Source organism: Streptococcus sp. 2018162, from assembly GCF_019754175.1.
Classification (GTDB): domain Bacteria; phylum Bacillota; class Bacilli; order Lactobacillales; family Streptococcaceae; genus Streptococcus; species Streptococcus hashimotonensis.
Genome location: NZ_JAIJZP010000014.1, coordinates 1 through 47,870 on the forward strand (window position 1 = coordinate 1; position 47,870 = coordinate 47,870).

Genomic DNA, 47,870 nt, shown 5'->3' on the forward strand with positions numbered 1-47,870 from the left:
GATTCAAACTCAAGCTATCACTAGCTTTCCGTTTTATTGTTTTGTTTTGTCATTGACGATTTATCCTTAGATAAATCACCCTGCACGTTTGGTTCGTCTTCTTTAATTTTCAAAGGTCTTGTTCGTTGTCACGCTCTCGCGACAACTATCTTAGTTTATCATTTCTTAGAAACTTTGTCAACACTTTTTTGAAACTTTTTTTCGTTCCGCTGTTGACCAGTTCCTCAAGAGATAACTCAATTATTCTATCATCTTCTACTGGACTTGTCAACACTTTTTCGAAACTTTTTTTCATTCCGCTACTGACTAGCCCCTCAAGAGACAACTCAATTATTCTATCACGACTTATACACGTTGTCAACCGGTTTTTGGAGATTTTTTTTGGATTTTTTAAACACTCTCTATTCTTCCAGTTCGTGATTCTCTTCTTGTAGAGCCCGTACGGATATGCTCTCTCGTACAACTCCTAATGTCAATCCAAGTTTAAATGTTCGATCTTGGAAAAATCTTCCACACCGATACACAGTTCATTTTTGACAACCTTCCTTCTTTGTTAACTTTTCAACAGCAATATGAAGGGCTATATAGTTGATATTCTTTCCCGTTTATTATGTAGTGACCGAATTTGCTCCTCATCGACTTTATATCTAGACTATTTTTTCAAAAAACAAAAGTCGCTAGATTTTTCTAACGACTTTGTTATTATACGCGTTCAACTTTGCCTGATTTTAGTGCACGTGCTGAAGCCCAAACTTTTTTAGGTTTACCATCAATCAAAACAGTTACTTTTTGAAGGTTTGGTTTAACTGCGCGTTTAGTTTGGTTCATAGCGTGTGAACGGTTGTTACCTGATACAGTCTTACGACCAGTGAAATAACATACTTTAGCCATTGTATCTTCCTCCTCATTTGATCAAATATATCGGATGTGCTAGCACCACATACCATACTATTCTAACAGAAAAGATTGGACTTGGCAAGAATTATTTTCACTTTCTTTTTTTAAAATATCTATACTCATAGGTAAATATTTTAATACTACAGTTTGCGCCCCATCCGTAATTCTTCGTTCTCTAAGCTATTACAGTCATGAAAACTTTGGAGCGGTTTATATTTTAATTGTTCTCTGCTCACTTTTATCGTAGATTTCTTCATAGCGAAGAGCTAGATCAAACTCAATCAACTACATAACAAAAAGGATTCTCGAAAGAAAATCCTTTTTGGTTTACTCTAAGAAACTTATGCTTTGTTTGCTTGGAATCTGAGATTTCTTCGCAGTTACATTAAGCTTTGTTCGCCGAACCGAATACGTCGATACGCTCTTCAACAGATGCTTGGATAGCTTTCACGCCGTCTGCCAAGAATTTACGTGGGTCAAAGAGTTTTTTCTTATCGTATTCTGCTTCATTTGCTTCATAAGCTGCTGCAAACTTACGAGTTGCGTTTGCAAATGCGATTTGGCACTCAGTGTTTACGTTAACTTTAGCAACACCCAATTTGATTGCTTCTTGGATTTGTGCATCTGGAATACCTGAACCACCGTGCAATACGATTGGGAAACCTGGTACAGCTTCAGTCAATTTACGCAAGTGGTCAAGGTCAAGACCTTCCCAGTTTGCTGGGTATGGACCGTGGATGTTACCGATACCTGCTGCCAAGAAGTCAATACCAGTTGCAACCATTGCTACTGCGTCTTCAATTGGAGCCAATTCACCAGTACCTACGATACCATCTTCTTCACCACCGATAGTACCAACTTCAGCTTCAACTGAGATACCTTTAGCGTGCGCCAATTCTACAACTTCTTTTGCTTTTGCAAGGTTTTCTTCTACTGGAAGGTGTGAACCGTCAAACATGATAGAAGTGTAACCAACTTCGATACACTCAAGTGCATCTTCGTAGTGACCGTGGTCAAGGTGAATAGCAACTGGAACTGTAATGTTCATTGATTCAATCAAGTTTGCAATCAAGTTACGAGCTACTTTGTAACCACCCATGTACTTAGCTGCACCCATAGAAGTTTGGATAAGAACTGGAGCTTGTTTTGCTTCTGCTGCACGCAAGATAGCTTGAGTCCACTCAAGGTTGTTTGTGTTAAATCCACCAACTGCATAACCGTTGTCACGCGCTGCTTGGACAAATTTTTCTGCTGAAACTAATGGCATTTCGATAGCCTCCTAATATTTTTTGAGGTTGCACCTCATACTCTTCTATTCTACCATTTTTATTTTGAAAATGCTAGTTGAAACCGTCTAGTTTTGAGAAAACTTTCACATATCTTTTCATGAAAGCCATAATAATGCCTGTTTCGTATCATTCTTGTAATTTATGAACTAGCATATATCGTGCTCTGCACTTATCTGGACAAAGCAAAAGGACTAGCCTTAGCTAGTCCACTATGCGGAGAGTGGGACTTGAACCCACACGACCTAAAGCGGTCACAGGATCCTTAGTCCTGCGCGTCTGCCAATTCCGCCATCCCCGCTTAACACAAGAACTAGTATATCATTAGGAACTAGCCTTGTCAACACTTTTTTTGAATTTTATTTTTTATTTTTACCTTTATTTTTACTTTTTTTGCCAAAACGTATTGATTTAGCCGATTCTTTTGCAATACTCTACTATTGTATAATGCTTAAAACCATCTAGATAATGATGCCATATGGGGGTGGTATTTCGCATTTTCTTCTATAAATACTGACATCTTTTACGTTTCTTTATATAAAATATAAAAGAAGATTGAATAATACCAATCTTCTTCTATAATAATTACACTTATTTTTCATTCTCCATAGCTGCTGAAACAAAGGCTGTATACAAACCTTCAGGGCGATTAGGACGAGATTGTAGTTCTGGATGATATTGGCAGGCAACGAAGAATTTATTTTCTGGAATTTCAACAATTTCTACCAAACGGTTGTCTGGTGACACGCCTGAGAAAACAAAACCTGCTTTTTCAAATTGTTCACGGAATTCATTGTTAAACTCATAACGATGACGATGGCGACGTTGTACAACTTCTTGATTATCATAAGCAGCTGCAGCCTTGGAGCCACGTTTGAGCTTGCTTGGATAAAGACCTAAACGGAGAGTTCCTCCTAAATCTTCTACTCCAATTTGATCACGCATGATGTCAATAATTGGATATTTTGTTTCTGGGTCTAATTCAAAGCTGTTAGCACCTTCTAAACCGAGAACGTGACGAGCAAATTCTACACAGGTCAGCTGCATTCCCAAGCAGACCCCTAGCATTGGCACGTCATTCTCACGAGCATAACGAATGGCTTGTATTTTCCCTTCGGTACCACGTTGTCCAAAGCCACCAGGAACGATAATTCCTTGTGCTTGTCCTAGACGTTCAGCTACGTTTTCTGCTGTCAAATCATTTGCATTGACCCAATCCAATTCGATAGCAGCATCATTTGCATATCCTGAGTGTTTTAGAGCTTCAACTACAGAAATATAGGCATCTTGTAATTCTACATACTTACCAACTAAAGCGATTTTTACTTTTTTCTGGAGATTAAGAACCTTATCTACCATTGCTGTCCACTCTGTCATATCTGCTGGAGGTACGTCGAGTTTCAAGTGATCGCAAACAATTTGATCCATGTTCTGCGCTTGCATATTTAATGGGATTTGGTAAAGATGTTCGACATCCAAGGACTCAATAACTGCTTCTGGAGCGACATCACAGAATTGCGCCAGTTTATTTTTAATTCCTTGTCCAGCAGGCTGCTCTGTCCGAATTACCAACATGTTTGGCTGAATACCTAGACCACGCAACTCTTTTACAGAATGTTGTGTTGGCTTGGTTTTCATTTCGCCTGCTGCTTTGAGGTAAGGCAAGAGTGTTGTATGGATATACATAACATTGTCTGAACCGACATCTGCCTTCATCTGACGAAGCGCTTCAAGGAATGGCAAGCTTTCAATATCACCTACTGTACCACCCACTTCCGTGATGATGACATCTGCATCTGTAGTACGAGCTGCACGCTTAATTTTGTCTTTCAAAGCATCTGTAATGTGTGGAATAACTTGAACTGTCGCCCCTAAGTATTCCCCTTTACGCTCTTTACGGAGGACTTCGCTATAAATTTTACCTGTTGTAACATTTGAATATTTGTTCAGGTTAATGTCGATGAAACGCTCATAGTGCCCAAGGTCCAAGTCGGTTTCTGCACCGTCATCCGTCACAAAAACTTCACCGTGTTGATACGGACTCATTGTTCCCGGGTCAATGTTGATGTATGGATCAAATTTTTGGATTGTTACCTTGAGACCTCGGTTCTTCAATAAACGACCTAGACTGGCTGCTACAATCCCTTTGCCGATAGAGGAAACAACACCACCTGTTACAAAAATATACTTTGTCATGCAAACTCCTTTTCTACGATTCAAGCTAATAGAAAGCGATTTGTGGGGATACTTCCTGTTAACTTGAAGAAAAAACAAAAATAGCTCCCTATCGCTAGGGAGCTCCGACCTCAAAAGAGGTGCCCGATAATATCTTATCGTAATTTGGTAGTCTTGTCAAATTATTTTTAAGAACCTATGGGGATATAATTCTTATTCGTCGACGACCTCTTCATCTGAATACTCGTCGTCATCTTCACCTAAATCAACATCCTCTTCATCCAATTCGTCATCTGGGATAATTTCGTTGATTTCTGAATCATAGGACTCAACTTCATCTTTTTCGTCATCTGGATTTTCATCATCGTATTCTGATGATGCACTACCCGGATAGTTGTCCTCATCTTCTGGATCGTCATGTCCGTAGTCAATCGCATCCTCATCACCGTCCATGAAGGCATTGACACGTTTCTTCTTGCGTTTTGGTGCATCTTCATCATCTTCTTCAAGAGTGATCACTTCTTCATCAATCTCATCGATTGCGTACCAAGAACGTAAGCCCCATTTGTTTTCGCCAAGTGGAATGAAGCTTCCATCCACATTCAAATCAGAATAGAAGGTTGGTAGGGCTGCGCGAATCTCGCTGTTTGATTTTTCAAGGTAGTTTTGAATTTCATTGACCAAGTCGTTGAAATACATTTCGTTGTCACGTCCACGTTCTTCCAAAATAGCACGGGCTACTTCAATCATGGAAAGTTCGCTTTTTTCTTGTCCTGCAAATACGTTAAGTTCCAAGGCTGTTCTCCTTTTTTGTCTTTCCTTTCTATTTTACGCTAAAAAAGGCAAATAGTCAAAGATAATCTTTATCGTTTTTCTGTAAAAAAATACCTGCAGAGCATCCGCGCTACAGGTATTTTGTTTACTATACTTGTTCTTCTAAACTTGGAAGGGAGATGGTCCGTTTGACCCCATCCTTATCTACAAGTCGAACAACTTTGCTTGTTGCATCATATTCGAAAGCTTCAAAAGAAACTTTGTAACGGTCTGAGAGCGTGACCAGACTTTGTTCAAAGGTTTTGAAATCCATGCCAAACTCTTCTGCTCTTCGTTTTAATTCTTCTGTAAACTCGTCAATTTCCTCAGTTTCTTCAGAAATAATTTCTTCATCACTTTCTTCCGTCTCTGTTTCTTCTGTTGATTCAGATGGTGTACTTGGTGTAAATACTCCCCAGCCATCGTCTGAAACAGGGCGTTCTTGTGGATTAGTCATGTAGTATTTAACCGTTGCTAGGAAATCTTCTAAACTATACCCTTCAGGACTTCTTGCACTACCTTGGTCAAACCATTTAAAGGATACATAGTGATAGTGATCTTGATGCGGAATCACTAGAGTCCCGTTGCGTACTTCGGTCGCATAGCCAGCATTGTAGGTCAGTGCTTCAAAAGGAACGACTTTCTTCGCTTCAACTCGGTTGTAAATTTCCTCTGCTGTTTCTTTGGCAACTTGTGGCTGTTCTGGCGTTGTTGTCTCGCCTGCACTTGCTCCTGTTTCAGTTGGTGCAGGTGTTGACGGTGAACTAGAATTAGATTTCTCACGTTGAGCCACCATAGCCTCTGCTGGGATTAACTCGCTTAAGTAATTCAAATCACTCTTGTTAATCCGACGGTAACCATCTGTAATCACACGTGGGATGCGATAGTTATCCGTACCTATTTTCACTTTTGGATCTAATAGGTCTGCCGGATCAAAAATATAGCCGTCTTTTGTTGTATATTTTCCTGCTGCCTTAGCTTCTGCCAATTCTTCTGCCGAGTGAACAATTTGCCAATTTTTCAAACCTGCACGTTTCTCAATCGGTGTGACATTTTTCGCCAATTCTTCAGCGTCTCGTTTATCAAGAAGAGTTTGTACAGCTTCCAATTCTTCTTTAGATAAATCTTTCTTGGAAATTGAACGCAGAGAACCACCTGTCGCTCTTGGTAGACTGAATGCTTGACTAAAGACAAAACTTGCTGGATCTAGTACGTCTTCCGCCGAGAAGATATAGCCATCATTTGTTGCAAATTTCCCTTTTGCACGTGCATCCATGACTTCTTCTGCTGTGTGAATGATTTGCCAATTTTTCAAGCCTAAGCGGTTTGCTTTAGGTGTTGCATTTAGAATTGGGGGAACAAGATCCGTTGCTTCTCCATCACCATGTCCACTTGTAGTCCAAGCAGATGGACGAATTTCAGGATGTTGCATGATATAGCGGATCGTTGCAATCTGTTCCTTACTCAACCATGTGTAAGGTAGGACGTGGATGTGATCAATGTGTGGAATAATAAAGGATTGTCCAGTATCATAGGTCGCATTCGCTCCCTTCATCGGAATCTGATCCATACCGACCAACATGGCTGGCGTAAGATCTCCTTCTGCAAGCGGTGCAATATCAAAGATATACTGCTTATCTTTTTCTGCCAAGGTCAACTCAGCAAAAGAGATCTTCATCAAATCTAGTTCGTCACGACCATACGTATAAGTTTTTCCACCTACTTCCATTTCATAAACAACTTTTCCAGCCAATTTACGTTTAGCCGTTACTTGTTTGTATTCAAATGCAGGGCGATTTTCTTCTTGAATTGGTTTTACAGGTTTTGCATCATTCCCTTGACTTGGTGTTGTGGGGTTAACATCATTTCCTGCTTGTTCAGAAGTTTTCGGTGGCACTTGTTTGCCCACCTTCTCATTAACCCATTCCTCTACTTGCTTGATTTCAAAATCTTCGAGTTCGCCAAAACCAACATAATGGAAATGATCTCCATGACTAGCTATCAACCCTTGATCATCAACTGAGGTAATAGAGGATTTGCTAAAGATGTATCCATCACTTGTAAAATATGCCTTACCATCTAACCCTTTTCCATAAGCAGGAATTTGACGTCCCATATAGGAAATCACTTTCCCTGTTGACTGCTTCGGTTGTGTTGGTAATACTGGTTGTGTAGGCGATACCGGTTGCGTTGTAACCGTGCCATTTGGTGTTACTGGACGATTTGGTTGTGTCGGTGTGTGTTGGGAGTGACTTGCTTGTGCACCAGAAGAAACACCTGCTCCATTTACACCGATCATTCGAGAAATCTTCTCCTCTAAAGGAGACATCTGGCTGTATGGGATAAAGTGGTAATGGTCGCCGTGTGGAACGATGACACCTGCTGCGGTTTTCTTCGTAATCGTTCTTGGGTCAAATACCAATCCATCTGCTTCTACATGGCGTTGAGATAGCGGCGTTGCATCCAATTGAGCCAATAAACTAGCCAAATCCTGACCTTGCCCCGCACTAATTGTTGTCTGTTGAGCTCTATTGTTTCTATCGCCATATTGACTACCACTAGCCGAGCTCACACTTCCTTTTTGATTCCAGTAATCTTGAGCAGCCTTCAATTCGGCAGCTGATAAATCTTTTTTAGGAATAAAGTGGAAATGGTCGCCGTGCGGAACGATAAAGCCATCTCCCGTGTCTTCAATAACATCTGTCGGATTAAAGACATAGCCATCGTCTGTTCTGTAGCGACCGTCTTTACTATTTCCTGCTGCTTGATTCTTACTGTCAGCAGAAGAGATTCCTTTTTGCCGCTCCACTTCTTCTTTGCTACGAACATTTTTACGTTTGCTAGGGTCTTTTAGATAGAGATAGTATTTCCCGTCGACTTTTATGACGTAGCCATCTTGAACTTCATTGATGATGTGACTGTCTTGTAAAACATAGTTCAGGTCCTTCATGACCAACTCTTCACTAAAAATCGCATCAAAAGGGACTTTACCATTATAGTAGTGAAAATGGTCACCATGTGATGTCACATAGCCTTGATCAGTAATTTTAACGACTATCTGCTCAGCGTCAATATTTTCCTTGGCAGAAACTTGATCAGGCGTTAATTGTTCAGCAACGGTAGTTTGTACACTTTGACTATCTTCAATATAGGACACACGATTTTTTTGCTCTTCCATCGCTTGGAAACGTCCAAGCTGATAGCTACAGAGACTCATCCCTAAAACAAGGGCGGCTACGGAGCCAACAACTGCTTTTTTCTTCATTTTTTCTCCTTTCGGTCGATAGAATTCGGCCTTTTATTTTAACTCTCGAGCTAATGTTTCTAAGACTTGCTCTAGATTTTCTAGATAGGTTAAATTATTTTCTGGATCTGCTTCAAGAGGATCCAACACTTTTAAATCCACACCTGTCGAACTCGCCAATGCCTTGGCAAGCTTATCCGAGGCACCTTTTTCTGTAAAAATTGTTTGCACATTGTAGGTGTCAACAAATTCTTTAATTTCCGCCAACTGTCTAGGGCTTGGTTCCTCCTCTGAAACTCCTGCGATTCCCAACTGCTTCAACCCGAAGCGTTGCGCGGTGTAGGAGAAGGCTGTGTGTTGAGTGACAAATGTTTTTGATGTGGCTTTTGAAAAGATTGGACTATACTTGTCTGCCAACTTTTGCGCCTTTTCCTCCAAGGTTGCGGCATTTTGACGATAATAATCCGCATTCTTAGGATCACTTTCTGCTAAAAGTTCACCAATCGCAACAGCTTCCTGACCAACCAAAACTGGATCCAGCCATGTGTGGGGGTCATATAAACTAGCTTCATCAATCCCTTGACCAGCTTCCATGTCTTCTAAGCCTGGAACCTTTGTCAGCGGTAAATTAGTCGAAGCCTCCAAAACCTTGACAGATGAACCTTGCAAATTAGGTTCCAAACGTCCTGCCCAGGATTCCAAAATTCGCGAATGATAGATAAAAACATCTGCATCGTATATGGCCTTTATGTCCGCAGCTGATGGTTCATAAGAGTGTATGCCCTGTCTTGAGCCAATCATTCGAATATCATTTTTGCTCCCAGACACTTCCTTAACCAGTGAATAAATTGGGTAAAATGAGGTGACTATTTTCATTCCTGGCTGCACTTGACTCGCTTCCTTCTGAGCCGAGCAAGCTGCTAAAACAAAACCGAATAAGGCAACAAAACAGCCCCTTATCACTTTCTTTAACATAACTACCTCCTTTATTAACCAGTTAACTATATCACAATAATATTAACCAGTCAAGTATTTTTTGAAAAAAATAAGACTTTCTTTTTATAAGCCAGTCTTACCTTTACTTAAACGAATTGTTTCACTCGTTTGATCTCTCCCCATTCACGCTTCCTCTTTTTATATCCAATAAAACTTGTCAGACGGACAATATTCAATACCCAATGCAAGAAAAAGTATCTAAACAAGGTTGCCAGGAAGGCTTTACACAAATCCATAGGCCCAATAAATAAATCTTGCGAGTAGACGCGTTGCAAAAATGATGCAAAGGTGATTAGTGAGCAAAAAGCACTATAGAGGAAAAAGAGCGATATGAAAAATGAGATGTTTAGTTGATGATAGATCAATGAAAGTAGAATCACGAAACAACCGAAAGTCTCTATAAACGGAGCTAAAAATTCAAATAGCATATAGTAAGCATAGGAAAAATATCCCACCGCCCCAAAACGAACTCGCGATAGCATTTTTCGGTATTTTTTTAGACATTGATAGAGCCCCAAGAACCAGCGACGGCGTTGTTTGCATAAATCACCGATAGAGCTCGGTGCTTGACTCCAACAAATGGCACTGGTTTCATAGCAGATTCGATAAGGAATATTGTTATTTCTACAGAAATAATGCAATTTCATGACTAGCTCCATATCTTCTCCTAGTGTCTGCCTATCATACCCCCCAACTGCTATGACATACTCCTTGTAAAATAACCCAAAGGCACCTGATATGATGAGATTGGATTGCAAATAGTCCAATAAAATTCTACTCCCTAAAAAAGAACAGTCATATTCGATAGCTTGTAAACACGGGAGCACCGACCACGGCAACTGGTAATGGCTGACCTCTCCGTCAGTTATTCGTACCCCTTGTGAAACTTGGACGACTCCACCAACAGATATGACATTCTCCCATTTCTGCATGGGACGGACGAGGTTTTTCAGAGAGTTTCTTTGTAACATCGAATCTGCGTCGATACACAAAAAATATTCGTGCTTGGCTGCGTTGATCCCGAGGTTAAGAACATCCCCTTTGCCTCCATTTTCTTTTTCAATCAATGTCAGACAAACAGAACCAAACTCTTGTTCTGAGATTCTGTGATAAGGACGACAAGAAAGCTTGTAGTCAATTTTTCGTTGACTGTCCTTCATCTGAAAATAGTCGCGAACCAGTTGTGCTGTTTGATCTTTAGAACCATCATCTAATACAATGATTTCATAGACAGGATAGTCCAATTTCAATAAGGATTCTATGGTGGAAATAATGGTAACTTCCTCGTTGTAAGCTGGGACCAATATAGATATTGGTGGATAATTGCCCTCGCGCTCCTCTAACTTCCTCCGTCGCTTTCTATAGCGCTCATGGAGATGAATACCTCCTGTCACTACAGAAAGCAACAAGAAGCTTGCGTACAACACTAAGTAAGTCAAAAACAAGAAGCGTGAAATCGTTAAAAAAATGCTTAACCAAGTCATCCCTGCCCCCTTCTAATTAGCGCTTGCGCTCGACCATTTGTGGTTTCTTATAAAAAAGTCTACGTTTGATAATATAAGCCATATTAAAGATTAAAATAGCAATGCAAATAATAATATAAAAATACAAGACATTGTGTATCATTTCTCTTCCTCTTTCCAATAGTCTTTTAGCATGGTGTATGAAGTTTTTAGAACTCCTTCTACGGTAGGTCTATTCCATTTTTCCAAGCGATAGTTTTCCATCTGAATATACTCCCCTTTTTTCCACTCACCTAAACCAAGCTGGATAGAATCAATCGCTATCTCCGAAACACCATAATGTTGATAATAGTCATCGTGTATCCTTCCTTGTGAGGGATTTGAAAAATTTAACAATTGCCACGGAATCCGAATTTCTATAACCTTCTCTCCAAAGTAAATATCCGCCTGCGAATCAAACTCTTTTGCTCCCCTCTGACTGTTTCCAGAACGTAGCCGTCCCGTTTCATAAAGCGGATTCCATTTATCTTCTCGTTCGGCTTTTTCCAAGTCTTCAAAAATCCGATTGTGTTTCAATACAAGCGATGCCGTTGTAAAGTGCGATGAATCTTTTTTAGGAATATCAACAAATGGGTCACTTCCGCTTGTTTGTTTGAGATAGTTAGCTCGAACCGCATCATATCTCTCCTGAACCAATAAACGGCTGTTGCTTTCCCCATCTATAGCTAGGAGAAAATCTGCTCTCCCTAAGAAGTGTACTCTTTCATCCTTCCATTCCATACTGCCGGTCTTCGGTGTAATATCAATAGGAATCAGCCACCGATTTGCACCATCGGTCTTTACGGCAGTCTTTTGAATAGCTAAATATAAATAACTTTCATCCCCATCAACAAGTAATTTATTCCCGTTATTTTCAGTAATAGCTTGCTTTTTCCACTCCTCAAGCGAGCCATCAAGACTGTGATTCTTTACTCGATTTTCAAACGCCATCAAGCCGAAGCCTTGATTATTTGATTGAGCATCTCCCCATTGGAAACGGCTGTGCCGGTCTGTTGTAAAAGCTGTATTCCAAGTACGAGCGCCCCAATCATCTTGCCAGGACTCAATGATTCCTCCTACAGCACCTGTCTTTAAAAATGCTCGAAAATCCCTAATCAACATTTCTCCCTGCTGTGTTTCTGTTAGGGGTCCTTCTATATCTCCTTGATTCAGGGCTGTAATGGCTCTAGAAGTCGAATAACCATAGCCAGAAATCAAGACAGGAACTTGATGATAGCGCGTTAGGAGACCGACATAATTTTCTGGGTAGTTTTCTTTTTTTATTTTTGCAACATCTTCTATCGAAAAACTTGGATTTTCCCCAAGGTAATCAAGTGCTTTGGGGTGATAGTCCAACAATTGATAGGAAGCAAATACGCCTGTTCTTAGGCGATCGCTTACCGATAGATTTTCAACGTTTAATTGAGCATATTTTGAAGCTTGCGCTGCGAAGGGTTTTCGATAGATAAATGGGTCTGTTAGGGTCGAACTGGCAAAACTCACCAAGTGTTGCCAGCCATATTTTTTAGTCTCATAAACAACCATTTCATCCAACACTTCAGCTAACATCGCCTCAAAAGTCGTGGCAGTCTGACCTGTACTGATATACTCTCCCTTATAAGAAGTCTGCTTCACTTGATGATTGGTATAAGCGACTGTCGAACCATTCCATTGGTCACCAACGATAAAACCAAGCACCCATTTGGAAACATCTTTCCGATAGTAATGACTCCCCAAGTCGGTATTCCAGACTTTTCTTCGACCATGGATGACATCAACGGCATCTTTTACATCCTCCAATAGTCGTCCTCTATATTGGGGATGGTAGGCATCAATAGCTGTATTATCTCGAACATCATCCACTCGAACCCCTTGCAAAAGATAAAGCGGCTTATCTGACTGACGATTGTGCTTATCCAAGGCAACATAAAAATCAACATCCATAATCGTTTTTACACGAATGGTATTGGCTCCCATGTCTGAGATGCTCTTCATCCATGACAGGTAACGTTTCTCTCCAATAGCAAAATCATTTTGATGGTAGCCAGCTATGCCACTATCTATTGTTACCCCTTTGACAACAAATGGATGCTCTCCCCCTTTTGTTTTCCGTACCAATTCCTGATTGCGAACCTGGAAAGTATAGTTAATAGTCTCTTCCGAGTACACCTTAGGGATATACAAACTCCCATCAAAATAATACAAATAATAACCAACCGTCAATATGCAAACCAGTATACTGACAACTATCAAATACTTTTTCATAGCCCCTCCTAATAATCGACTAGCGTATTTGTATTTTTGGATGGAGCACAGTATTGATACAAGGTTTCAATATGCTCATCCAACCACTTCCCACGATCTTCAATAAAGGCTTTTACAACATGCACAGCTTCTTCGTAACTTGCTTGATTGCGTTCATAGGGCTGGAGATAGTTATGTTCATCCATTTTTTGCAACTGAAAGACGTAGCCCCATTTATCATTATTTCTTTGAATGGCTGGCCCTAAAAATTGAACTGTCTTATCAATATGATCGTGAAGACGTTTGGTACTGAGCAGATTTTTGCGTAGTTGATGGTACTTATGAACGACTAAATCGATAAACTCCTTATCCTTGATCATCATGCTAAACCACGGAACCTCCAGCATCGAGAAACCTGCTCGATCGTATTCTACATCGCTGTGGTTATCAAATGCGTTGTTAAAATCCCATACAGCAATCTTCATTTTATCTCGCAAATCCTTGTAGAGATAGGTGGAGAATATTCCTGCATCCGTATTACGGAAGAATTCATTGATAACGAAATAGGTCGCAAAAGCATTCTTATCTACGTAGTGCCCGTACTGTTTTAAATCGTAGGAGTATAGGATTCTCTCAATCTTACTAATATCCTGCTGGATAAAGTCTTTTTGAGCCTCTGTTATTTTTCGGACATTTGGATAGCGAATATCTAGCGATGACTGATCTGCTTGATAGGTATAGCCAACATAGTTATCGACTGGATTTTTTGCCTTGTGCGGTCGGTCCCAAACAGCAATATATGATGTTTTCAAGGAGCGTTTGTCACTTTTTTCAATAGGGATTCTATGCACTCCCTGTTCTATACTCTCAACAATTAAATACAAACCTTGGTACTCTCCGTTAATCATCACTTCACTATAACGGACATTGGGAGCATACTCCATCAATTCGCCAGCTAGGTTATAGGATATATAATTTCTCAGCAGACTCCTATCCAGAAATGGACCATGCAAGACCCACTCGGACTCCTTTGGCATTCCCGCAACCGTGTGCTCTACATCCTCTCCTTTTTTATCAACAAAACGTAGTTTAATTGATTTCTTATCAAAATGCCGAGAGGAATTGCCACGATACGCTATCTCCGCCAACGTTTCAACACGCGCCCCATCCCCGACACGGTTTACTTCATCTAATTTATCGTACAGCCGAACAGTTCCTCGTACAGATTGTTGTCTTGTTCCACCTTCATTTTCTCCTCTTTCTAGAGGAATTACCTTCCCATCCAGAGTGTCAATTTCAATAATCGGTAGGTGGCTGGCCAAGTGCTCAACTGGACTCACTGGTTTGGCAGATAGAGAAACTTTATGATGGTAAAATCGTTCTTTATGCTGTTTTAGGTCAAGCATCCGTAGACTAAAAATACCAAGCAGCAACCCGATAAAAACTAAGTAATACAGTATTTTTTGTTTCATAGATATTATCCATTGATGTCATCACTTTGAGTCACGACATTAAAATAGTCTACCTCCCCCAACTGATAGACTTGTTCAACTAAGCTATTATCTGCCGAATAGTATTTGTCATAAACACGCCGATTGACCTCAAAAATCAGCTCCAACATATCTGCTTTTGTATTTTTTACACGTTGAACAACATGTCCGTTAAAATACTGGAAGAAGAGTCCTTCCAAAGGAACTTCTAACTCTCGATTAGCTCGTACAATTAATAACATCCGATTTTCATTTTTAACCCTTCCCCAGATGAGAAGCAGCAAGAAAATCACACTACTTCCAATCATTGCCACTATATAATCTCCAACACCACAACAGATTCCAACTACAATCGTCCAAAAAATATAGGTTGTATCACGAGAATCCTTCACTGCTGTCCTAAAACGAACCACCGAAAGTGCACCAACCATACCCAAGGACAGCGCCACATTATTCCCAATAACGGTCATAACAGTCGCAGTCAGTACCGTCAGTGTCATGAGCGATATGTTAAACTTTTTACTATAGGTCGTTCCAGCATGCGTATAGGCATAAGAAACGTAGATAACTCCTCCTAAAATAGCTGCCACCACAATATGCATAATCATATCTTGGATTGTCAATGTTCCATGTTGTTCTAAAATATTTCGTAATAAATCTTTCATCTATCTTCCCTCTTAAAATCTATAATGTTTACTGATCATTCTTCCCATACAATATTTACTAGCACTCAATTCACTGCCATCCACCTCTGCCAACAAATCTTTGATATGCGACAATAGAAATCCATTGTACTTTACTTCTAAAATTACCAGATGAGGATCCAACAAACTGTATTGCAGCAGATGGTTATTAAAGATGTCGTAGGATGCTTCTGTCCCGCGTACTTGAAAATCAAACGTGATTCGAATATCGTTTTCAGGAGAAATAAAAGCTTTCCGACGGTATTCAATAATCGTCTTAGGTTTGTAACAGTACTGGTTCATACGGCAATAAAGTTCCGTCGCTAATTTATCTGGATAGGCCAATAACACTGAAGTGTTCCCTTCAATTAATGACATCGCATCACTTTTTGTCATCAAAAGGGAACGTTTCCGCTGATTATCTCCCTGCTTCTGCTTCAGCTCTAATTTGGCATTTTTCGAACCATTTCCATAATTCCTTAAGCGAATCTTCCGACGATTTTCAAGACCATCTTCTTTTTCCTGCCAATCAACATCCTCTAAAGAATCAAAATAGAGGGAACGTACGCAGTAGCCATCTTCTTTTCCATAGCTATCCACTTTTAGTATTTTTTCTAACTTTCCGCTCAAATAATAATACATTTCTAACGGAAGTAGATACTTCTTCTCCTTCCGCAACACTTCATTAATCAAGCCATGTCACTCCATTCCTTTTGCCATTTTCTATAATAAAAAATACAATTGTATAGTTGTCTTATGATTATAGTATAGTTCTTTGCTATTTTCTTGACAACCCTTCTACTCAAAAAAACATATAAACTACAGGGATGTGTATTTTGTCTATGCTACGTTACCTCTGCTTCAACATTTACTCCTCTCCTAGCACTCACTTCCTCAAAATAAAAAAACCCGATCAAAATCGAGTTTTACAAACAAGTTGTTTCAATATAGCCTATCATCCTAGATGACCATCGTTTTAATTATCAACGAAGCCATTTGCTTCATTTTTTATAATTTGAATGTATTTATAAATACTTACTTCTGACATTTTGAAAGCTGTAGCCACCTGTGGAATAGCGTCTTTGAAATCAAAGAAACCTTTTTGATACAAGGAGCGTACAACTGCTATTTTTTCTGTTCTTGATAGTTTGAATCGCTCAACATCTTTCCCATGTGTTTCTTGTTCAATCGCAGCCTCAATCATACTACCAGCAGTTGTATAGAAATTTTCAACGATATTTGGTTCTTCATGTTCTACTTGCTCATTAGCCAGTTCTTCATTGACATCTTCCAAGGCCGACTCGAACAAGCGCTTCAAGGTTAGCATCTTCGATTTATCAGCATTGACACAAATCATGCCGAGCAACTCACCAGTATCATCTTTTATAAAGAAACTAGAGGAATACAATTCCTTCCCGCCCAAAGTTTTTGTACGATAATTTACCAGATAATCCTTTTCCTTATAAACCTTCGACTGGAGTACATCCAACACAAAATCCGTTGCTGGAGCACCAATATCACGGCCGGATAAATTATTTTTTATATAAATCAACGAGTGATCTAGCCCCTGCGAAAAGTCTTGTAGCACAACTTCGGTCTTCTTCCCCAAAATTTGAGCCAAAAAATCAACCAAGGGAATATAGTGATTTAATTTTGAATTCATACTCATATCCAGACTCCTTATACATTACTTGTATCACACCAGACTGAAAATCGCAAATTTTTAACACGAACACGCCAAATTATAGATTGTTTCCGAATAAATGGCCACAATTCGCAGTAAATCTTCCACTTCCATGTATTCATTCGCCTGATGCATGGTATCTTCCCTATCTGGAAATAGCGCACCGAATGCAACTCCTTCTTCCATCAGACGAGCATAGGTAGCTCCTCCAATAACCAGCGGAGCTTCTTGTCCGCCTATTTGGTCTCGATAAACTCCTTGCAGACATTGAACCAGCTCAGATGATGGAGAAACAAAATGCGGGCTCAACTTCTCATATCCAGCCACTTGGAAACATTCTCCCAGTTTTGATGCCATCAAAGTCTGAATCCTAGAGAATTCAATCCCTTTTGGATAACGGCAATCACACAAAATCAGCCCTCCAGCTTCTTCGGTGTAAGATACCAGACCAACATTGACTGTCAATTTCCCCATCTCTGGATCCTGATAAGCAATTCCGAAATTTTCCCCAAATGAATCTTCATGGCAGTCAGCCAATAATGATAGAAAATCTTGTTGATTTGTAGAAACTCGTGAATAAGCATCCAAGAAACGAGCCAGGTGGGTTGCTGCATTTTCCCCTAAAAATGGTTTGCTACCATGAGCGGATTGCCCAAATAATGTCAGGGTAACATTCTTCTCCTGTCTGCATACTTCACCAGCAATTCCAGAATAGTCATTTATAAAACGATAAAATGCTTGGGATATTTTTCCAGGCTCCTCTGCTTCAAGTACTGCAACCGCCTTGTCAGGAACCATATTCACCTGCACACCGGCATGAAATTCTTTCAGATAAAAATCAGGACGATTCACACTACCGGTCGTGATTTGCAAAATACTAGTCCCCTTTTCACCATGGATAACAGGGAAATAGGCATCAGGAACCCAGCCAACCTTGGGAAAACTACGGTATTTTTGATAAGCCTTCATACATTTCCATTCGCTTTCTTCATCACTTCCAATGATAAAACGAACGGTCTTCTTTGGATGTATTCCTAACCGTTGCAGTATTTTTATTGCAAAGATGGCGCAGACCAACGGCCCCTTGTCGTCCAATACTCCTCGACCGTACAATCTTCTTTCTCGCAAAGTCGGTACAAAGGGATCTGACAACCATCCTTCCCCAACAGCAACAACATCAACATGCCCCATAATCCCAATAACTTCATCGGAGTTTCCCCAGTCTGCTTGAACAACCAGATTATCGATTATCTCTGTTTTCAGCCCTGTCTCATTCAATAATGTTTCGACCGCATATAGGGCACGTTTGGGGCCTGGTCCGACCGGACACTCCTCGCTCGCTAGACTATCGTCTCGAACAGAGTTAATACTCACCAAGTCACAAATATCTTGCAACAACTCCTCTTCATACTTCTTTATTTCATTTAACCAATTCATACTAACCTCTTATCTAAAAATAAAAGAACCAGACGGGAAATTCCCTATACTGGTCCTTTATACCTTAAGCAAGTGCTTGTTCAAAATCTGCCAGTAAATCTTCGACATCTTCAATACCGCAAGATAGGCGTAGAAGACTATCACTAATCCCTTGTTCAGCTCTTTCTTCTTTACTCAAACAAGCATGGGACATGGTTGCTGGATGCGATAAAATGGACTCTACACCACCTAGACTAACTGCTAAAATCGGTATCTTAATCATCTTAGTAAAGGCTAACATATCCTCTTTTGAGTAAAATTCAAAGGAAAGTACCGCACCGCCATTTGCAGCCTGTCGCATCTGTACAGAATGATTTGGATGATTGACCAGACCTGGATAATGAACTTTTTTTACTTTTGGATGAGAAACTAAATAGTCTGCAATTGTCTGCGCATTGTGTACAGATTGCTTCATCCGAAGCCCCATTGTTTTCATACCACGCAAAATCAACCAGGCATCCTCGACACCAACAATTCCTCCAAAATTTTTTTGGAATAGTTTCAGCTTATGATAATATTCTTCGTTGTTCGTTGCAATCAGTCCAGCAACAACATCGCTATGGCCATTGATAAATTTCGTTACACTTTCAACAACAATGTCCACACCTAGCTCCAACGGCCTCTGATACAAGGCTGTCATGAAGGTATTGTCAATAACGGAAATCAAGCCATTTTCTTTAGCCACTTCAACCAAGGCACGAATATCTACTACCTTTAATAAAGGATTTGAAGGAGTTTCTATATAGAGCATCTTGGTCTGGTCCGTTATCACCTTACGAACCTGGTCCAAATCAGCCATATCTACGAAACTTGTTGAAATGCCATATTGTGGCAAGATCTTCGTAGCAAATTGACACGTTCCACCATACACCTCAATAGGAAAGATGACATGGTCTCCAGCTTCCAATAACATCAAAACATTTGATATTGCGGCCATACCCGATGCAAATGCTATCGCAAAGGTGGCTTGTTCTAAGCAAGCTAAGCCACTTTCTAACGCATCCGTTGTCGGGTTCGAAAAGCGTGTGTATAAATACTTTTGCTGGTCACAATACAATTCTGAATTATGAAAAGTTGAGGTTTGATAGATAGGAATCGAGGCCGCCCCTGTATATTCATCTAACACTGGATAACCATGTAACAACCTTGTATTGTCTTTCATTCCCTATACCTCCGCAATTGCTTCAATCTCTACAAGTGCTCCAAAAGGCAAGCGGCCTACTTCAAAAGCCGTTCTAGCAGGGTAGTCCCCATCAAAGAAAGTTTGATAGACAGCATTGAAACTCGCAAAATCCTCTATATTGTCTAAATAGACTGTTGTCTTGATAATATTTTTCATGGAAGATCCATTATCTTCTAAAATAGCTTGCACATTCCGCAACGACTGCGCAACTTGCCATTCGATTGATTCTGGCTGATCAATTTTGCCTGTTTCAACATTAATTGGTAGTTGTCCTGATGTAAAAATCAAATTTCCTACCTTACTAGCCGCAGAATAACTTCCTACCGCAGCTGGAATTTTTTCACTTGAAATACGTTCTACCATATTCGATTCCCCTCTTTGATTCCCCTTTTAGTTAGTCGCTGTAGCAACTTTTGTTTGACTATTTTTCCAAATCATCAGCACAATCGGCAAGATAACATAGCCGATAACCATAGCTGTGATTGCAAATACATTGGCTACGACCTCACCATTTTCCAAGGTGATGGTAAATTGTTGAGCCCAGCTAAATTTATAAAGCAATAATAATGTAAAGGCTAGTGCAAGACCTGGAATGAAGACATCGACAACTGGATTTTTCTTAACATCTTGCAATGCTTCTCCCCGTTCTTTGCCCAAATAGAAAATGATAACTGCCAATGGTACGATGATAAATTGAATAAAACGTGAAATTGAGCTAAGGACAATGATACTGCTCATATTGAAACCGAAGGCCATCGGTAATAAAATAGCAATCCCAATCGTGATAAGGAATGAAGTCAGTGGGAAGCCATTTTCAGTACGTTTTGTAAAGGCACTTGGAATTTGTCCCTGCAAGGCCATCGCTTCCAAAATACGAGGCGTATGGAAGGAAGCGGCCACATTGATACCAAACATAGAAACTAAAGCACCTATTACAATCATACTACGAATAATATTATTGTCAAATACTTCTGCCAAGGCTACAACTTCCGTAGTAGAAACAATCGCTTCTGGGTTAATCATCATAGCAACCCCAACAATACCAATATAAATAGCTGCAACAATAGCAATCGCCAACGGGATCGCTCGTGGTAAGTTTTTCTCTGGCGCTTCCATATCCTCAGAACCACTCGCTACACTTTCAAAACCAGTAAAGGCATAGAAAGCTGCAATAATCGCCATACAGTAAGCACCCATGTCTAGATTGGAACCCAAAGGTTCGCCTGCACTGTTCATAATGGAACTAATCGTACCGAATTGGTTAACATTGCCAAATAAGACAATAGCCAAGCCAACAACGATTGTCGTCACCAAAGCGCCAACTTTTCCGATAGTAGAAAGGTTATTGATGACTTCAAAAATTCTTGTACCGAATATATTTACAAGTAAGAGTACCGCCATCAAACAGATAAATCCGAGAGTGATATAGGTCATATTTGTATTATCCAACCCAAATATACCAAGGACAGTTTTTACTACCGCAGTCCCCATAACACCCCAGGCAATACTTGCTGCAATATAGCGAGTAATTCCGACATAAAAACCAACATTATCTCCGAATGCTGCCTTGGCATAGGCATAGGCTGCACCACCTTTAGAAACGTACTTAGCCGCTGCTGCAAAAGTAATCGCAAGTACTGAAGCAAATACTGCTGCCAGTAAATAGACCAGCAAGGCTTGTTGCCCCGTAGAAGCAACTACCGTACCTGGTGATAGGAAAATTCCCGTCCCGATAACGGAATTAATAGTCAGCAATACGATGGAATAAAAACCTAATTTCTTTTTCATGACCTTTTCCTCCTACTCTCAAACGGCCATTTCATATAAAATCTCTTCACTTGACATACCTTGCGCTGCTTCAACCAAGGCTTTAAAGAGACGACACATACCCGCATCGCAATGGTGTAACATTTCAGGATGCCACTGTACACCAATCATAAAAGGATAGTCAGTACTTTCAATCGCTTCAATCACACCATCTCTTGCCCTCGCTACAACTCTGAAACCATCTCCCACCTTACGAATCACTTGATGATGGAAAGAGTTCACCATCACTTTTTTCTCTCCCAGCACGTGATAAAGTACAGAATCTTCTTCGATCTCGATGGAGTGAGTTGCTAAGTCTGGATGATGGGCTTGCCAATGCTTGATTGTCACACCTTCCGCATAGGATAAATCTTGCCAAAGGCTACCACCGTGTGACACATTGATGATTTGACATCCACGACAAATCCCTAAGATTGGAATTCTCTTTTCTTTAGCTTTTTGTAAAAGTTGACTATCGAACCAATCGCGCAATGGGAAAATATCCCCTAATTTCTGATCTGGTTCTTCATCATAATTCAAAGGATTGACATCGTGCCCCCCTGAAAGAATTAATCCATCAATACTACCAATATAGCCATCAATGACTGTCTCATCTTGACTAATCGGAATAATGAGCGGAATCCCTCCGCTGCGTATAACAGAGTTTACATAATCTTCATTTACATAAGCTCTATGATAACCAGGAAACATCCCTCCTGAATCAACGATAATACTCGCTGAAATCCCAATAATCGGCTTAGAACACTTTGATTCCATAGCCATCCTCCTTGTTTTATAAAATATTATATTTTTTTATAATCAAATTATAATACAAAAAGAAAACGATTACAATACTTTTTTATAAAAAAATATATTTTTTTATAAAAAAGTATCATATCGCATTAAAAAGATGATTAAACAAAAAAACCCGACCAGAGTCGAGTTTTCCAATTTACATTATTATTTTACAGTTGCAGTGCTTGTGATCACTTCTACAGCTTTCTTCACAGCGATGTCGTGTTTAAGCATTTCTGGTGAAAGCAAGCTACGAACTTGTGCTACTTCCATCTTGTAAGTTGCTGCCAAGTCTTCGATTTCTTTGTTGATTTCTTCTTCAGTTGCTTCGAAACCTTCTGCTTTAGCTACTGCTTCAACAACCAAGTTTGTCTTCGTACGTTTTTCAGCATCTGCTTCGTATTGTTTATGAAGGTCTTCACGAGTTGTACCAGTGATTTGGAAGTACATATCTGGTGAGATACCTTGTTGTTGCATACCACCCAAGAATTCGTTGATTGCACGGTGAACTTCTTCGTGGATCATTTCTTCTGGCAATTCAACGATTTCAGCGTTTTCTACAGCCAATTCAAGAGCTGCTGATTCAACTGCATCGTCAAAGGCAACTTCTTTTGCTGCTTCCAATTCTTTACGGTACTTAGCTTTCAACTCATCAAGTGTTTCCACTTCTTCGTCGATATCTTTTGCCAACTCGTCATCCAAAGCTGGAACTTCTTTTGCTTTTACTTCGTGGATTTTTGTCACGAAGAGGGCTGGTTTACCAGCAAGGTCAGCTGCTTGATAGTCTTCTGGGAAAGTCACTTCAACGTTTACTTCTTCACCAGCTGCGTGGCCTACCAATTGTGCTTCAAAACCTGGGATGAATTGACCTGAACCAAGTCCAAGTGAGAAGTTCTCACCTTTACCGCCGTCAAATTCAACGCCGTCGATAGAACCTACAAAGTCGATAACAACTGTGTCGCCTTCAGCTGCTGGACCTTCTTTGATGACCAATTCAGCCAAGTTGTTGCGCTCACGTTCGATTTTTGCATCTACTTCTTCGTCAGATACTTCTTTAGTTGCTTCTACTGAAACTGCCAAGTTTTTGTAGTCACCCAATTTTACTTCAGGTTTTGTCACAACTTCAGCAGTGATTGTCCAGTCTTGGCCTTTTTCCATAGATACAACGTCGATTTTTGGTTGTGCAACGACTTCAAGACCAGCTTCAGCTACAGCTGCTTCATAAGCTGCTGGCAAGAGTGCATTTACTACATCTTGGTAAAGTGCTTCTTCACCGAATTTTTGGTTGAAAACGGCACGTGGCAAGTGACCTTTACGGAAACCTGGAAGATTGATATCTTTCTTAACTTTGTTGAAAACGCGGTCCAATTCTGGTTTGATTGCATCTTGACCGATTGTGAAAGTCAAAACGCCGCGGTTTGTTTCTTTTGCTTCAAATGATACAGACATTCTGTCATTCTCCTTAAAATTTTATTGCATACTCTTCATTATACCACAAATGACAAGGATTTCAACGATTTTATAATGGACTTTCGGGAAATGGCAGAGCTGGAAGCTAATCTTCTAATCTGGTTGTTGTCCGTCGTGGGCCAGCCACTTGCAGTCTGTTAAACTCATTTCGGAAAAGACCGCTTCAAAAGAAGAATCTTCTGGCGAGCAGGCATAGATTCCAAAATGGATTTTTCCACCGCCTTCATGTAAGTGGCAAATCCGCATCTGCTCAAAATGGATACCGTCTTTAGAGTTTTCAATGCAAAAATCACTGCCCCGTCGGCTCAAGCGGTAATAGGTTGACTTGACAGAAGCTGGTATTTCCTGAGTTGCCCAGTCTGAAAAGCCGTGATTGGTCACGACACTGCCCAAGTGCTGAAACTCCTCATTTTCATACTCAATCGAGCCCTTAATCCAGTTTTCCGAATCCTGATAAACCACGACACCACACTGGTCAAAGCGGGTATGACTATTGGAAAAATCTGTCTTAACCGTAAAGGAAAAATACTCTTCCTCCGTATCCATCAAGAGCAGGGGAGCATTGTCATTGACAAAATGATAATAGGTCTTCTGCCACAAATCCGTGTGTGCTTGGGTTGTGATTCTGATTTCCTTATCTGAAATCTGGTAGTTTTCTGGCTCTCGCACCCAGTAAAAATTCTTCGTGTTCATTTGTTTTCCTTTCGTTTTAGATTATTATACAGACAAAAGATAAGGAAGACAAGTGACTCAATCAACTCTTTTAAGAGCAGGCTGAGGTGATTTTGGGGACTTTGCAGGCCTTGTATCGTCAAGATTAGCGGGGTACTATTCCTCCAAAAAGTCTATCAAGGCTGTTGAAAATACCTCTGCATTTTGGAAGATAGATCCGTGACCCGCATTTGGATAGATGATCAGTTGGCTGTTTTTGATTTTCTCATGCATGATATAAGAGTTCTCAGTCGGAACTTGCATGTCCTTATCACCGTTGACGATCAGCGTTGGTTGCGTGATAAAGCCCATATCTTCTTGAGGGTCTCTGCCCCAACGTTTGATAGCCTTCAGTTGTGTTAAAAATCCTGGGATGTTCATGTCCTTGTCTGCATACTCGGCTTTTCTTTCTCCCATACGCCCCAAAACTTTTTCAGCTTCCAGTCGACCTGCTTCATCGTGGTTGTAGAAGATGTAGCGTTTTGGATCCACACGCTCCAGACCTGCCTTCAGCATATAGCGGAAGGTTTTTCCTGTCACCTTATCGACTTCAACACCCCCACGAGGACCTGTTCCTGCAAGAATCAAGCGGTTAACCATTTGGCTATCAAGACGAACGATTTCTTGGGCGATAAAACCACCCATAGAAAGACCGAGCAGGTTAATTTTCGTATGCCCCAAGGCCTTAATAATAGCATAAGCCTGCTCTGCCATTCCTGGAATAGTAGGAGCTACCTTGCCTTGACTGGCTCCGACGCCAGGCAAATCAAGAACAATGACATGCTCTTTTTCAGCTAGTAAGTCTAGCAATTTTGGATCCCAGTTGTCCAAGGTTGCGGCCAAATGGACTAACATGACCAAGGGCAGCTTAGACTTGCCCTTACCTAGTTCACGGTAGGCAATCTGATTGCCAGCGACAGTAATGTATTGATTTTTAGTTGTGATATAAGACATAAGTACTCCTACTATTTAAAACTAAGGACAGTTTTTCCACGTGAGCGACCGTTGGCGACCTTGTCCAAGGCTGCGTTGACTTCTTCAAATGGGTAAACAGTGTCGATAGACGGTTTAATTTCTGACTTGCTGAAAATATCTGCCACTTCTTGTAGCTGTTGCCCATTGCTTTCTACGAAGATGAAATGGTAGTGTACTCCGTAGCTTTCCGCCATTTTATCAAACTTGCGACCAACCAAGCCAAGCAGGATTTGTTTCCATTTTGGCAGGTTCATGCGTTTGGCAAATTCGCCATTTGGCATGGCACGGAGGGAAACCAACTGACCACCTTTTTTCATAATCGACATTTGTTTTTCAGTTTCTGCACCGCCAAGCGTGTCCAGTACATAGTCAACATTTTTAACTGTTTTAGTGTAATCTTCTGTTTTATAGTCAATAAAGCGATCTGCACCTAAAGCCAAGACACGCTCACCACTAGCACCATCTCCGTTGGTAATAACGGTCAAACCTTTAGCTTTGGCAATCGGAATGGCCATGCCACCGACACCACCAGTACCACCTGAGATGAAAATGGTCTTGCCAGCCTCTGCACCCATGAGGTCCAATGCCTGCATAATGGTCAGGGCAGTCAGGGGAACGGCAGCCGCTTCCACATCGGTCAGATAGGCAGGAACTTTGGCAAGGGCAGCAGCCTCTACCGCCACATACTCGGCAAAGGCACCGATGTTGTCGAGGGGAAGACGACCAAAGACACGGTCACCAACCTCAAACTTGGTGACACTTGATCCAACTTCTGTAACCAGACCAACGATTTCATTTCCCGCTGTTTGTGGCAATTTGTAAGGGACAATCAATTTGACTTCACCACGAGAAATCATGTTGTCCAAAGGATTGACACCTGCTGCGGTCACTTTGACAAGGACTTGGTCTGGTTTGATGTTCGGTTTAGCAATGTCTGTTAGGTTTAGTGCGATATTGTTTTTGTTATAAGATGTGTGTTGTGCTGCTTTCATGGTTTACTCCTTTTATTCGTAGACTTGTATCTAATACAAGTCTAAGTTGTACTAAATAGAAACTGACTTGTGAAAGTCAGTTGGATTTTTTTGCCTTTTGATACAAGTTGGCAATAACCTGGGCCAAGCTTTCTTGGGATAATCTATCCTGCAAATCCTGCTCAATGGTCGCAAAGATTGGCTGGACAGCTCCTGCAATGTGCCGACCAACTGGGCAGGCTTGATTAGCATGTTGGTGCTGTTGAAAGAGCTGGATATGCGTGACTTCCTGGGTAGCATAGTAGATGTCCAGAAGGCTGATGTCCGCCGGACTCTTGCTCAACTCATAGCCAGCCTTGCCCTGCTGGGACTGGATGATGCCTGCATTCTTCAAGAGAGCGATGACCTTGCGGATATAACTGGCATTGGTACCGACGCTGGTTGCCAAGGCCTGCGACGTCATGACGTCACTACTCTCGCTAATCATGGTCAAGATATGCAAAGCTACTGAAAATTTGGTATCCATGGAAATCCTCCTTTTGAACTTGTATCAACCACAAGAACAAGTTTAGCAAAAAGAAATCCACTTGGCAAGGATTTTGTTTTCAAAAAAATCACAACCGCTTGGCTGTGACTAATTTTTCCGTATCTGATCTTCCTGATAGGCCGCACGTGCTCCGCCGATGAGCTTAGGACGGCTGGCAAGGGCGGTGACATGAGCCTGACCGATCTCACGCAAGCTCGGTCTAATCGGCACTTGGACGTGCTTGATGTGCATACCAATCGCCGTATCACCGATGTCCACACCAGCCTGAGCGGTGATAAATTCCACTTCGACTGGATCCTTCATATACTTGAAGGCTGACAACTGTCCAGAGCCTCCTGCATGAAGGGTGGGCAGGACATTGACCATTTCCAAATCTTTCTGGATAGCCAATTCCCGCTCCACTACCAAGGCACGATTGAGGTGTTCACAGCCTTGGACAGCTAGGTAAATGCCTTTTGGAGTCAAAATATCCAGAATGGTTTCGACAACGGCTTCTCCAACTTCCAGACTGGAATTTTTGCCAATATGCCCACCAATGACCTCACTAGAAGACAAACCTAGTACAAAAATCTGACCCTTTTGAAGATTGCTGAGTTCTAAAATCTCTTCGACAACTTGCTTAGTTTGGTCTTTAATTTCCTTTAATGACATGATTTACTGCACCAATTCTTTCTATTGCCTGAGTCAAGATATAACCTAGTACCAAACCAACTGTGTTTTGCAGGGTATTGCTCATCAGACTTGTAACAGCATCAGCTACATTATACATGAAACTAGATGCTACAAAATAGCCACCAATCATGGAAAGACTGGCAAGAACAACTCCAATCAAACGTTTCTTACCCGTCCATCCTGCAAAATAACCCTGAGCACCGTGGAAAAGCAAGCTAAAGAAAGCCCACTGGGGATAGCCCAACAAGAAATCAATCAAAAGCCCTGACAATCCGCCAACAATTACTCCTTCTTTCTTGCCCAGGTAAAAGGCTGTAAAGAAAACACCAACATCTAACAACGTGACAAAGCCCGTCGGTGTCGGTACGTGGACAAAAGCCAGAGCCAAGGTCAAAGCCGTTAGAATGGCCAGCAATACAAGTTCTTGCGTCTTTTTATTTCTCATACTGAATCACCCCATATTGATCTGATTTTAAGATGGCTGCATGGACAAAGTCCTTGGATAATTTGACTGCCTCCAAAGAGTTCTGACCTAGCAAGAGCTGACTGGCAATGCTGGACGCAAAGGTACAGCCTGCACCCACATTGTTTTCTGAAAGCAGGGGCGACTTAAGCACCACCACTTCCTGCCCGTCATAATAAACATCGATAGCCTGTGAACCTCCCAAGCGGTTGCCCCCCTTGATGACCACCGACTTGGCACCCAAATTATAAAGTTCCACCGCCGCCTGCTCCATCTCTTCCACCGTTTGGATGTCTTTTTGGAGCAATAGCTGAGCTTCTGCCAGATTTGGTGTGATGATGCTGACATAGGGAAGGAATTTCAAGAGTTCATCCCTCAGCTGGCTGACCTCGGTATCATGCGTTTCCTTGCAGACCAAGACCGGATCCAAAACCACCGGAATATCCTGATGGGCCTTGATAAATTCCAAGGCCTGCTCTGCTATGTCCACCGTCGGAAGCAAGCCAATCTTAATAGCTGAAAAGGGCACATCCTTCAAACTAGCCAACTGCTGGGCAAACACCGCCGCATCTGTCGGAATAACCTCAAACCCTTTTTCCGTCATAGCTGTCAAGCAGGTCACCGCCACAAAGCCATGCAGCCCATGGACTGTGTAGGTGGTCAGGTCTGCATGGAGGCCGCCACCACTGAAAATATCATTGCCCGAAAGCGCCAAAATATACTTAGTCTTCATAGATAATCTCCTTTAGATAGAGGCCATTTCCCGCCGCAGTTGGACCTGCCAAACCACGATCTTTTTCTGCCAAAATCCGCTTAATCTGCCCCACAGGCATCCGACCATTACCAATTTTCAAGAGGGTCCCCACCATATTTCGCACCTGCTTGTACAAAAAGCCGTTACCTGAAAAGGTAAAAATCAAGAACTGCCGCCGCTGGTCATACTCCATTGTCGCCGCCGTGATGGTCCGCACCTTGTCCTCGACCGAGGTCCCTGATGCCGTAAAGCCTGTAAAGTCATGGGTCCCCACCAGATCCTGAATAGCTTCTTCTATCAAGCTCAAATCCAAATCATAGGGATAGAAGGTCGCATAGTGGCGCATCATGGGATTCTTGGGTCGGCCAATGTCCACCAGAAATTCATAGGTCTTGCTGTGCTTGGCGTAGCGGCAATGAAAATCATCCGCCACCTGCTCCACCTGGACCACATCAATATCCTCAGGGGTTTGGGTATCCAGGGCAAAGCGGAGCTTCTCAGCATCTCGACTGCCAGCCAAGTCAAAGTGTATAACCTGACCGTAGGCATGTACTCCCGCATCTGTCCGACCCGCACCATGAACGGTTACTGGCTGACCACTATTCAATCTTACTAACGTTTTTTCGATTTCTTCCTGAACCGTACGAGCATGGGGCTGGCGTTGAAAACCAGAAAAATCATGTCCGTCGTAGGAAATAATTGCCTTATATCTTGTCATGTTTTGATTGTAGCACAGGAAAAGTATGTAAACAAGTCAGGAGACACCAAACTGTCCTATGACAGATTTCCTGTCCCAAAATTGACACAACCTCCCAAATACACTATAATGAAACTGAATATTGTATCTTAGAATTTTTATAAAATAGTAACGAAAGGAGGAAACTATGGAACTCCATTCTCACCTCAATGCAGAAAACCAAACTGCTTTTGAACACGTCATCCAACATCTAAAAGAAAAGGGTGTACGCATTACCGAAACTAGAAAAGCAGTCGTTGCCTATATTATCGAAAGCGATGACCATCCTAGTGCTGAGATGATTTATCAAGATCTACTACCGAACTACCCCAACATGAGCCTGGCGACTGTTTACAACAACCTCAAACTTCTATTGGAAGAAGGGTTCGTGACTGAATTGAAACGGACCAATGATAATACAACTTATTACGACTTTATGGGGCACGAGCACCTCAATGTTATTTGTGAAGTCTGTGGAAAAATCACTGATTTCATGGATGTAGAAATCCCGAGCTTGAAGAAGGAAGCTCATACCCAAACTGGTTACAAAATTACAAAAGAGGTGCTATCCATCTACGGCATTTGTCCTGATTGCCAGGGCTAAAAGACGAATATCAAAGCGGCTTTCTGTCGCTTTTTTTTATTTCCCTTTGAATTATCAGAATAATCTTAATTAGAATCATTACAAATAACTTGACTTTCTTTTTATAATTGTTATAATTAACTCAGATAAATAATAATGATTCTAAATAAGGAAACAAAAAACTATGACACTCGTAACCAACCTCAAACAACACAGCCACATCATCACAACCGCTCTCTGCTTGGCGCTCATTCTAATGGGTATCCTTTTGCTCCAGACTGGACAGGGATGGGCACCCATCCTCTTCATTTCAGCCTTTGTCATCGGTGGCTACCAGTCAGCCAAGGAAGGTATTTCTGAGCTGATTTTCGACAAGCACCTGTCTGTTGACCTCCTCATGATTTTGGCTGCTATCGGCTCTGGACTAATCGGCTACTGGATGGAGGGAGCCCTACTCATCTTTATCTTCTCCCTTTCTTCTACTCTGGAAGAATTAGCCATGGAAAAAAGCAAAAATGCCATCGCAGCTCTGATGAACATGACCCCTCCAACGGCTCGCAAAATCGAGAAAAATGGTGACATCACTGTCTTAGACACCGCAGCCATTCGCATCGGCGACCTCCTGCAAGTTCGCAAGGGCGACACGGTCCCACTGGATGCAACCCTCATCAGCCCACAATCCATCTTTGACGAATCCATGATTACAGGCGAGCCACTCCCTGCGGAAAAAGTAGCTGGTGCTGCTGTTATTGGTGGGACTATTAACCAAGGTCCAACTGTGACCGTTCAAGTTACAGCTGAAAAAGGCGATGCCCTCTTCGATAAAATCGTTCAAATGGTCGAAAATGCCCAAGAATCCAAATCAAAAACGGCGACTTTCATTGAAAATATGGAAGATACCTATGTGAAAGTTGTCTTGGTGGTGGTGCCGCTCTTTATCCTCTTTGCTCATTTTGCTCTGGGTTGGGACTGGTTGACTGCCTTCTACCGTGGCATGATTCTCTTGACCATTGCTTCTCCATGTGCTCTTGTGGCATCTTCTTCACCGGCGACACTTTCTGCCATCAGCCGTGCGGCACGCAAGGGCATGATTATCAAAGGAGGCGACATTGCGGATAACATCGCCAACTTAGAGGCCATCGTCTTTGACAAGACTGGTACCTTAACCATTGGCAAACCTGAAGTTGTGGGAGCGACCTATCTTGGCGATGAAAAACTTATCAAGCAGGTTGTTCAGGCAGTTGAAAAACAATCGAGTCACCCAATCGCTCAAGCTCTCATGACCTATACGGCTGACAGCTCTGCTATTGCCCTCCAAAGCCTAGAAGACGTGACCGGAAAAGGCTTGGTGGCGGGCTATGAGGGCGACAGCTGGAAAATCGGTAAGGCGGGCTTTGTGGTGGATAGTTTGGTGAGTCCCTTGTCTGCTGACTTGCTGGCACAGATCGATGAGGCAGAAAGCACTGGGAAAACCCTGGTCTATGTCAGCCAAAATGATGTGCTGACGGCGATTTTCATGGTGGAAGATAGTTTGAAGCCAGAGAGCAAGCAGCTGATTGCTCAGTTGAAAGAAATGGGCGTGACGCCAATTCTCCTGACGGGCGACCAAGAAAAGACGGCTCGTTACGTGGCGAGTCAGGTCGGTATTGACCGTGTGATTGCCAACTGTCTACCGACGGACAAGGCTGCTGTTATCCAAGAACTGCAAACCGAGTTTGCGTCTGTCGGTATGGTGGGCGACGGTATCAACGATGCTCCTGCCCTTGCCCAAGCCAATGTCAGCTATGCCATGGGAAGTGGGACGGACATCGCCATGGAGTCAGCCGACATCGTGCTCATGGAAGACTTGACACGGATTCCCTACTCCATTCGCCTGTCTAAGAAAATGCGGAGCATCATCAAGCAAAATATCATCTTTGCCCTGTCTGTCATCGCCCTTCTCATCATCTCTAACCTCTTCCAGTCTATCAACCTACCGCTCGGTGTGGTGGGTCACGAAGGATCAACGATTTTGGTGATTTTGAATGGATTGAGACTCTTGTATTTTAAATAGCATCAGACCGCCAGTTGCTTGGCGGTTTTGCTTTTATTTTTTAAAAAAAACGCTTGCATTTCAAAAATTATTGTTTTATAATAATTTCGAGGATAATATTATCATAAAACAATAATAATCGGAGGTTTGCTATGAAAACAAATCTACTCAAAACAGCAGGATTGGTTGCTGCATGTGTTCGCTTTTTCTTCTATTTTTTGATTGCTCTCTATGCCTTCTATACATTGGCAGGTTTTAGCGGGGATTCTTTTGTAACACGTTCTTGGGAATACACCTTTAACAAACCCATTGACCAGATTGGTGTCTGGCTCATCCTTTTATCAAGTGGATTAATCTTACTCGTCTTGGCGGCACTCAGTCATATTGCCTACTTAATTCAAAAGTTATGTAAATTGCTTTTGGAAGAAGATTATTTCGCTTCAGCTAGTCTGGAACTGTATCAGAAACTCTTCATCAGTTTGCTGGTCTTGACAGCTGGTCAATTCGGCCTAACCAGCTTGATTGCCCTGACAAATGCTGCTGGACCAAACAATTTCCTCAATCTGCGTTGGTCAGATTTTATCCTCAATGCTCTCTTTATCTTCCTGACTTATTTTGTCTGGACCTTAGTACAAAAGGGGCAAGAACTTGAAACCGAGAACAGCGAGTTTATCTGATATGGAAATGATTCGCGTAAACTTAGACAAGGTCCTCAAAGACCGACAAATGACTTCCAAGGACTTGGCGGAGCAAGTCGGCATTACCGAAGCCAACCTATCCATTCTCAAGACAGGCAAGGCAAAAGGCATTCGTTTTAATACCCTGATGAGCATCTGCCGAATCCTAGACTGCCAACCAGGAGATATTTTGGAATTTGTGAGTGAGGGGTAGATACATAAAAAGAGATGAAGCAAAAAGGCTTTAATATAAAAAATAGCTTAGAACCGCGCCATTCGAGACGTTAATTCTAAGCTATTTTTGATTGTTAAAATTTTAATCAAAAGGCTAATCCAACCTCTTTTTAATAAGTCGCTAAGCGTTTTTCTAGTTGTAATTGACCAAATGCATAAAGGGTACAGATAACCCAATAAATAAGGGCCACACAGATGTAAACTGTCATGTAGTCCGACTTGGCTCCGCCGACTATTTTGGCCTTATTGAAAATCTCTGGTACAGTAATCATGGCTGTCAGAGAGGTACTTTTGACCATGTCTAAGAGGACATTGCTCAGCGGTGGAAGGGCAATGCGAAAGGCTTGGGGAATGATGATTTTTCGGTAAATCACATTGGTCCGCAAACCCAGGGAACGCGCTGCTTCCCATTGCCCCTTATCAATGGCTGAAAGAGATGCACGAATAATTTCAGAAATGTAGGCACTGGACATGGAGGTAAAGGCGATGATAGAGGCTGTTATGGCATCTAACTGCAAGCCCATAAAGGGCAGACCAAAATAGATGAAGAAAAGAAGAACCATGAGGGGAATACCACGCATGAGAGAAATATGGGCCATAGCCAACCAACGCAAGGGTCCAAACTTAGACATCCGCATGAGGGCTACAAAAAATCCACAGAAAGTCCCCAAGGCAAAACCAATTAGGGATAGGGATAGAGTGTAGGGAAGTCCCTCCAAAATCTGTGGAATAGCCTCTCTTGCAATATCTGCATTAAAAACTGCCTGCCAGTTAATATCCATATCTTCTCCTCTTCTTAAAAACCAGATAGACCTTGCCAGTCTGGGACTGACAAAGTCTATACAAGATACGTTTAATTTGTTACGAGTTCTTATTCAACTTCGATAACTGGCAACTCATCTGCATTCTCAACAGGGACTGTCAAGTCTTGTCCTGCATAGTATTTCTCAGAAATTGCCTTCAAAGTTCCGTCAGCTTTCATCGCTTCAAGAGCTTCGTCAATTTTTTCTTTCAAGCTTGTGTCAGCCTTGCTCATGACAATACCTTGTTCAGTTGGGTTGTATTTTGCATCACCCATCTTCACTTTGATGTCTGGGAAGTTGGCATTTACCCATTTGATGGCCATGACTTGTGTGTAGTAGTCGTTTGGAATGAAGTCTGTACGACCTGTTGATACATCACGCAAATAGACATCGTTAGTTACGTTGTCATAGATAACTGGCTCTGCACCTTGCTTTTCAGCAATTTTCATGTACTGAGTACCTGCACCACCACCAGCTTTTTTACCAGTCCAGTCGCTCAAGTCAGCTGCTTCGATTCCTGATGAACCATCTTCACGAACGATGTAGCCGCCAACTGAATACTTGTAAGGGATAGAGAAGTTATACTTTTCCTTACGAGCTTCTGTCATGTCAAAGTTGTTCACAGAAATATCGACTTTCCCACTGTCAACAGCTGTAAAGGCTTCTGCCACACCGATTTCTTGGTATTCGATTTCCAATTTCAAACGTTTACCAATTTCATTGATCATGTCAATTTCATAACCGACCAATTCTTTAGCATCGTTGTAGTAAGAAGTTGGGAAGAGGGTACCTGGTGTTGCAACCTTCAAGACACCTGCTTCTTGTACCTTTTCCCATTGAGTCTGTTCAGCTGAAGAACTGCTTGTATTAGAACTTGAGCTAGAACATGCTGCCAAGGTCAAAGTAGAAACCAAGAGAGCTGAGGCCAAAACTTTTTTCAACATAAAACAATCTCCTTTGGAAGCCATAGCTTCCCTTTTACTTTTTCGGTGTTAACCCACCAACTTTTACAGGTTAACATTTTGAAAACGTTTTGGCAAATAATTGAACTGAAAAAATGAATTCCCTTACAAGTTGAGTAAACCTGCTGCCTCCATTTGGTCTGCCAACTGCAAGAGTAAATCCTCTCGTCCCTTGGCTGCTGTCAATTGGATGCCGATTGGCAAGCCGTCAGCCCGTACATAAGTTGGCAGAGAAATGGCTGGCTGACCACAAATATTGGCCTGCTGCGTAAAGGGGGTTAGGGCTAGGCTGTCCTCGAACATTTGCCAGATCAGGTCCTGCTGCTCTTCCATGGAATAGTTCTGGGTGTGCTTGAGGCGGTCCAGCAAATCTGCTGGCAGGTCAAATTGCCCATGCTTGGGCGCTACATCAGCCACCGTCGGTGTCAGAAGCAAGTCGTAATCCTCATGGAAACGCGCCATGTTGGCTCCAAACTGGTCCCAGTCCAATAGGGACTTGGAGTGCAATTTGGCTGGAATGGTTTGCCCGCTTTGGTAAATAGCCCAGGACATGACTTCCATGTCTTCCAAGGTCATCTGGCGCCCAAAAGCTGCTTCGATCTCGTCAAACATCTGGGCTGTGTCCACGCTGTTCATCAGGTAGAAGGATTTCATCAGGGCCACTCCATCCAGAGGATATTCTGACAATTCCACCAGCTCATGCCCTAAGTCAGACAAGTGATGACAGGCTTTTTGAACCGCTTCTACCGGTTCAGGACTGACCTTACTCCCTACTGGAGATTTGGTATAGTAGGCGATTTTAAGGGGACGAGACAATTTTCCAAACACCTCCGCCTCGCTCAGCTTGGCAAGGGGAAAGGGGGCTTCCAGCTGATAGTCCTGGAAATGGTAGAGCAGGCGCTGGGTATCGCGGACAGACTTGGTCAGGGCAAAATTGACAGATGCCCCCTGCCAGCCACGATAGGACTTGGGTCCAACTGGAATCCGACCACGACTGGTTTTGAGCCCGATCAAGCCATTGAAAGAGGCTGGGATACGAATAGACCCACCACCATCCGATGCCGCAGCAATAGAGACCATGCCTGAAGCCAGCGCTGCGGCTGCTCCGCCACTTGATCCACCAGCATTGCGACTGGGGTTCAAGGGAAGATTGACAGGACCATGCAGGCTGGCATCTGAGATATTTTTGAAGCCGAATTCTGGCGTGTTGGTCCGACCGACAATGATGAATCCCAAGTCCTTCAAGCGTTGGACATAGGTATCGGTATGGCCTGCTGGTCGACCAGCAAGCAGGCGAGAACCTGCAGAAGATGGCTGCCCCTTTTCATTTTGTCCCAGATCCTTCAGTAAGAAAGGAACTCCTGCAAATGGCTTGCCCAGATAGTCTTCTTTCTCCGCTTCTTTCAGAGCTTCATCATATTGCTTGCTGACAACCGCATTGAGGGCGGGATTGAGCTTTTCAATCCTGTCAATAGTTTCTTGCACCAACTCCTTGGCAGAAACCTGTTTTTGATTGACAGCCTGGGCCATAGCTGTCGCATCTTTCCATTTCATAGATTTTCTCCTAGATTCCATATTTTTCCATAGACTGCTTGATGGTCTTTCCGAGCGCCATAAAATCAGCCATGTTGTCCGACGAGGGATAAAAGGTGGTCAGAAAAGCTCCGTTTTCAATCAAGACACGCTCAATTCGTGTTTTCATATCCTCCACCGTCACATCCTGACCGACCAAGTCTGACAAATTGGCCATCGAATCCGGATTTACTTGCGGAAATCTGTCCGATACTTCTTGCGGAGCAAAACTTGCTGCATAAAATTCAGCCACCACTTGCCCTCGTTTGACTTGATTGCCTGATACACTGATATAGGCAGAAATAGCAATGGCCTCTTGGTAAATCCGCTGGGCCAATCCAGCAAACTTCCGCCCCTTGATGCTAAGGTCGTAGGTCCCAGGACAGTAGGAAGTTGCCACCTCACCACTGACCACCTCGAAGGGAAAATCCGAAAGCGCCTGAACAATCAAATCCACCATGACCTGATAAGACTCCCGCAAATCGACTTTATGACCAGAAGGATTAGGCAAAATCAGAGTGACATTCAAAATCCCTTCATCCGCAACGACTGCCAAACCGCCCAAACTCCGAATAATAGGACTGTAGCCCGCCCGACCAATACTGGCTAAGCCCTTGTCCAGCTGGGCCACCTGAATGTCCATCATCCCCAGAATGACCGTTTGGTCCATGGGCCAAAAATGTAAAATCCCTGTATTGGACTGACGATTGACCTCGCGCAAAAAGACCTCGGTCCACACCAGTGGCCCCTGTTTCAAACCCGTCAAGCCAGACCGATCTTCGTATTTTTTTATGGTCTTATTCTCAACCCAAGATTTCATTCGTAAGCGTTCTCTTTCAAATTACTATATCTTATTTTAACACAGAGCCTGTGATGCGTCGGAGAAAATGCCCAGAGTTTTTTCTGAAAAAGAAAGGAGACTGGAGTTTCCAGTCTCATCTTAGAATTATAAATCCTCAAAGGCATCTTTTACCTTGTCAAAAAATCCTTTTTTATGGGGTTTGACATCAATATTTCCTGCTGCCGCGAATTCTTTAAGAGCTGCTTTTTGGCGGTCATTCAAACCTGTCGGAGTGACGATATTTACTGTGACATATTGATCACCAATAGCTCCACCACGAACACTTGGGGCACCTTTTCCTTTAAGTCGGAAGGTCTTACCAGTCTGGGTTCCTTCAGGAATGACCATATCTACATCACCGTGAACCGTTGGCACATGAACTGTATCTCCAAGTGCTGCTTGGACAAAGTTGAGGTTCAGTTTATAGTGAATAGTAGTCCCTTCACGTTCAAACTTGTCTGAAGGTTGGACCTGAATGACAACGTAGAGATCTCCGTATGGACCTCCATTGAAACCTGCTTCACCTTGACCTGCCAAGCGAATACGTTGACCAGTTTCCACACCAGCTGGCACCTTAACCGTCACAGTATGGGCTTGTTTTTCATGACCAGTTCCATGACAGGTTGTACATGGGTCTTTGATTTGTTTTCCGCGACCATGACAGACATCACAGGTCATTTGACGGCGCATGGTTCCAAGTGGAGTTTGGGTGTCCACATTGATCACTCCAGAACCATGACAACGCCCACAGGTTACTGGACTTGTTCCAGGTTTGGCACCTGAACCTGTACAGGTTCGACAAGTTGCCTCACGGTTATAGGAAACTTCACGTTCCACACCAAAAATCGCTTCTTCAAACTTCAAGTTGACCGCATACTGCAAGTCATCCCCTTGACGAGGTGCATTAGGATTACGCGTCGCACCGCCTCCACCAAAGAAGCTAGAGAAAATGTCTTCAAAGCCACCGAAACCTGCTCCGTCGAAACCACCAAAGCCACCTGCTCCTCCGCCGAAGCCTCCATTGGCACCCGCAGGACCATACTGGTCATAGGCAGACCGTTTTTGCGGATCGCTCAAGGTCTCATATGCCTCTTGGACCTCCTTGTATTTATCCTCCGCACCCGGATCCTTATTAATATCTGGATGGTATTTCTTTGAAAGCTTCCGATAAGCCTTCTTAATCTCGTCCTGAGAAGCGCTCTTAGAAACGCCCAGACGATCGTAATATTCTGTGTTGTTCATATAAGATACCAAGCCCGTTAAAAGCAAAGTGAAAATAGGGAGTGAAAGTGTCCAGTGGACACTTTCAGCCCTGTCGTACAAAAACAATAAGCGACAGGTGTTTCTCAAAAAGTCTATCCCCAGACTTTTTGACTTTTCACACAGCTTTTAGGGCGGGTTCAATTCCTTTCGTTAAAAAATAGACGAAACTCAGAAAGAAGCCCGTGTTCGAATTACCGAACTTGTATTCCTTTCTTTGAAATGTTGAAAGTAGCCCGTGTTCGATTACGAACACTTTCCTTTCTATGAAGATATTAAGCCGTTAAGCGACTCAAAGAAAAATAAGGAGTGAAAGTGTCCGGTGGAACACTTTCAGCCCTGTCGCACAAAAATAATAAGCGACAGGTATTCCTCAAAAAGTCTATCCCCAGACTTTTTGACTTTTTCACAGAGTCGTAGGCGTATTCAATTCTGTAAAAGTTAGAAGGGTATTTACCCAAAAACAGAGGCTGGGTTGCAACCTCTGTGATTGGAAATTTTATTAACGAATGATTTCTATTCTCGAGAAGATGAGAATGGAGTTCGAGCTAAGAACTTCGGAAAAAATGATTTTCCAAACCCTAGATACTCAAAGAAATTCAAGACTAGGCTAGGCAACTGGACGAAGATTGAACTAGAGTTCATCGAGGAGAGTTAACAAAGCCTAGTGAAGAATTTCGAAGAGTATTACTTTTCAGTAAACTCGCCGTCTACGACATCATCGCCTGCGTTGTTAGCTGTTTGGGCACCTTCTTGGCCTGCGGCTGCTTGTTGCGCTGCTGCGGCTTGCTCGTAGAGTTTCACTGCAAGAGCTTGGGCTTTTTCGTTAAGGTTTTCAAGTTTAGCCTTCATGTCATCCAAGTTGTTAGCTTCTTGAGCTGCTTTCAACTCGTCAAGAGCTGCTTGGGCTTGGTCACGTTCTGCGTCGAAGCCTTTGCCTTCTGTTTCTTTAAGAGTTTTCTCAGTCGCAAAGATTGCTTGGTCAACGTCGTTACGAAGATCCACTTCTTCCTTACGTTTCTTATCTGCTTCAGCGTTTGCTTCTGCATCTTTCATCATGCGATCGATTTCTTCATCTGTCAAACCTGAGTTAGACTGGATAACGATTGTTTGTTCTTTTTGTGTACCAAGGTCTTTGGCTTTTACAGAAACGATACCGTTCTTGTCGATGTCAAATGTAACTTCGATTTGTGGAATACCACGAGGTGCTGCAGGGATGTCAGTCAATTGGAAGCGACCAAGAGTCTTGTTGTCTGCTGCCATTGGACGCTCACCTTGAAGCACGTGGATGTCAACAGCTGGCTGGTTATCTGCCGCAGTTGAGAAGACTTGTGATTTAGAAGTTGGGATAGTTGTGTTACGGTCGATGAGTTTTGTAAATACGCCACCCATTGTTTCAATACCAAGTGACAATGGTGTTACATCGAGGAGGACAACGTCTTTGACATCACCAGTGATCACACCACCTTGGATTGCCGCACCCATAGCAACAACTTCGTCAGGGTTCACAGATTTGTTTGGCTCTTTACCTGTTTCAGCTTTTACAGCTTCCACAACGGCTGGGATACGAGTTGAACCACCAACAAGGATGACTTCGTCGATTTCAGACAAGCTAAGTCCTGCATCTGAAAGGGCTTGACGAACAGGAACTTTTGTACGTTCTACAAGGTCGTAAGTCAATTCGTCAAATTTTGCACGTGTCAATGTCATTTCCAAGTGAAGCGGACCTGCTGCACCAGCAGTGATGAACGGCAAGCTGATTTGAGTTGATGTTACACCAGACAAGTCTTTCTTAGCTTTTTCAGCCGCATCTTTCAAACGTTGAAGGGCCATCTTGTCAGCTGACAAGTCGATGCCGTTTTCTTTCTTGAATTCTGCTACCATGTGGTCGATAATCTTTTGGTCAAAGTCGTCACCACCGAGCTTATTGTCACCTGCTGTTGCAAGTACGTCAAAGACACCGTCACCGAGTTCAAGGATAGATACGTCGAAAGTACCACCACCAAGGTCGAATACCAAGATTTTCTCGTCTTTGTCAGTCTTATCCAAACCGTAAGCAAGGGCTGCTGCAGTTGGCTCGTTGACAATACGTTCTACTTCAAGACCCGCGATTTTACCAGCGTCTTTTGTTGCTTGACGTTGAGCATCGTTGAAATAAGCCGGAACAGTGATAACGGCTTTGGTTACTTTTTCACCGAGGTATTCTTCAGCGTAGCCTTTCAAGTATTGAAGGATCATTGCTGAAATTTCTTGTGGAGTGTATTCTTTGCCGTTTGCTGAAACTTTTTCAGAAGTTCCCATTTTTGATTTGATAGAGATAATGGTATCTGGGTTAGTTACTGCTTGGCGTTTTGCCGCATCACCAACGATGATTTCACCATTTTTGAAAGACACAACAGACGGAGTTGTGCGGTTTCCTTCTGGGTTTGCGATGATTTTTGATTCAGTTCCTTCAAGAACTGCAACTGCTGAGTTTGTTGTACCTAAGTCAATACCGATAATTTTAGACATATGTTTTACCTCTTTTTAATTTACTTTCTTTTCAAGTAGTTTAACGACATTTCGGTCAAGTTTTCTTTTTTGGAAAATAGCAGAGCGACTATTCAGATACGACTACCATAGCCGGTCTCAACAGACGTTCATGCAACTTGTAGCCTTTTTGGAAGACTTGTACGATGTGTTCTGCTGGGCAGTCGTCTGTGGCTGGAACGGTTTGAATGGCCATGTGAAGATTTGGGTCAAAGACATCGGTTGCGACTTCTTCCACCCCTTCTTCTTTGAGGGCTTGAATCAAACTTTCCTGTACCATTTCCAAGCCTTTTTTGACATCTTCTGTCAGACCTTCGACTTGAAGAGCACGCTCCAGGTTATCTAAGCTCGGCAAGATTTTCTTAGCCAAGTCTTGCGAACGGTAACGCTGAATGGTTTGGCGTTCCTCGTTGGCACGGCGTTGGATATTTTGCATTTCAGCATGGGTACGGAGGTACTTGTTTTCAAATTCCTCTGCACGCTCATTTGCCAAATCCAATTCTGATTTTTCAGGCGTTTCGACAACTTCTTCTGTTGCTTCCACTTCCTCTAGGATTTCTTCATTTTTGATTTCTTCTGACAAAGCATTCTCCTTCTAATTGACTTCATAGTGATTGCTACTTAAGTATCGGTAGTAATCGGTTAATTTCATAAATAGGACGCGGCTGATGATGTTGATCAAACTCATCTGCCTACGGTAGTCCATGTCAACAGGACCAAGCAAACTCATCTGGGCCATGCCCCGATAGGGGATTGGAAAGCGATGATGAATAACTGTCACATCCGCTAGGGCAGGATCCCTATGTTCCGCAACAGAAATGCTGGTCTGCTGGTTTGGCGCCAAGCCTTGCCGCAACTCTGGGGCTAATAGCTGTGGGCTATCCAAAAGCTGATAGGTGGCGAGATTGCCATAGGTCAGCGAAGCGACCTTTCCACTGATAAAGACTGACTCTTGGAAGAGGTTGGAAAAGATGTAGTCCATGAGATCCAAGACATTGTCCGTCGTGGTGAAGTAACGCTGCACCACCTGGGGAATCTCCGTCCGCAGCTTGTAGTGGATTGCCAAGACCGTCTGGTCAACGAAGCGTTCATCCACCAGGCGTTTGAGCACTTCCAAGTCCCTGGTCAAAAAGTTCTTGGGAATGGCAAACTGAACAGTGACAGGTTTGGACTGATCCAAGGTCAAGACTGCCAAGGCATCATGGCTACTAAGTTGCACGATGTCAAAGGAAGTCAACTGCTGACTGGTCGGCTCCACATCTAAGATGACCGAAGTGTAGCCTGTCAAATCCGCTAGGACTGTACTGGCCCGCTCCAAGATGTCTTCCAACTTGAAGGCTTCAAAGTCGAAGGCCTTGACCACCTGATAAACATCTTCTTCATTGATGTGTTCCAAGTTGAGCGAGTGGTTGACAAAGTATTGAAAACCAGCCCGACTGGGCATCCGACCGCTTGAAGTATGAGCTTTTTCTAGCAAGCCCAGTTGCTCTAGCTTAGCCATATCATTGCGAATGGTAGCTGAACTAGAAGCAATCATCTCCTGCAAGGCCTTAGAACCAACCGGCTCATGATGGCGCGTAAACAATTCAACAATCAGATTCAAAATATCATTTTGACGTTGGGTAATCATCTCCGCTCCTTTCATGAACAGTGTTGATTTTTATATTTTTAGCACTCTATAACGATGAGTGCTAAACTTTATACTCCCATTATACGCCGAAAAAATGGATTGTCAAGAGAAAAAACCAAAAAATTAGCACTCTTTTACCTAGAGTGCTAAAAATCGGTCTAAGGACCTAGAATGGTGGATTGTCAACAAAAAAATCAGAGAAAAATCCCTGATTTTATATCTTATTCCCCTTGGGCAATCAATTCTGCTCCACGTTTGCGGTAAGATAGGTCGCCAACTGCTTCAATTAAAAGCTTGCCATTTTCGTATTTGAGGACGGTGATTGAGCCGTTATCCAGGAAGACATTGGCACCACGCTCTGGCTCCAACAGATGGGCCAGGGTTGCAATGGTCATACCGTGACTAACTACAAGGGCATTGCCGCCGCCCTGCTTTTCCAAGTCTTGGGCGATAGCCTCAAAGCCTGTCAAGATACGATTACTCAAAACTTCCCATGATTCCGCCCAGCCAGCGGTGTCTGCTTCTTGGATACCTGCTGCGATTTCCGCAAAGGACATGCCTGTCGCATCAACTGTCCCTTTCAAACGAGGCAGGACACCTTGGAAAAGCTCGGCATCATACATACCTTCGAAACTACCAAAGCACCATTCACGGATACGCTTGTCTTGGTAATATGGGATTTTTCCTAAAATTCCCAACTCACGCTGGGCGATGGTCATGGTCTGAACGGTCCGCCCCAGGTCACTAGATACGGCTAGTTTAAAATTAATGCCCGCATCCTTGAGCCCCAAGCCCAGTTCACGAATTCCTTCCTCACCAGCCTTGGTCAGCGGTGTATCACACCAGCCCTGCACGCGCCCGATGGTATTAAACATGGTTTTCCCATGTCGAGAAATATATAATCTTACGTCTGCCATAGTGTTCTCCTTGTCTTTTCTTACTATTAATACTCTTCGAAAATCAAAAGCAAACGTTGTTGACTTGATTTGATGAACTTCAGTTCTATCTGCATCTGCGTCGCCTAGTCTGCTTTTGATTTTCATTGAGTATAAGTATAGCAAAAAACCGACTGCTTGTCGCAATCGGTTTACGTTTTTAGTTCTTAAAACTATGAATCGGAGCTGGAATTTGTCCGCCACGGTTGATAAAGTCAGCAGACGAAGCCTGATTGACCTTCATAACAGGAGCTGTTCCCAGAAGCCCACCGAATTCAATCATATCCCCTTCTTTTCCAAGCGGAATAATGCGGACCGCAGTGGTTTTCTGGTTGATAACTCCAATCGCTGCCTCATCCGCAATCATAGCCGCGATAGTTTCAGCAGGCGTTGTTTCTGGAATGGCAATCATGTCCAAACCAACTGAACAGATAGCCGTCATAGCTTCCAATTTTTCAAGGTTAAGCGAGCCATTTTGCACCGCCGCAATCATGCCCTCATCCTCAGACACAGGGATAAAGGCACCTGACAAGCCACCGACTTGGTTGCAGGCCATGACCCCACCCTTTTTGACTGCGTCATTGAGCAAAGCCAGGGCAGCAGTCGTTCCGTGCGTACCTACGGTTTCTAACCCCATTTCCTCCAAAACCCGTGCCACTGAGTCTCCAACAGCTGGCGTCGGAGCAAGGGACAGGTCCACGATACCGAACTTAACACCCAGGCGTTCGCTGGCCATATTGCCGACCAACTGACCGATACGGGTAATCTTGAAGGCCGTCTTTTTGACGGTTTCTGCCACTACATCAAAGCTCTCACCACGCACTTTTTCAAGAGCACGCTTGACCACACCAGGCCCAGACACGCCGACATTGATAACCACATCCGCCTCGCCGACACCATGGAAGGCACCCGCCATGAAAGGATTGTCCTCAACCGCATTGGCAAAGACCACCAGCTTGGCCGCCCCCATATCAGAAGCCTCCGCCGTCTCCTTGATGATCCGCCCCATATCCCGCACAGCCGTCATGTTGATACCCGTCTTGGTCGAGCCGATGTTGACTGACGAGCAGACCTTTGTCGTTTGGGCCAATGCCTGCGGTATAGAGTTGATGAGGATTTCATCCCCTTTTTGGTAGCCCTTTTGAACAAGAGCTGAAAAACCTCCGATAAAATCGATGTCGATCTCATGAGCCGCCTTGTCCAAGGCATGAGCCAAGGGAAGATAATCCGTGGCATCTGTCGCCGCACCAATCAAAGCAATAGGCGTTACCGACACCCGCTTGTTGACAATGGGAATTCCTAGCTCCGCCGCAATCTCATCACCGACCGCTACCAAGTTCTTAGCCTTGGTCACGATTTTAGTGTAAACTTTCTCCGCAGCCTTATCAATGTCCGAGTCGATACAGTCCAAGAGGGAAATTCCCATGGTAATGGTCCGAATATCGAAGTGCTGCTCCTCGATCATCTCAATGGTTTCTCTAACCTGTCTAATGTCCATGATTGCTCTCCTTACAAGTTGTGCATGGCATCAAAAATCGCCGCACTTTGAATGTTGATTTTCACATTCAAAGCCTGACCATAGGCTTCTAGTTCTGCACGAAGTTGCGTGAAATCTTTCTTCTCATCTGATGACACCACCGCCATCATGGTAAAATACTCATCCAAAACAGTCTGAGAAATGTCATCAATATTGAGTCCCAATTCCGCAATCTTAGTTGCAACACCAGCAACAATTCCTGACTTGTCCTTACCGACAACTGTAACAATAGCTTTCATCTGAACACCTCTTCTAAATTTTCATTTATTTTATCATAAATATGCAGAAAAAGGTAGAAATCATCTAGTTTCTACCTCTAACATACGTGTTTATAGTCCTTGTTGCTTCTTGTAATCTGTCACAGTCATGCCAGTCCATTTCTTGAAGGCACGGCTGAAGGCGTTAACCTCGCTGTAGCCAATCAGACTGGAAATCTCCTCTGCTGGTAATTTCATCTTGAGATAGGAGAAGGTCATGGCCTTTTGAACGGCTTGCAGTTCCTGTTTGAAGCTGGTATTTTCAGCCGACAGGTTGCGTTGCAGGGTCCGCACGCTGACACCAAGTCGGTGGGCAATGTCTTCTACCAAGAAGAAGCCGCTTGGAATTGCCGAATAGAGTTCCTGCTGGACATAGCCTGCGAAACTCTGCTCTCTGACCTGCTGGGCCAGGTGCTGATTGAGCTCCGTTTCCAAGTATTGCCACATGATATTGTTCCGGGTCAAAAATGGCTTCTGTAAATCTGCCTTGTCAAAGACCAGACGATTACTGTCCCCCTTTTGAATAGGCAGACCAAATTCTGCCACGGTTTCCACCTCGTAATCATAGGGACTTTCCACCACTAGTGGCACAATTCGCTCGCCGACACCTGTACGAATCATATTGAGGACCAAGAGTTGCTCATTGAGGACTGAGAATTTAGGCAGGTCCATATTGGCGTGGGCAAATTTGTAGGTAACAGAAACGGTCGTATCTGCCTCGACCACATCGACTTCAACCGGCCCCACAATCTTCTTGAAGCGGGCAAAACGGTCCAAGGCCTCAATGCCGTACGGTGATGACAAGGCCACAAAGAAGGCTGGTACAAACATCTGAATCTGGGAAATCTGACTGAGAGCACGGATGTTTTCCTCAGACATGACTCTGTCAAATTCCTGCAACAGTCGGTGGTATTCCAGCGTGGTCAGACTGATTTCTTCCTGCCAGAGTTTGTTGGGCACTTCCGCCCGTTGCAAAAGCTCTGCGATATCCGCTCCGATGCTTTTTAGAAATTCTTGAAATCGATTTGTAATGGTAAGTTTCATATTCCCTCTTCTTTCTAGAACAATTTTACCAAATCAGGCAATATTTATACAGTTTGTCCAAAAGAAGAGAAAATCATCCTCTCCTTTTTATTTCATTTGGCTGAGCATCAAAGCGTCGTAAGCACGGTCACCAAGGATACGGCGAAGACCTACTAGGAAGTTTGCTCCTTGTCCGACCATGTAACGTGTCTTAGGACGGCGAGCATTGATGATTTTTTGGACAGTGTTTGAGATGACTTTTGGATCAGATCCTTTCATTGGTGGGTTGTCCATCGCCTTGATGTAGGCATTGACCACTGTTTTGTAAGGTCCATTTTTAGATTCAAAGGAGAAGTTATCACGCACGCCTTGGTTGAAGCCTGTGTTGATGACACCTGGCTCAAGGACAACGACATTGATGTTGAATTCCTTCAATTCGATACGCAAGCAGTCGCTGTAGCCTTCGATTGTGTGTTTGCTGGCATGATACCAAGCTCCAAGTGGAGTGTAGATTTTTCCACCCATAGATGAAGTGTTGATGATCAAACCTTCACGTTTGGCACGCATATATGGCAAGACTTTCTGGGTCAAGCGAGCAACACCGTAAACGTTAACTTCAAATTGTTGTTGGACTTTGTCCATTGACAACTCTTCTACTGGACCGTACAAACCGTAACCAGCATTGTTCCAAAGGACATCGATACGACCTTGTTCTGCGATGATTTGTTTGACAACTGCTTCGATGTCCGCTTCGTTGGTAACGTCCATTTTCAAGACATGACCGCCAAGCTGCTCCAAGTCCTACATCTTGTCCACGCTACGAGCCACGCAGTAAACGATGTGACCAGCCTTGATCAAGTCTTGGGCAGACATTTTCCCCATACCTGATGATGCACCTGTAACTAAGATAACTTTTTTATTTGACATTTCTAAACCTCTTTTTGTTTTATTATCGATTGATGAGTCTATTATAGACCAACTTATCAATCCACGCCATGACAATTCACGCCACAATTTTGGTAAATTCTGCCAAATCTTATTCTAAAAGCGACTTTTTGTAGTCCCCAATTGTCATGCCTGTCCATTTCTTGAAGCCCCGACTGAAGGCATTGACCTCGCTGTATCCGAGTAATTGCGTGATTTTTAAGGTAACAGGCTGAAAAGCTCCACTGGAGCTCTTCACCCATCAATATTTTAAAATAGAAACAACGGCCTTGCCCCTCTTGAAATGAGGAACAAGGCCGTCGCCTAATCTTTTACTATTTCATTATTCACTTGACAGGAAACTGTTCAACTGAACTTCTGATTTTTCTCTTTGGGCTACTAACTAAAGCCTATTATTTTTCTTTGCGACGACGTGACGCCACTGCAACTGTACCCAACAAAGCTAAACCTACCAATGCAAGTGCAGATGTGCTTTCA

Annotated in this window: 43 protein-coding genes, 1 tRNA gene and 1 pseudogene; 4 read left to right on the plus strand and 41 right to left on the minus strand. The window is 42.9% G+C overall.

Annotated elements, in window-relative coordinates; all coding sequences use genetic code 11:
- Nucleotides 1-702 precede the first annotated feature (702 nt).
- From rpmB to truA, 27 genes are all read right to left on the minus strand, one after another.
- A complete protein-coding gene (gene rpmB / locus K5Q22_RS09455; protein WP_001140948.1) occupies nt 703-891 on the minus strand; it encodes a 50S ribosomal protein L28 in 189 nt (62 codons plus the stop codon).
- Between the two features lie 391 nt (nt 892-1,282).
- Complete coding sequence (locus K5Q22_RS09460) at nt 1,283-2,164, minus strand: class II fructose-bisphosphate aldolase (RefSeq protein ID WP_004195761.1); 882 nt, start codon at nt 2,162-2,164, stop codon at nt 1,283-1,285.
- 234 nt (nt 2,165-2,398) lie between these two features.
- Nucleotides 2,399-2,484 (minus strand) — tRNA-Leu (locus tag K5Q22_RS09465).
- A 290-nt stretch (nt 2,485-2,774) separates the two neighbouring features.
- Nucleotides 2,775-4,379, minus strand: coding sequence for a CTP synthase (locus K5Q22_RS09470; RefSeq protein ID WP_105119881.1), 1,605 nt, complete (start codon nt 4,377-4,379; stop codon nt 2,775-2,777).
- Between the two features lie 192 nt (nt 4,380-4,571).
- Nucleotides 4,572-5,153: a DNA-directed RNA polymerase subunit delta gene (gene rpoE / locus K5Q22_RS09475; protein ID WP_014637475.1), complete on the minus strand. Its 582-nt coding sequence runs from the start codon at nt 5,151-5,153 to the stop codon at nt 4,572-4,574.
- A 127-nt stretch (nt 5,154-5,280) separates the two neighbouring features.
- Nucleotides 5,281-8,436 carry a pneumococcal-type histidine triad protein gene (locus K5Q22_RS09480; RefSeq protein WP_205014453.1) on the minus strand — a complete coding sequence of 1,052 codons (3,156 nt, stop codon included), beginning with the start codon at nt 8,434-8,436 and terminating at the stop codon, nt 5,281-5,283.
- 33 nt (nt 8,437-8,469) lie between these two features.
- Nucleotides 8,470-9,390 carry a metal ABC transporter solute-binding protein, Zn/Mn family gene (locus tag K5Q22_RS09485; protein ID WP_205014452.1) on the minus strand — a complete coding sequence of 307 codons (921 nt, stop codon included), beginning with the start codon at nt 9,388-9,390 and terminating at the stop codon, nt 8,470-8,472.
- A 107-nt stretch (nt 9,391-9,497) separates the two neighbouring features.
- A complete protein-coding gene (locus K5Q22_RS09490; protein WP_239514882.1) occupies nt 9,498-10,895 on the minus strand; it encodes a glycosyltransferase family 2 protein in 1,398 nt (465 codons plus the stop codon).
- 138 nt (nt 10,896-11,033) lie between these two features.
- A complete protein-coding gene (locus K5Q22_RS09495; RefSeq protein WP_205014451.1) occupies nt 11,034-13,178 on the minus strand; it encodes a hypothetical protein in 2,145 nt (714 codons plus the stop codon).
- A gap of 8 nt (nt 13,179-13,186) precedes the next feature.
- Complete coding sequence (locus K5Q22_RS09500; protein WP_205014450.1) at nt 13,187-14,629, minus strand: CotH kinase family protein; 1,443 nt, start codon at nt 14,627-14,629, stop codon at nt 13,187-13,189.
- A gap of 5 nt (nt 14,630-14,634) precedes the next feature.
- The gene (locus K5Q22_RS09505) at nt 14,635-15,312 is read right to left on the minus strand and encodes a DUF4956 domain-containing protein (protein WP_024384678.1); all 678 of its coding nucleotides are present in this window, start codon (nt 15,310-15,312) and stop codon (nt 14,635-14,637) included.
- A gap of 12 nt (nt 15,313-15,324) precedes the next feature.
- Nucleotides 15,325-16,020: a polyphosphate polymerase domain-containing protein gene (locus K5Q22_RS09510; RefSeq protein ID WP_205014454.1), complete on the minus strand. Its 696-nt coding sequence runs from the start codon at nt 16,018-16,020 to the stop codon at nt 15,325-15,327.
- 286 nt (nt 16,021-16,306) lie between these two features.
- Entirely contained in the window at nt 16,307-16,999 is a 693-nt protein-coding gene (locus tag K5Q22_RS09515) for a transcriptional regulator (RefSeq protein ID WP_228380697.1), read from the minus strand.
- Nucleotides 17,000-17,053: 54 nt separating this feature from the next.
- Nucleotides 17,054-18,451, minus strand: a complete 1,398-nt coding sequence (pepV, locus tag K5Q22_RS09520) for a dipeptidase PepV (RefSeq protein ID WP_205014449.1) — start codon at nt 18,449-18,451, stop codon at nt 17,054-17,056.
- 64 nt (nt 18,452-18,515) lie between these two features.
- The gene (locus K5Q22_RS09525; RefSeq protein ID WP_205014448.1) at nt 18,516-19,652 is read right to left on the minus strand and encodes a PLP-dependent aspartate aminotransferase family protein; all 1,137 of its coding nucleotides are present in this window, start codon (nt 19,650-19,652) and stop codon (nt 18,516-18,518) included.
- Nucleotides 19,653-19,655: 3 nt separating this feature from the next.
- Complete coding sequence (locus tag K5Q22_RS09530; RefSeq protein ID WP_024384683.1) at nt 19,656-20,036, minus strand: Rid family detoxifying hydrolase; 381 nt, start codon at nt 20,034-20,036, stop codon at nt 19,656-19,658.
- Nucleotides 20,037-20,063: 27 nt separating this feature from the next.
- Nucleotides 20,064-21,461 (minus strand): APC family permease, encoded by a 1,398-nt coding sequence (locus tag K5Q22_RS09535; RefSeq protein ID WP_105115771.1) that lies wholly within the window; start codon nt 21,459-21,461, stop codon nt 20,064-20,066.
- Nucleotides 21,462-21,479: 18 nt separating this feature from the next.
- Nucleotides 21,480-22,256, minus strand: a complete 777-nt coding sequence (locus tag K5Q22_RS09540; RefSeq protein ID WP_205014447.1) for a gamma-glutamyl-gamma-aminobutyrate hydrolase family protein — start codon at nt 22,254-22,256, stop codon at nt 21,480-21,482.
- A gap of 183 nt (nt 22,257-22,439) precedes the next feature.
- A complete protein-coding gene (gene tig, locus K5Q22_RS09545; RefSeq protein WP_024406467.1) occupies nt 22,440-23,723 on the minus strand; it encodes a trigger factor in 1,284 nt (427 codons plus the stop codon).
- Between the two features lie 114 nt (nt 23,724-23,837).
- On the minus strand, nt 23,838-24,437 hold the full coding sequence (locus K5Q22_RS09550) for a DUF1349 domain-containing protein (RefSeq protein ID WP_205014446.1): 600 nt from the start codon (nt 24,435-24,437) through the stop codon (nt 23,838-23,840).
- Nucleotides 24,438-24,572: 135 nt separating this feature from the next.
- Nucleotides 24,573-25,409 (minus strand): alpha/beta fold hydrolase, encoded by an 837-nt coding sequence (locus K5Q22_RS09555; RefSeq protein ID WP_205014445.1) that lies wholly within the window; start codon nt 25,407-25,409, stop codon nt 24,573-24,575.
- An 11-nt stretch (nt 25,410-25,420) separates the two neighbouring features.
- Nucleotides 25,421-26,422 (minus strand): NADP-dependent oxidoreductase, encoded by a 1,002-nt coding sequence (locus K5Q22_RS09560; RefSeq protein WP_044674106.1) that lies wholly within the window; start codon nt 26,420-26,422, stop codon nt 25,421-25,423.
- 76 nt (nt 26,423-26,498) lie between these two features.
- Nucleotides 26,499-26,927, minus strand: coding sequence for an Rrf2 family transcriptional regulator (locus K5Q22_RS09565; RefSeq protein WP_024384690.1), 429 nt, complete (start codon nt 26,925-26,927; stop codon nt 26,499-26,501).
- Nucleotides 26,928-27,035: 108 nt separating this feature from the next.
- Nucleotides 27,036-27,599: a TIGR01440 family protein gene (locus K5Q22_RS09570; protein WP_205014444.1), complete on the minus strand. Its 564-nt coding sequence runs from the start codon at nt 27,597-27,599 to the stop codon at nt 27,036-27,038.
- On the minus strand, nt 27,580-28,065 hold the full coding sequence (locus K5Q22_RS09575) for an ECF transporter S component (protein WP_105139310.1): 486 nt from the start codon (nt 28,063-28,065) through the stop codon (nt 27,580-27,582). Before K5Q22_RS09575 ends, K5Q22_RS09570 begins: the two co-directional genes overlap by 20 nt.
- Nucleotides 28,055-28,816, minus strand: a complete 762-nt coding sequence (locus K5Q22_RS09580) for a bifunctional hydroxymethylpyrimidine kinase/phosphomethylpyrimidine kinase (protein ID WP_205014443.1) — start codon at nt 28,814-28,816, stop codon at nt 28,055-28,057. Before K5Q22_RS09580 ends, K5Q22_RS09575 begins: the two co-directional genes overlap by 11 nt.
- Complete coding sequence (gene truA, locus K5Q22_RS09585) at nt 28,806-29,555, minus strand: tRNA pseudouridine(38-40) synthase TruA (protein WP_044669329.1); 750 nt, start codon at nt 29,553-29,555, stop codon at nt 28,806-28,808. The genes K5Q22_RS09580 and truA overlap by 11 nt, the downstream gene beginning before the upstream one ends.
- Before the next feature lie 166 nt (nt 29,556-29,721).
- On the opposite strand from truA, the gene K5Q22_RS09590 reads away from it, so the two are divergent.
- The 4 genes from K5Q22_RS09590 (at nt 29,722) to K5Q22_RS09605 (ending at nt 33,079) form a co-directional block, all read left to right on the plus strand.
- Nucleotides 29,722-30,177, plus strand: coding sequence for a Fur family transcriptional regulator (locus K5Q22_RS09590; RefSeq protein WP_014636557.1), 456 nt, complete (start codon nt 29,722-29,724; stop codon nt 30,175-30,177).
- Nucleotides 30,178-30,340: 163 nt separating this feature from the next.
- On the plus strand, nt 30,341-32,209 hold the full coding sequence (locus K5Q22_RS09595; RefSeq protein WP_205014442.1) for a heavy metal translocating P-type ATPase: 1,869 nt from the start codon (nt 30,341-30,343) through the stop codon (nt 32,207-32,209).
- Nucleotides 32,210-32,340: 131 nt separating this feature from the next.
- On the plus strand, nt 32,341-32,865 hold the full coding sequence (locus tag K5Q22_RS09600; RefSeq protein ID WP_205014441.1) for a hypothetical protein: 525 nt from the start codon (nt 32,341-32,343) through the stop codon (nt 32,863-32,865).
- Between the two features lies 1 nt (nt 32,866).
- Nucleotides 32,867-33,079, plus strand: coding sequence for a helix-turn-helix transcriptional regulator (locus K5Q22_RS09605; RefSeq protein ID WP_105135846.1), 213 nt, complete (start codon nt 32,867-32,869; stop codon nt 33,077-33,079).
- A gap of 130 nt (nt 33,080-33,209) precedes the next feature.
- Here K5Q22_RS09605 and K5Q22_RS09610 read toward each other — a convergent pair whose 3' ends face one another.
- The 14 genes and pseudogenes from K5Q22_RS09610 to K5Q22_RS09920 form a co-directional block, all read right to left on the minus strand.
- Nucleotides 33,210-33,881, minus strand: coding sequence for an amino acid ABC transporter permease (locus tag K5Q22_RS09610; RefSeq protein WP_029171960.1), 672 nt, complete (start codon nt 33,879-33,881; stop codon nt 33,210-33,212).
- 89 nt (nt 33,882-33,970) lie between these two features.
- Nucleotides 33,971-34,846: a transporter substrate-binding domain-containing protein gene (locus K5Q22_RS09615; protein WP_029943879.1), complete on the minus strand. Its 876-nt coding sequence runs from the start codon at nt 34,844-34,846 to the stop codon at nt 33,971-33,973.
- Nucleotides 34,847-34,969: 123 nt separating this feature from the next.
- Complete coding sequence (locus tag K5Q22_RS09620) at nt 34,970-36,418, minus strand: amidase (protein ID WP_205014440.1); 1,449 nt, start codon at nt 36,416-36,418, stop codon at nt 34,970-34,972.
- A gap of 10 nt (nt 36,419-36,428) precedes the next feature.
- Nucleotides 36,429-37,256 (minus strand): lipoate--protein ligase family protein, encoded by an 828-nt coding sequence (locus tag K5Q22_RS09625; protein WP_205014439.1) that lies wholly within the window; start codon nt 37,254-37,256, stop codon nt 36,429-36,431.
- A 126-nt stretch (nt 37,257-37,382) separates the two neighbouring features.
- On the minus strand, nt 37,383-38,519 hold the full coding sequence (gene dnaJ, locus K5Q22_RS09630) for a molecular chaperone DnaJ (RefSeq protein ID WP_024400330.1): 1,137 nt from the start codon (nt 38,517-38,519) through the stop codon (nt 37,383-37,385).
- A 705-nt stretch (nt 38,520-39,224) separates the two neighbouring features.
- Complete coding sequence (gene dnaK, locus K5Q22_RS09635; protein ID WP_002943084.1) at nt 39,225-41,048, minus strand: molecular chaperone DnaK; 1,824 nt, start codon at nt 41,046-41,048, stop codon at nt 39,225-39,227.
- Between the two features lie 88 nt (nt 41,049-41,136).
- Nucleotides 41,137-41,649, minus strand: coding sequence for a nucleotide exchange factor GrpE (gene grpE / locus K5Q22_RS09640; protein WP_205014438.1), 513 nt, complete (start codon nt 41,647-41,649; stop codon nt 41,137-41,139).
- A gap of 12 nt (nt 41,650-41,661) precedes the next feature.
- A complete protein-coding gene (gene hrcA, locus K5Q22_RS09645) occupies nt 41,662-42,696 on the minus strand; it encodes a heat-inducible transcriptional repressor HrcA (RefSeq protein WP_044761805.1) in 1,035 nt (344 codons plus the stop codon).
- A 221-nt stretch (nt 42,697-42,917) separates the two neighbouring features.
- Nucleotides 42,918-43,613, minus strand: a complete 696-nt coding sequence (locus K5Q22_RS09650; RefSeq protein ID WP_205014437.1) for a histidine phosphatase family protein — start codon at nt 43,611-43,613, stop codon at nt 42,918-42,920.
- A gap of 178 nt (nt 43,614-43,791) precedes the next feature.
- Entirely contained in the window at nt 43,792-45,129 is a 1,338-nt protein-coding gene (locus tag K5Q22_RS09655; protein ID WP_205014436.1) for a PFL family protein, read from the minus strand.
- Nucleotides 45,130-45,140: 11 nt separating this feature from the next.
- Nucleotides 45,141-45,407: an ACT domain-containing protein gene (locus K5Q22_RS09660; RefSeq protein WP_029173833.1), complete on the minus strand. Its 267-nt coding sequence runs from the start codon at nt 45,405-45,407 to the stop codon at nt 45,141-45,143.
- A 90-nt stretch (nt 45,408-45,497) separates the two neighbouring features.
- Nucleotides 45,498-46,469: an AraC family transcriptional regulator gene (locus K5Q22_RS09665; RefSeq protein ID WP_205014435.1), complete on the minus strand. Its 972-nt coding sequence runs from the start codon at nt 46,467-46,469 to the stop codon at nt 45,498-45,500.
- A gap of 87 nt (nt 46,470-46,556) precedes the next feature.
- Nucleotides 46,557-47,375: pseudogene (locus tag K5Q22_RS09670) on the minus strand (oxidoreductase).
- A 410-nt stretch (nt 47,376-47,785) separates the two neighbouring features.
- The coding region (locus K5Q22_RS09920; RefSeq protein WP_167787085.1) for an LPXTG cell wall anchor domain-containing protein at nt 47,786-47,870 on the minus strand (85 nt) is incomplete at its 5' end.

Bases quoted from the DNA above. Each gene is read 5' to 3' on its own strand.
- rpmB (WP_001140948.1), bottom strand. From the start codon at position 891: ATGGCTAAAGTATGTTATTTCACTGGTCGTAAGACTGTATCAGGTAAC.
- K5Q22_RS09460 (WP_004195761.1), bottom strand. From the start codon at position 2,164: ATGCCATTAGTTTCAGCAGAAAAATTTGTCCAAGCAGCGCGTGACAAC.
- K5Q22_RS09470 (WP_105119881.1), bottom strand. From the start codon at position 4,379: ATGACAAAGTATATTTTTGTAACAGGTGGTGTTGTTTCCTCTATCGGC.
- K5Q22_RS09480 (WP_205014453.1), bottom strand. From the start codon at position 8,436: ATGAAGAAAAAAGCAGTTGTTGGCTCCGTAGCCGCCCTTGTTTTAGGG.
- K5Q22_RS09485 (WP_205014452.1), bottom strand. From the start codon at position 9,390: ATGTTAAAGAAAGTGATAAGGGGCTGTTTTGTTGCCTTATTCGGTTTT.
- K5Q22_RS09490 (WP_239514882.1), bottom strand. From the start codon at position 10,895: ATGACTTGGTTAAGCATTTTTTTAACGATTTCACGCTTCTTGTTTTTG.
- K5Q22_RS09495 (WP_205014451.1), bottom strand. From the start codon at position 13,178: ATGAAAAAGTATTTGATAGTTGTCAGTATACTGGTTTGCATATTGACG.
- K5Q22_RS09500 (WP_205014450.1), bottom strand. From the start codon at position 14,629: ATGAAACAAAAAATACTGTATTACTTAGTTTTTATCGGGTTGCTGCTT.
- K5Q22_RS09505 (WP_024384678.1), bottom strand. From the start codon at position 15,312: ATGAAAGATTTATTACGAAATATTTTAGAACAACATGGAACATTGACA.
- K5Q22_RS09515 (WP_228380697.1), bottom strand. From the start codon at position 16,999: ATGAGTATGAATTCAAAATTAAATCACTATATTCCCTTGGTTGATTTT.
- pepV (WP_205014449.1), bottom strand. From the start codon at position 18,451: ATGAATTGGTTAAATGAAATAAAGAAGTATGAAGAGGAGTTGTTGCAA.
- K5Q22_RS09525 (WP_205014448.1), bottom strand. From the start codon at position 19,652: ATGAAAGACAATACAAGGTTGTTACATGGTTATCCAGTGTTAGATGAA.
- K5Q22_RS09530 (WP_024384683.1), bottom strand. From the start codon at position 20,036: ATGGTAGAACGTATTTCAAGTGAAAAAATTCCAGCTGCGGTAGGAAGT.
- K5Q22_RS09535 (WP_105115771.1), bottom strand. From the start codon at position 21,461: ATGAAAAAGAAATTAGGTTTTTATTCCATCGTATTGCTGACTATTAAT.
- K5Q22_RS09540 (WP_205014447.1), bottom strand. From the start codon at position 22,256: ATGGAATCAAAGTGTTCTAAGCCGATTATTGGGATTTCAGCGAGTATT.
- tig (WP_024406467.1), bottom strand. From the start codon at position 23,723: ATGTCTGTATCATTTGAAGCAAAAGAAACAAACCGCGGCGTTTTGACT.
- K5Q22_RS09550 (WP_205014446.1), bottom strand. From the start codon at position 24,437: ATGAACACGAAGAATTTTTACTGGGTGCGAGAGCCAGAAAACTACCAG.
- K5Q22_RS09555 (WP_205014445.1), bottom strand. From the start codon at position 25,409: ATGTCTTATATCACAACTAAAAATCAATACATTACTGTCGCTGGCAAT.
- K5Q22_RS09560 (WP_044674106.1), bottom strand. From the start codon at position 26,422: ATGAAAGCAGCACAACACACATCTTATAACAAAAACAATATCGCACTA.
- K5Q22_RS09565 (WP_024384690.1), bottom strand. From the start codon at position 26,927: ATGGATACCAAATTTTCAGTAGCTTTGCATATCTTGACCATGATTAGC.
- K5Q22_RS09570 (WP_205014444.1), bottom strand. From the start codon at position 27,599: ATGTCATTAAAGGAAATTAAAGACCAAACTAAGCAAGTTGTCGAAGAG.
- K5Q22_RS09575 (WP_105139310.1), bottom strand. From the start codon at position 28,065: ATGAGAAATAAAAAGACGCAAGAACTTGTATTGCTGGCCATTCTAACG.
- K5Q22_RS09580 (WP_205014443.1), bottom strand. From the start codon at position 28,816: ATGAAGACTAAGTATATTTTGGCGCTTTCGGGCAATGATATTTTCAGT.
- truA (WP_044669329.1), bottom strand. From the start codon at position 29,555: ATGACAAGATATAAGGCAATTATTTCCTACGACGGACATGATTTTTCT.
- K5Q22_RS09590 (WP_014636557.1), top strand. From the start codon at position 29,722: ATGGAACTCCATTCTCACCTCAATGCAGAAAACCAAACTGCTTTTGAA.
- K5Q22_RS09595 (WP_205014442.1), top strand. From the start codon at position 30,341: ATGACACTCGTAACCAACCTCAAACAACACAGCCACATCATCACAACC.
- K5Q22_RS09600 (WP_205014441.1), top strand. From the start codon at position 32,341: ATGAAAACAAATCTACTCAAAACAGCAGGATTGGTTGCTGCATGTGTT.
- K5Q22_RS09605 (WP_105135846.1), top strand. From the start codon at position 32,867: ATGGAAATGATTCGCGTAAACTTAGACAAGGTCCTCAAAGACCGACAA.
- K5Q22_RS09610 (WP_029171960.1), bottom strand. From the start codon at position 33,881: ATGGATATTAACTGGCAGGCAGTTTTTAATGCAGATATTGCAAGAGAG.
- K5Q22_RS09615 (WP_029943879.1), bottom strand. From the start codon at position 34,846: ATGTTGAAAAAAGTTTTGGCCTCAGCTCTCTTGGTTTCTACTTTGACC.
- K5Q22_RS09620 (WP_205014440.1), bottom strand. From the start codon at position 36,418: ATGAAATGGAAAGATGCGACAGCTATGGCCCAGGCTGTCAATCAAAAA.
- K5Q22_RS09625 (WP_205014439.1), bottom strand. From the start codon at position 37,256: ATGAAATCTTGGGTTGAGAATAAGACCATAAAAAAATACGAAGATCGG.
- dnaJ (WP_024400330.1), bottom strand. From the start codon at position 38,519: ATGAACAACACAGAATATTACGATCGTCTGGGCGTTTCTAAGAGCGCT.
- dnaK (WP_002943084.1), bottom strand. From the start codon at position 41,048: ATGTCTAAAATTATCGGTATTGACTTAGGTACAACAAACTCAGCAGTT.
- hrcA (WP_044761805.1), bottom strand. From the start codon at position 42,696: ATGATTACCCAACGTCAAAATGATATTTTGAATCTGATTGTTGAATTG.
- K5Q22_RS09650 (WP_205014437.1), bottom strand. From the start codon at position 43,613: ATGGCAGACGTAAGATTATATATTTCTCGACATGGGAAAACCATGTTT.
- K5Q22_RS09655 (WP_205014436.1), bottom strand. From the start codon at position 45,129: ATGGACATTAGACAGGTTAGAGAAACCATTGAGATGATCGAGGAGCAG.
- K5Q22_RS09660 (WP_029173833.1), bottom strand. From the start codon at position 45,407: ATGAAAGCTATTGTTACAGTTGTCGGTAAGGACAAGTCAGGAATTGTT.
- K5Q22_RS09665 (WP_205014435.1), bottom strand. From the start codon at position 46,469: ATGAAACTTACCATTACAAATCGATTTCAAGAATTTCTAAAAAGCATC.